Genomic DNA, 57,671 nt, shown 5'->3' with positions numbered 1-57,671 from the left:
CATGCTAGTTGCCCGCTTTGGCCTAAACCCTGTTAAAGAGCTAGAGGTTACGAAACAACGCTTTGAGCAAAATGGCATAACCGTTAAAGGCGTAGTACTAAATGCTGTAGAACGCCGCGCCTCGGGTTATGGCTATGGTTACGGCTATGGTTACGGCTATTACCAGTACGAGTATAAATCTGATAAGAGCTAAAAGACGCTGGATGCTTGACGGGAGACGGGAGACGCTAGTGTAGGCCTCCCGTTTTTTGTTTTAGGCAGGGTCAATTCTGAATACCCTACTAAGGCCGTCATTATCAACGCCCTACCCCGTCATTCTGAGCACCCCACCTCGTCATTCTAAACTTGATTCAGAATCTGGTGCTACGAAGCTCCATGGGTGCCGCTCGGTGAGATACCGGATCTAGTCCGGTATGACGGAATGTTGAAGCCGGTTGACGCATGGGATTGTCATTCTGAACTCGTTCACGGTTGCCCCACCAGATACCGGCTCGGGGGCCGGTATGACGAAATATTGCCCCCGTCACTCTGAACGCCCTACCTCGTCATTCTGAACTTGATTCAGAATCTGGTGCTACGAAGCTCCATGGGTGCCGCCCGATGAGATACCGGATCAAGTCCGGTATGACGGAGTGTTGGGGCCGGCAGGACGTATGGGACTGTCGTTCTGAATTCATTCACGGTTACCGCTCGGGGGCCGGTATGACGAAATACTGCGCCCGTCACTCTGAACGCCCCACCCCATCATTCTGAACTTGATTCAGAATCTGGTGCTACGAAGTTCCATGGCTGCCGCCCGGTGAGATACCGGATCAAGTCCGGTATGACGGAATGTTGGGGCCGGCAGGACGCATGGGATTGTCATTCTGAACTCGTTCACGGTTGCCCCACCAGATACCGGCTCGGGGGCCGGTATGACGAAATATTGCCCCGTCATTCTGAGCACCCCACCTCGTCATTCTGAACTTGATTCAGAATCTGGTGCTACGAAGCTCCATGGGTGCCGCCCGATGAGATACCGGATCAAGTCCGGTATGACGATATTTTCAGAGCTCCCTGCGCAGTCACTCTGAGCCCCTACGCAGTCGTGTCTGAACCCCCTACGTAGTCATTCTGAACTTGATTCAGAATCTGGTGCTACGAAGCTCCATTGGTGCCGCTCGGTGAGATACCGGATCTAGTCCGGTATGACGAAATATTGCCCCCGTCACTCTGAACGCCCCACCCCGTCATTCTGAACTTGATTCAGAATCTGGTGCTACGAAGTTCCATGGCTGCCGCCCGGTGAGATACCGGATCAAGTCCGGTATGACGGAGTGTTGGGGCGGGTAGGACGCATGGGATTGTCATTCTGAACTCGTTCACGGTTGCCCCACCAGATACCGGCTCGGGGGCCGGTATGACGAAATATTGCCCTCGCCACTCTGAACGCCCCACCTCGTCATTCTGAACTTGATTCAGAATCTGGTGCTAGGAAGCTCCATGGGTGCTGCCCAGTGAGATACCGGATCAAGTCCGGTATGACGTTTTTTTAAAGTCCGGTATGACGGGATGTTGCGCCCGTCACTCTGAACGCCCCACCTCGTCATTCTGAACTTGATTCAGAATCTGGCGCTACGAAGCTCCATGGGTGCCGCTCGGTGAGATACCGGATCAAGTCCGGTATGACGGAGTGTTGGGGCCGGCAGGGAGCGTGGGATTGTCATTCTGAACTCGTTCACGGTTGCCCCACCAGATACCGGCTCGGGGGCCGGTATGACGAAATATTGCACCCGTCATTCTGAACTTGATTCAGAATCTGGTGCTAGGAAGCTCCATGGGTGCTGCCCAGTGAGATACCGGATCAAGTCCGGTATGACGGAGTGTTGGGGCCGGCAGGACGCATGGGACTGTCGTTCTGAATTCATTCACGGTTACCCCACCAGATACCGGCTCGGGGGCCGGTATGACGAAATACTGCGCCCGTCATTCTGAACGCCCCACCTCGTCATTCTGAGCACCCCACCCCGTCATTCTGAACTTGATTCAGAATCTGGTGCTACGAAGCTCCATAGGTGCCGCCCGGTGAGATACCGGATCAAGTCCGGTATGACGTTTTTTAAAGCCGGGTATGACGGAATGTTGGAGCCGGTATGACGTTTTAAAAACGTCCGACATGACGGCTTTCCAGAAGAATGTAGCCTTTCCTATTTCGCCTTCACCGCTTGTAAAAACGCGGCCATGCCTTCTTGGTTGGCTTTGTCTAGTTGCTTGGAGATGTCCATTTCGGCCATGTGTTTATTCCAGTCGGCTAGGCCTGGTATTTCGTTTATTAGGTCCCATTGGTAGATTTGTTGGGCGCAGAGGCCGCCGGTGATTAGGGCGTAGCGCACTACTATGTCGGCGATGGTGATTTCATTGCCAGCTAGGTATTTGCTGTTCGGTAGGTGGATTAGTGCGGCTAGCGCCTTGCAGCCTTTTTTTAGGGTTTCGCGAGATTCGGCTTTTATGTCGTCGCTTACTGTTTTACCGGCGAGCACTTCTGGGAATAGGCGGCGGGCGGGAAGTTCTATGTAGAGTTCGGCCACTTTCATGATTTCATTTATTTTGGCGCGCTGAAAGGCATCTGCCGGCAACAGGGGTTTTGCTGGGTAAGTCGCTTCTAGGTAATTAAGAATTACGCTGGTTTCTGTTAAGCAGCCTTGTTCGGTTTCTATACACGGCACTTTGCCCATGGGGCTTTTGTTGTTGAATGCGGGGTCCATACTGGGAAAGGTGGTGATTTCTTCAAATTCTAGGCCTTTGTGCAATATGGCGTGTTTTACCATATTGAAATAATTACTCACTGCAAATCCGTATAATTTGAGCATTACGCCACCCTCTGTTATTCAGTTATTGTGATTAGATTGTTCATGACATCAGCAACATACACCATTGCTGTGGTAATCGCAGCATTGCCAAGCTGACAAGATGGTAAGTTGCTCGGCTGGCTGATTTTGGCTAAGGTTCGCTACCGTTAAAGCGCTGCCACACCGAATTTGGCGTGATTATCAACTCCCTCAAAGCCACGCAGAGTAGACCATGAGCATTGCACCCCCCGTCGCACTCCCTGTTCCACTACCTATAGATATGAGCAGCATCAAAGGCTTTTTGGCCGAGGACGAGGCCCAGGCGCTATATGACTACGCACTGAGTGTGGCCGAGCGCGGCCCGGTGTTAGAGGTGGGAAGTTACTGCGGTAAATCGACCATTTATTTGGGCATCGCCTGCCAGCAAAAGCAGGGGGTGGTGTATGCGGTGGATCACCACATTGGCTCTGAAGAACATCAAGTTGGCGAGATGTTTCACGACCCAGAACTTTACGATGCCAGCGAGGCCCGCTTCGATACGTTTAAGGAGTTTCGCCGCAATATTCGCCGCGCTGGATTGGAAGACACCGTGGTGCCATTGGTTGCGACTTCCGAAGTTAGCGCCCGCCACTGGCAAACACCGCTGGCGATGGTATTTATCGACGGCGGCCACAGCCTCGACGCTGCGCTTTGCGACTACCGCTGCTGGGCTACCCACATAATGAAGGGTGGCATATTGGCGATTCACGATTTATTCCCCGCGCCAGAGGAAGGTGGCCAGGCGCCCTACGCTATTTACAAACTGGCTTTGGCGTCTGGGCTGTTTGAAGAGATCGCTAGGGTAAATACTTTGGGCTTGCTGCGCCGTTTATAACACTATTTATCGCGGCGGATCTATTTGCTGGCCTAGGCTGCCATTAACCCGAAACCAACCGGCAATGCTGTAACGCAGGCGACTGGCAGCGGTTACTTCGTGGGGAAAGCGATCGCTGAGAAACACCACCAAGCTGCCCATAAGCGGCGCTATTTTGGCGATGGGGGTGCTTAGCACTTCTGGATCAGAGCTCTGTTCATCGGCATACACTAGCAACTGACCGCCATCGGCCAAGGCCCAGCCGGGGTTTAAATAAAACACCGTGGACAAGACCCTATTGGTACGGCCCTTAAACGCATCGACGTGTTTTTTGTAAAACGCGCCTTCGGTATAGCGTGAGAAATGCGCTTCGTAGTCGAATAAACCCATAAACAAGCGGCGGTTTAAGCCTAGGCGCAGCTGTTCCATCCACGCCAGGTAACTGGCCTCGACTGGGTCTTGCTGGCTAAGCCAGCGAATCTCGTCTTTGCGCACAAAGGGATTGAGCTGAAATTCGTCGGCGCGGCCCACCCCCGCCGCTTGAAAGACCTCATCTTCAAAGGAGGCAATTCGCAGAAACAGTGCCTCGGCGATGCTCGGCGGCAGCGCAATGGGCAACACCACATAGCCAGTTTCGACTAAGGCATCGGCGATTTGGTCAAAAATCAGCTCGGCATCTGGCACCGCTACGAGTAATTCCGCCGTCACTGACTGCTCCCCAAAAAAAGCGCCTTTGTAGCGCCAAACATGCCACTGTGTCACCAATTAATTGCAAACCCGCGCTATTATTTTTGCGCTCTGGGCTGTGCGTCGCCGCCACTAAATTAGGCAACTGCGTGGCGAGTGCAAAAATGCCTTGTAAGCCTATGACATTACAAAGAAAATAAAGCCACCAGCCATAACACACGGCCTTGCCATGTCTGCACAAACCGATTACGTAAAATGGTTCCGCAACTCTGCGCCCTACATCAATGCCCATCGCGGCAAAACCTTTGTATTGATGTTTGGCGGCGAAGCGGTGGCGCACCCCAATTTTGCCAATATTGTGCACGACATCGCCCTGCTCAACAGTCTTGGTGTGCGCCTGATTCTGGTTCACGGCGCCCGCCCGCAAATTGAGCAGCGGGTTAAAGACGCAGGCATTGAAAGCCGCTATCACAATGATTTGCGGGTTACTGACGATATTGAGCTGCGCTGCGTTACCGACGCCGCCGGCACCTTGCGCGCCCATATTGAAGCCCTGCTGTCGATGGGGGTGGCCAACTCGCCCATGCATGGCGCGGCTATTAGGGTGTGCTCGGGCAACTATGTTACCGCCCGCCCTATTGGCGTGGTTGATGGCGTTGATTTACGGCACACCGGCATCGTCCGCAAAGTGGACGCCGCCGCGCTGCAGCAGCAATTAAATAATCAGCATATTGTGATTCTGTCGCCCATTGGCTATTCGCCCACTGGCGAGGTGTTTAACCTCACCGCCGAGGACGTGGCCGTGCACACCGCCGCTGCGCTCAAGGCCGACAAGCTGATTTTATTCACCTGTGATGCCGGTTTGCTCGACAGCGACGGCCAATTAATTCGCCAGTGCGAATACCGCGATGTCGACAGCGAGCTGCTCAAGCAGCCCGAGCTGAAGCACGACAGCATTGTGCAAGCGGTGGTCGAGGCTGGCGATATTGGCATCAATCGCTGCCATATGGTGTCGTTCCAGCAAGACGGCGCCCTGCTGCAGGAATTGTTTACCCGCGACGGCGCTGGCACTTTGGTAACCCAAGAGCATTACGAGCAGTTTATGACCGCCAATATCGACGACGTTGGCGGCCTGCTTGCGATCATCGAGCCGCTAGAGGCCAAGGGCGTGCTGTTAAAACGCTCGCGAGAATTGCTAGAAAACGAAATAAACCATTTCAAAATTTTGGTGCGCGACGGCATGGTAGTCGCCTGCGCGGCGCTCTATCCCTATCCCGAACAACGCAGCGGCGAAATTGCCTGCGTGGCCACCCATCCCGACTACCGAGGCGCCGACCGCGCCGAGCGCTTATTAGAGCTGCTCGAAAAAGAAGCCCGCCACCAAGGTTTAGACTCGGTGTTTGTGCTCACCACCCAAACTGCCCACTGGTTTCAGGAGCAGGGTTATGTAGAGTCTAAAATTGACGACCTGCCACCCGCCAAAAAGCAGCTCTATAATTTTCAGCGCAACTCCAAAGCCTTTATTAAGGCGCTAAATTAAAATGCGAGTGCCCCGCGTTTATGTAGATCAGCCCTTGTCTGGCGGCGAGCTCAACTTAGATGAGCGCGCCGCCCACTATATTGGCCAAGTATTGCGGATGCGCGCCGGCCGCGAGTTGGTGCTATTTAATGGCGACGGTAACGCCTACGCGGCGACCATCACCGAGGCGTCCAAGCGCAGTGTTAGTTGCGAAGTCGATGGTGCCCCCCTGCAATCACAGACGGTCTCGCCGCTAAAAATTGAACTCGGCATTGGCCTATCCAAAGGCGATCGCTTTGACTGGGTTATTCAAAAAGCCACCGAACTGGGCGTTACCGCCATTACACCACTGTTTACCGAGCGGGTAGACGTTAAGCTCAGTGGCGAGCGCCTAGAGAAAAAACAGCGGCACTGGCAGCAAATTATGATCAGCGCCTGCGAGCAGTGCGGGCGCAATGATTTGGTCGCTATCAATCCTGCCCAGCCCCTCGCCCAGTGGCGCCAAGACTTAAGCGCGCCGGTAAAGCTGGTGCTGTGCCCGGCGGTAGCAGGCAGTATTGCCGCTGATCACGCCACGGATGTGGCGCTGTTAGTCGGCCCCGAAGGCGGCCTAAGCGACAGTGAAATCGCAGACTGTTTACGGCAGGGTTTCGCAGCGCTACAACTGGGACCACGAGTACTACGCACCGAAACCGCGCCCATTGCCGCCATTAGTATCTTGCAATACCGCTGGGGCGATATGGGCGCCTAGGCCATTTAAATACGTAATCTACGCCAGGCCCTTAAACCAGCGAGGCCGTCATCTGAACGCCTTATCTCGTCATCCTGAGCGCCCTACCTCGCCATTCTGAACGCCCCACCTCGTCATTCAGAACACCCTACCTCGTCATTCTGAACGCCCCACCTCGTCATTCTGAACGCCCCACCTCGTCATTCTGAACTCGATTCAGAATCTGGCACTACGAAGCTCCACTGGTGCCGCCCAGCGAGATAACGGATCAAGTCCGGTATGACGAAATGTTGGGGCGGGTATGACGTATAGGACTGTCGTTCTGAATTCATTCACGGATACCCCACCAGATACCGGCTCGGGGGCCGGTATGACGAAATATTGCGCCCGTCATTCTGAACGCCTTACCTCGTCATTCTGAACTTGATTCAGAATCTGGCACTACGAAGCTCCATGGCTCCCGCCCGATGAGATACCGGATCAAGTCCGGTATGACAGGAGAGGCCGTCATTCTGAACTTGATTCAGAATCTGGTGCTACGAAGTTCCATGGCTGCCGCCCAGCGAGATACCGAATCAAGTCCGGTATGACGGGGTATTGCAGTCCGTGCCACATGACATAAGGCCATCACTATGGACGCCCTACCTCGTCATTCTGAACGCCCTACCTCGTCATTCTGAACTCGATTCAGAATCTGGCACTACGAAGCTCCATGGCTCCCGCCCGATGAGATACCGGATCAAGTCCGGTATGACGGAGTGTTGGGGCGGGTAGGACGCATGGGATTGTCATTCTGAACTCGTTCACGGTTGCCCCACCAGATACCGGCTCGGGGGCCGGTATGACGAAATATTGCGGCCGTCATGACAGCAGAGTCCGTCACTCTGAACGCCCTACCTCGTCATTCTGAACTTGATTCAGAATCTGGCACTACGAAGCTCCACTGGTGCCGCCTAGCGAGATACCGGATCAAGTCCGGTATGACGAAATATTGCAGTCCGTGGCACACGACATAAGGCCATCACTATGGACGCCCTACCTCGTCATTCTGAACGCCCTACCTCGTCATTCTGAACTTGATTCAGAATCTGGCACTACGAAGCTCCATGGGTGCCGCCCGGTGAGATACCGGATCAAGTCCGGTATGACGGGAGAGGCCGTCATTCTGAACTTGATTCAGAATCTGGCGCTACGAAGTTCCATGGCTGCCGCCCAGCGAGATACCCGATCAAGTCCGGTATGACGTTTTTTTAAAGTCCGGTATGACGAAATATTTTGACGGGTGTGACCTATGGGACTGTGATGCTGAACTCGATTCAGAATGCCGCTAAGCCCGCGATAATTTGGCGCTCCATATAATCCCAATTGGGAATCAGCAGCGGCTGTTCCTGCACGCTGACCACGCTGTGAATCAGCGCGTGAGGTGGCGCTTCGACGGGTTCTAAATCGGCACTAATTAAACGTTCAATACGGGGCATACCACTCAGCGCCACCGCAAAAAACGGCAGTGCATCGCGGTGGCCAATTCCGTGGAGCACCGCAACATGACGAATCTCAATACCCGCTGGCAGCGCGCCATCGCGCAGGCCCTCAAAGCTAAATACCGGAATATCCTGATTTCGCCACGACAATGTGCCTAGCAAAAACGGCGAGGAAATGGCCGAGTTAAGTCGCCCGGCTATCGTTATCTCGGCCACGGTGGCATTGGGTACCAGCAGTGCGCCATCGACCAAGGGCAATACAATATTGGCCAATACTGATGATTGACTCTCTAGCCTTTTCATTCGCTCTCCACCGCCGAGGTCACATCATCGATTGCTTTTAGCAGCTGTATTTCCTGATAGGGTTTACCAAGGAAATTGTGAACGCCAAGGGCAAAGGCGCGCTGGCGGTGTTTTTGGCCGGTGCGCGAGCTAATCATAATAATCGGAATATCCTTTAAACGCGGATTGCTGCGCACCCGACTCACCACCTCAAAACCGTCCATGCGCGGCATTTCAATATCCAGCAAAATAACGTCGGGGAGGCGCTCGCTGTCTTGTAACTGATTCACCGCATCGAGGCCATCGCGGGCCAGCGCCACTTCCATATGCTGGCGAGCCAGCAGCCGCGAGGTTACTTTGCGTACCGTTACTGAGTCGTCGACCACCATCACCAAGCGCGTGTTTTCTTTCTCTATGTGCTGCGGCTGCTCAGATTTATCCGCCAGCAATTGCCGCGCGGTATCGGCGCGAATACTGGCCAACATATCTAAAATCACTACCACGCTGCCGTCGCCCAATACGGTTGCCCCAGACAAACCCGGCACCGCGGCAAACTGCGGGCCAAGGGTTTTTACCACGACCTCACGGGAGCCCAGCAGGGAATCGACCTGCACCGCAGTGCCCGGCTCGGCATTGCGAATTAACAGAACTGGGCGCGGTTCTACCTGACCTTCTAAATGCGGCGCGCGGGAGATGCCCAGCAAATGCCCCAAATAGCGCAATTTATATTCCTGGCCCGCGTACTCAAAATCTGGGCCGCCATCTTGGTAATAGACATCCAGCTCGTAGGGGCTAACCCGCACAATACCTTCGATATTATTGAGGGGCACTGCAAATATTTCGCCGCCCACACTGACCATTAAGGCGCGGTTTACCGATACCGTAAAGGGCAGGCGAATTTCAAAGCGCGAGCCCTGGCCACGGGTGGTTTGAATATCAATGGCGCCGCCCAGCTGTTTGATTTCGCTGCGCACCACATCCATACCCACCCCGCGCCCGGAGATCTGGGTAACATTGCTGGCGGTACTAAAACCGGCGTGAAAGATATATTCCAGCAGCTGGCGCTCACTGAGTTCAGCGTCGGCGTTAATCAAGCCTAAACCCTCGGCCTTGGTGCGCACCGCGTCTAAATTGATACCGGCGCCGTCGTCGCTGATTACAATCACCACGTCGCCGCCTTGGCGATCAAAGCGCATGGTAATTTCGCCGACATCGGGCTTACCGGCAGCGCGACGCTCGGCCGGCGACTCAATACCGTGGTCGACCGCGTTGCGCAGCATATGCTCAAGGGCGGGAATAATCCGCTCTAGCACCCGGCGGTCCATCTCGCCATCGGCGTTATACACTTTAAAATCGACGGGCTTGTCGAGCTCGGCGCCCAGCTGCCGCACCCCGCGGCGCAGACGCGGCACCATGCGCGCAAAGTGCACCATCTGCGAGCGCATCAAGCCCTCTTGCAGCTCGGTATTAACCCGCGATTGCTGCACCAGCAGGGTTTCCATGTCGCGGCTTTTTTCTACCAAGGTGCCGCGCAAATCGGTGAGATCCGAGGCCGACTCCAGCAGCGAGCGGGACAATTGCTGGAGCTGAGAATAACGGTCAAATTCCAGCGGGTCGAAACCGTCGGCGCCTTCGCTCTCGACCTGCTCTTGACGGAAAATAATCTGCGCCTCGGTTTCCAGATCCAAGCGTCGCACCTGCTCCTGCAGGCGCTCAACGGTGATTTCCATCTCTTCTAGTGAGAAGTGAATCTCGCTCACTTGCTCTTCAACCCGGCCACGGGCAATCGAGGTTTCACCGGCGAGATTAATCAAGCGCTCCAGCAGCGGCGAGGGCACCTTGATCATTTCTTGGGGCCCGCGCGCACCAGCGGCGGCTAAGCCATTCGCCGGCTCGTCGACAAACTCGGGGCTGCGACCGCCAGACTGAGCCGGCAATAAACCGGCAACGCGATTCAGCACTTCTTCGTCGCTGACCGGCTCGCTATCTTGCTCGCTAACGTGGCTAGCGCCCTCGGCCGCAGGGGATTCAATTTGCGGCGCAAGCTCAGCGGTAGACGCTTCTAACTCCGCAACATGGCTCACCAAGCGATCTTGGAAGTCTTGCAGGCTATTGTAAAACGCGTCGCTATTGGTGCTTCCCGCCGTTAGCGCAGTGGCAATCGCGGTTTCAAATTCGTGGCTAAGATCGCCAAGCGCCGTCATGCCCGATAGTCGCGCACCGCCCTTAAGGGTGTGCAAGTGACGCTGAATATCATCAAGCTGGCGCTGGTCTTCGCGGTTTTCGGAAAAGCGATGAATCGACTCGTCCATGCTCTCGAGCAGATCATGAGCCTCTTCCATGAAAATTTCGATAATCTCGGGATCAATATCATCTGCTGAGTAACTCGGCGCCGTGCTCGTAATAATCTCTGGCGGCGCAACGTCGGCGACGGCATTTTCCGCCGGTGGCGATGGCAGATCAAACTCGGCGTCGTGCTCTTCAAGCTCTGCAAGAGGTGGCTGCGCGCTAACGTCAAAATCGCGCATTTTGTCGATCAGAGCCGAATTTTCTAACACCGTTTGCTCACCCGCCAAACGGTTTAAATAATCCATTAGCTGATCTAGGGCGTCGTTAATCAAGACAATGAAATTGGCCGACACAGGATCTTGAGCGTGACCCAGCAGTACTTGCATCGCCTGAGCGAGCTCGGCAACAGGCTCGCAATTAATCTCTTCGGCGCGTTGGGCAAACACGCCCATCACTGGCGCGCAATCGATTAACTCTGCCGCGCTGATATTGTCGCTTGAGTTAAGCACATCACTCAGCGCCTGAATGCTGTCGCTGTTCACCGCTAAAAAGGCGTCGAGGGCGCCCGGCGCCAGCTCGCCGCGACTGTCGCGGTCAGAGGAGAACTCCGCCTCATGAATCAGCTGCACTGCCAGCGCATTAATCCGCGCCACCAGTTCTTTGGGCGTTTGTAGCTCAGTATCCGCCGCCGCGGCCAAGGCGTCGATCATGCTGCGCACCTGGCGCACCACGTCTGACATCAGCGCAATAAGGCGCGCTTCGGCGGCGACCCGCATCGAGCGCAGCTCTTTAACCAAACCTTCTAACGGTGTTATCAGCTGGGCAATTGGCCCAACCTCGGCCATCTTCGATGAGCCTTTTAAGGTGTGCAGAGCGCGCTGAATGTCGTCGCTTAAGCGCACCGGATAGCTGTCGATGGCCTCGAGATAATCTTCGAGCACCCGCAAATGGGTGTCGGCTTCGCCAACAAAAACCGCGGTTAGACCATCGTCGTCGCCGGAGCTAAGTTTCGGCGACTGGGCCTCGGTGAGCGCCGTCGCCTGCGCCATCAAATCAGCAACGCCTAGCGCACCCTTGCTGCCGGTCGTCGGCACTTCGCGGCCATCGGCAAGCCCAGCGGTCATACTCGGCAATAAATCGATCACCAAATCAATCAACTGCAAACGCGCTTCGTCAATGACAAAGCGGCCATCAACCACCTTGTTCAGCATCGCCTCTATCGACCACGCCAACTCCGCCAATTGGCTGGCGCCAACCATGCGGCCACTGCCCTTTAAGGTGTGAAAGGCGCGGCGCACCGTGGTCAGATGCGATTCGGAACTGAAGTTGGTCCACCACTGAGGCAGGGTTTCATGCAGCTGCGCCAAGACTTCGTCGGCCTCTTCCAGAAACACCTCAAGAATGTCTGGGTCGAGCTCAACAATGCTTTCGCCACTGGTGGCGGCTTCCGTTTCAAGCTCGCTGGGCGCCTCTGGCACAGCGGATATCGACTTGGCCGTCGGCCAAGGTATTACCGTTGCCGACGGTTCAATATTCTGTTCGTCGGCAACGGGGTAACCCAAGCGTGCCACGCCAGCCTGGGCACCAGCTAATAAACCCTGATCGGCGTAATGCCGCCCTTTGGCGCTGCGCTCTAAATAGTAATCTACCGCCGTTAAGGCATCTGCGAGGGCGTCGAGCATCTGCCACTCAGGCGCGGCGTCGCCAGCCAATATTTCATTGCTGATGTAGTCGGCGCAGCTTTCAACAACGCCGGCAGACTCGGCAAAATCACTTCTCGCCAAGGCCACCGCCAACTCCTGTAACCGCAACGGCACAGCGTCTAAATAATCGCGCTGCCACTGCTCGGCCACATAAACCACGATGGCATCTTGGGCCTCAAACAACACCTTGCGGCTTTCTTCCACCACCAGCTGGGTGTCATCCGCCAACTCGGGTTCAATAAGCTCCTCGTCTGGCATTGGCTCAGCAGGCTTAAGCGCCAGACGTTCGGCCAGGCGCTGCAGGGCGTTTGCTAGGGTTTGATTGCCGCCTACACTTAGGCCGGTGTCTAATACCTCGGCAACTGCGCGCAGTGAGTACAGCGGCTCGACCAAGCCCAGCACCGCTAGGGTATCGCCTAATTGTTTGCAGCGCTGGCGCACCTCAACAAGGTCGGCGGAGCCGTTAAGTAAATCGGCCAAGCTGCGCAATTCGCGCTCAACTACCGCCCGCGTCTCGCTGGCAAATACTTCACCAGAATTTAGCGCCGACTGACTGCTGGCACCTAAATCGCTGAAAATACCCTTAAGCGCATGGCGCTCCATTGCGGCACTGATATAACGCGACGACGCAGTGCTGCTCGCCACATAAAACAAAATATCTTTAAGCAGCGATTTTGACACCGCCCGCTCGCAGGCCGACGAACCCAGCTCGGCAAACATCGCCAGCTCGCCTTCTAAACGCTTTAAAAGGTTTTGCACTGCAAAGTGCATGGCGATGGAATCGTTGGCCAGCCCTTCGATTAATGCCAGCGCCGCCCGCCACAAAATTTGCTGCTCGCGCCCCGAGCAAAGCTTGGCCGAGCGGCCGCAAACCTTAGCCAGATAGACTAAATTCTGAGCGTCGTCGCCACCGCGCAAATAGCCGGCCATGGCGATTTGGTACATCTTTAAAAGTTTGGCCGCCAACTCTAAGAAGGTGGCCTCAGCCTGCACTGGGCTAAGCTCGCCAACATCAGTGTCGGCATCAAGCAGGGGATTAAAAAGCGCAGATGATGACAGCAGTGGCTGGCCCATCGCCGCGCGCAGATCATTAAAAATAATGATTAATGAAGCTGGTAATTCTCGGCGGGAATCGCTCAAGCGCTGTAAATACGCGGGTAGCTCTTCGGCGCTGGACAGCACCGCCTGCACCACATTTGCATGCGACTCGGGCATGCCGCCGTCGAGCAGTAATAATAGCGCCGCTTCCATTTCTTCCAGCAGCAGCGCCGGGCCGCTGAACTCGACCATGCGTAGACTGCCCTGCACTTGATGCAGGAGCGCCGCCGCGCGCGCGAGGGAGTCTTGATTCCCACTCAGCAGCACACTATTTAATAGCGATACACACTGGTCGAGGGATTCCGTAATTTCTCCGGCAACCCACTCCAGCGCGATATAATCTCGGCGATCAGTCATGTAATTCAACTCTGGATTTCTGTGCCCATCTGATCCCGATGGGCCAATTCACCGGCTGGCCACCGCCATAGCAAAACTGTACATAGTTCGGCTTTCCTAACTTTGCGGCGGCCAAAGGGCTTAAGCCTGTTGCTCTGGCAAAGTAAAACCGGCCACCGAGCTGCGCAAATCGTTGGTCATTTCAGCCAGCGCCCCAATCGAGCGAGCTGTTTCGGTAGATCCCGCCGAGGTTTGCGAGGTAATTTCTTGAATAACCCGCATGGTGGATGAAATCTGCCCAGCCGACGTTGCCTGATCGGCAGCCGCGCTAGAGATGTTTTCAATCAGCTCGGCCAGTTCTTGCGATACCGCCTCAATCTGGCTTAGCGCCGCACCCGCGTCTTGGGCCAAGCGCGCTCCGCGCACCACTTCAGAGGTGGTTTGCTCCATGGAGATAACCGCTTCGTTGGTGTCGGACTGAATTGTTTTAACCAGTGCTTCAATCTGCTTGGTCGCGCCCGACGAGCGCTCTGCAAGGCGCTGAACCTCATCTGCAACAACCGCGAAACCACGACCAGCATCGCCCGCCATCGATGCCTGAATGGCGGCGTTAAGTGCCAGAATATTGGTCTGGTCGGCAATGTCGTTAATCAAGGATACGATGTCGCCGATTTCCTGGCTCGACTCACCCAGACGTTTAATACGCTTGGAGGTTTCCTGAATCTGTTCGCGGATATTATCCATGCCCTTGATGGTGTTCTGTACCACTTCGGCGCCAGTGTTGGCGATTGCTACCGAGCGCTGGGCCACCGCCGCAGACTCGCGGGCGTTGGACGATACGCGGTCGATGGTTAAGGCCATTTCGGTAATCGCCGCCGAGGCGCCGGCAATTTCCTTGGCTTGACTCTCGGATGCCTGCGCCAAGTTTAGAGCGGTAGACTGGGAGTTCTGCGCCGCCGAGGAAACCTGTACTGCGGTTTCGTTAATCTGCGACACCAGTACCCGCAATTGGTCGATGGTGTAGTTTATCGAGTCGGCGATGGCGCCGGTGAAGTCTTCCGTTACCGTTGCCGAGGTCGTCAAATCACCGTCGGCGAGGTCGGCGAGCTCATCAAGCAAACGCAAAATTGCCGTTTGGTTGCGCTCATTGGCGTCAGCGGTCTCCCGCAAACGCAGACGAGTACCGCGCATAGACTGCCAGGCCAACAACGCTAAGCAGGCCAAAATTAGGGCCACAAACATCGTTGCCGTGGCCACCGACAGGGGCCGCTGCTCGTCGAGCTTGGCGATAGAAGAAGATAGATTACTAGTTACTTGGGTAATTTGCGGCGCGGTAGCGGCTATCAACGCCGCTGCTTCCGAGGATTTCAACAGCTCTGGCGAAACCTTAAAGACCTCGGTCATTGAGCCGCTAACCTGCTGGAAGCCAGCCAACATTCCACCGAGTAATGCCCGCGCGTCTTTGTTGTTAACCTTGTCGACGCCAATACCACTATTGCCCTCGAGCATGCCCTGCAGTACAGCGGCAAACTCAGTGGCATCTAACCTAAACTGCGCGGCGGCTTGTTTGGCTTCAGATGTGGCGCCAAGCATTTTGTCTATATTGCGGGCGATGCGCTCGGCCAGCCAGGACTGACGCTGGGCAATCACCATTTGCTGGGCAGAGGCGCCACTTTTAAGTAGCAGGTCAACCAGTTTGCTATTGTTGTCTTGCAGCTGGGGCAGCAGAAGATCCAGTTTTTCGGCAACTTCGAACAGGAAGACAATTCGCTCTTTGTTGCCGACGATGGTGTCGGCAGCGCTGCCGACCTCAGCCCACAGGCGATTGAGTTCGTCTACGTCTGAACCCAGCATGGCGGCGGGTGACGGCAGTTTTTTAGTGCCATCGACCAATTGACTGCGCGCCGACTCAAAATTGCGCTGAGCGCGGGCGATGGAGTCAAACTGATTGGTGTCGCCCAGTGACGCCTGACGGGCGTAGTTGGTAAGCTGCTGGGCGTATAGACGCATTTCACTGGTTAATTCTAGGTAGCGTTGATCGTAATCGGCATCCCGCAACACCACAAAGGTGTTAACACCCGCACCAACGAATCCAATTAAAATGAATAAGACCAGTACACTGACCGCACGACTGGTTCGCAGTCGTGCCATCGCGCCTTGATTTCCTGCTTTCATCTACCCCAACTCCCAGTGGTTAAGCGTATAGTTTGAATTACCGCGCTTACGCAGCAACCGTATAAAAATTGCTGTCATTTATAAGTTGATTCGGCCTGAACAAGGCCCAAGAACGATCATTTTGTAAATAGCTGCCTTGCACATAGCTTGCCAAGCTGTGACCGCTTGCGGCGGTATTGCGGCTATAACTATCTACCGAGAAATGTTGCATACCAAATACGTCGTCAACAATCAGGCCAATATAAATATCGCCTTGCTCAACGACTAGCACCCGGCGCTGGCGCTGTTCGGTGGTGCGCACCTCACCGAGAAACACGGTTAAGTCGATAAGCGGCAGCAGGCGGCCGCGCACATTGGCCACCCCGCGCACCCAATTTTTTACGCCAGGCAAGCGAGTGGCAGCGGGCTCGGTAAGGACTTCGGCAATATCATCCATCGCCGTTACGCAGTAATGGCCACCGACCAAAAACCCCACCCCGCTCCAGCTTTTCACCACTTTGTCGCGGGCGCTGGGCAGCCCGCTAATTTGCGCCCGACAGCGCTGGGACAATTCCAGTAGATAATCGAATGACGAGGTATCAGCCATGCTAGAGCTCACCGTGGTTAATAGCGCGCTTACGTAAGTACAGCATCAATCGCCTTGAGTAGACTTTTGCTGTCTACCGGTTTGGTCAAATAACCTTTTGCGCCTTGGCGCTGGCCCCACAGACGATCGGTTTCCTGATCTTTGGTGGTGACAATAATCACCGGAATGCCGCTGGTCTCTGGGTCTCGGCTCAGCTGCCGGGTGGCTTGAAATCCGTTGAGCCCAGGCATAACAATGTCCATCAACACCACATCGGGCTTTTCCTGACGAACAAGGGCAATGCCCTGTTCACCGCTTTCGGCCGTTATTACTTCATAGCCGCTCTTGCTGAGTATTTTTGATATTTTAAAAATTTCCGTCGGCGAATCGTCGACAATTAAAACCCGTGGCATGGTGCTTCCCTCGCGAATGCCGCCGAATAAAACGGCATATAACACCGCCCCATACCGCTTTTAATTTCGCGGCTTGGTGGGCGGTAAGAACTCTGACTATTATTGCGCTTGCGCAATCTGTACATGGGTTTGGATTGCCTCTAGCAATTCACCCTTACTGAACGGTTTGGTCAGATACTGATCCGAACCGACAATACGGCCTTTTGCTTTATCGAATAATCCATCTTTACTGGACAGCATAATTACCGGCGTTGACTTAAATTCACTATTATTTTTAATTAAGGCGCAGGTTTGGTAGCCGTCTAAGCGCGGCATCATAATATCGACAAAAATAATATCAGGCTTGGTATCAGCTATTTTTGCCAAGGCATCAAAACCATCTATCGCGGTGACCACCGTACACCCTTCTTTAGCGAGCAGGGTTTCTGTGGTTCGACGAATAGTCTTGCTGTCATCGATAATCATAACCTTTAAACTAGAAAAGTTGATGTCCATAGGTAATGCGAACCTTTTTCAGGTTTCTGTTTACGCACTAACATTCCCTTATACAAGTGCACACTGGTTCGATTTTTACACGGAATACAGTTCGACACCATTGCCTAAGCAGTTGCCGAGCAAGCAAAATTGCCTGAACTTACAATAATGCGGTATTTTAACGGTATTCTGTGGGGGCTAATTATTAGCCTAGTAGCACTGTAGAAGAAACCCTTTTCCTCGAAGTTTTCGACATAGGTAACAAAATGACTATTCGCCTAGGCGTGGTGATGGACCCCATTGAGCATATTAAGTACAAAAAAGACTCTACCTTGGCCATGCTGTGGGCCGCTGCCGCGCGGGACTGGCAAATTTACTACATCACCCTCAACGACTTATACGTGAGTAATGGTCAGGCGCGCGCGGGCACCCACGCCCTAAAAGTATTTAAAGATCCCGCCCACTTCTACGAGCTTGGCGACCGCGAAGACATCAGCCTCGGCGAACTCGACGTAATCTTAATGCGCAAAGACCCGCCGTTCGACAACGAATTTCTCTACGCCACGCACATTCTCGAGTTGGCCGAAAGCCAAGGCGCCTGGGTGGTGAACAAACCCCAGAGTCTGCGCGACTGCAATGAAAAGCTATTTGCCCTGCAATTTCCGCAGCTCGGCCCAGTTCACCTCGTTAGCCGCGATCAAGCCCGTCTGCGCGCCTTTCACGCCGAACACGGCGATGTAATTATGAAGCCCCTCGACGGCATGGGCGGAAGCTCCATATTCCGGCTGCGGTCCGACGACGCCAATGTTGGGGTAATTTTAGAAACCCTCACCAACCACGGCCAAACTACGATTATGGCCCAAGTCTACGTGCCAGAAATTAGCGATGGCGACAAACGCATTTTGCTCATTGACGGCGAAGCCGTGCCCTATTGCTTGGCGCGCATTCCCGCCAAGGGCGAAACTCGGGGCAATTTGGCTGCCGGTGGCACCGGCCGCGCCCAGCCACTGAGCGACAGCGACCGCCGCATTGCCGCCGAAATTGGCCCCGTGGTGCGAGCCAAGGGCCTATTGTTCGTAGGCTTGGACGTGATTGGTCAGTCCCTCACCGAAATCAACGTGACCAGCCCCACCTGTATTCGCGAGATTGACGATCAATTCGGCACCGATATCGGCGGCCAACTGATGGATTGCATTGCCGCCAAACTCGCTGCAGCGGATCGCCTATCGTGAGCAGCAGCTTGGTCTTTGCCGAGGAACAGCGCCCCCCAGAGCGCCTCGGCTTTATTATTGTGCTTGCCGCCGCCATGCATTTGGCGGTGATTCTAGGCATTAATTTTGCGCCAGAAACTGCCCGCATCAAGCTGCCCAGCCTAGAGATCACCCTCGCACAATACCGCAGCAATGAGGCGCCGGTTGAGGCCGACTACCTCGCCCAATACGACCAGATAGGCAGCGGTACCCTCGACCAAAAAGCCGAGCTGCGCAGCAAGTCCGACAGCGCATTTCACGACACCACACCCAGCGAGAACGCCCTGAAACTCGCCAAAAACACCCCGCAAACTGCGCCAGCGCCCGCCTTGAGCACCACCGCGCCAAGCTCGCGCACTACCGCCGCCAACACCACCCGCATGGTATTACAGCAGCAACAATGGCAGGGCAGCGACCACACCACCGAATTAAGTGAAAACATTGCGTCGTTAGAAGCCCAGCTCGACCAGCTCAATCAAGCTTACGCGCGTATGCCGCGGCCCAAATTTATTACCTCGGTGGCCACCAAAGGCTCCGCCGACGCCCGCTACCTAAACCGCTGGGAGAAACGGGTAGAGGAGGTTGGCAACGCCAACTACCCAGAAGAGGCGCGCCGCCAAGGCATTGAGGGTGAGCTGCGGCTATTGCTAATGCTGATGCCCGACGGCCGCATTGATGAAGTGCGTATTCTCAGTAGCTCAGGCAGCGCCGTATTGGATAAAGCGGCCCATCGTATTGTGCGCAAAGCCGCACCTTACGAGGCGATTCCCGCCGATGTGCTCGACGGCAAAAACCGGCTGGGCATTGTGCGCACCTGGCGCTTTGAACGCCAAGGCCTGAAAACCAAACAGGGCTAAGTAATCCAGAGCCAAGCATTTATGTTAGCGAACTTGTGTTTAATCCAACTTCACCCATACTTGGCTTATGAACGAAGCCTCCTTCCCGACATTAAAAAATCACTTCCTCATTGCCCTGCCGGCACTGAGAGACGGGATTTTTACCCATAGCATCACCTACCTTTGCGAGCACGATGCCAAGGGCGCGATGGGTATTGTGATTAATCACCCCATCGATATGGAGGTAGACGAAATTCTGGAGCAACTGGATATCGACGGCCAAATATTTGAGCATCACGAACCGGTGTTCGCCGGTGGCCCGGTACACACCGACCGCGGTTTTGTGCTGCATCGCCGCGACCACCAGAAGTGGGAAGCCAGTATCGAGGTCACTGACACCATTGCGCTGACCACCTCACTGGATATACTCCAGGCCATCGCCCTCAATCGCGGCCCCAGCCAAAGCTTGATTGCGCTGGGCTACGCGGGCTGGGAGGCCGGCCAACTAGAAGAAGAGCTTCAAGAAAATACTTGGCTCACTCTGCCCGCCAGCGAAGACATCTTATTTGACGTGGCGCCAGCCAAGCGCGTTGATGCCGCGCTGGCCACACTTGGCATCAGCTTTGCCCAACTCGGCTCAGACAGCGGCCACGCCTAAGGACAGCAGCACTTCATGGTATACAAACCCCAAACCCTCATCGGCTTCGATTTCGGCCTGCGCTGGATCGGCAGCGCGGTAGGTCAGACCCTAACCGCCACGGCTACCGCGCAAACTGCGGTAACCGCCAAAGACGGTATTCCGCGCTGGGAGGAGATCGACAAGTTGTTCAGCATCTGGCAGCCAGACGCCATTGTGGTGGGCCTGCCCCTGAACATGGACGGCAGCAAATCGGAAATGTCGCACCGCGCCCGCAAGTTTGGCAATCGCCTGCACGGCCGCTTTGGCCTGCCGGTGCATTTTGCCGATGAGCGTCTGTCGAGCTTTGAAGCCAAGGGCGACATCATCGCCGACAGCGGCTCGCGAGACTTTAAAGGCCAGGGCGTAGACAGCCGCAGCGCGGTGATTATTTTGGAAAGTTGGATGCGTGGATTAGAGGTTTAGAGGCTTAGCCCCTAAACGTAAGGCGACCACTAGCGGCGGCGCCCAGTATTGCCACCCGAGTGTGGGCGATTATCAGTCTCGTCTTCTTGCATGCGCAATCCGCCTGCAATCGAGTTCATTTTTGCTGGGTCATTGTCGGCCCCCAGTTTAATCAGCAGGCGCAGATCATTGGCCGAGTCAGCGTGGGCGATTGCATCTTGATAGGTGATTTCACCAGCCTGATACAGCTCGTAAAGCGCCTGATCAAAAGTTTGCATGCCCTGCTCGGTAGAATTGCGCATTAGGTCCTTAATGCCCGTCACATCGCCCTTGCGAATCAAGTCTGAAGCCAACGGCGTATTTAAAAGCACTTCCACACAAGCTCGCCGGCCCTGTCCATCGCGGGTTGGGATTAACTGCTGTGCGACCATTGCCTTGAGGTTTAGCGACAAATCCATCCACAGCTGCGGATGGCGGTCGGCGGGGAAGAAGTGAATAATCCGGTCCAATGCTTGGTTGGCGTTATTGGCGTGTAGGGTACACAGGCAGAGGTGGCCGGTCTCGGCAAAGGTGATTGCCTGCTCCATAGCCTCGCGGGTACGAACCTCGCCGATCATGATGACATCGGGCGCCTGACGCAGCATGTTTTTTAACGCCACCTCAAAAGACTCGGTATCGATGCCCACTTCGCGCTGGGTAACTATGCAGCCGTGATGCTGATGAACAAATTCGATGGGGTCTTCAACCGTAATGATGTGGCCCCGGGAATTCTCATTGCGGTGACCGATCATTGACGCTAGCGAGGTCGACTTACCGGTGCCTGTGGCGCCAACAAAAACGATCAGGCCGCGCTTGGTCATCGCCAGCTCTTTCACAATTTCGGGTAGCCCCAATTCATCGCTGGTCGGAATCTTAGTCTCGATCCGGCGCAGCACCATGCCAACCAGATTGCGCTGATAAAATGCGCTTACGCGGAAACGGCCAATGCCCCGCGAGCTAATCGCAAAATTACACTCTTTATCACGCACAAATTCGCGGCGCTGCTGGTCGTTCATTACGCCCAGCACCACTTCCCGCGCTTGCTCAGGGCTCAGCGCATTGCTGCTCATGGGGATCATTTGACCGTTAATTTTAATAGACGGCGCCACCCCCGCCGAAATAAACAAATCCGACGCGCCTTTGTCGTGCATAATTTTTAGCAGCTTTTCTATTTCCACTTACACATTCCCCGGTGCACTTAGCGCAATTTTCATTATTAGAAGTTTTCCGGAAAGCGCGCTTTTAAACGCGCAGCATCGCGATTAATTAGGCGCTTAGACAACATGGTTTTCAAACACTGATCCATAGTCTGCATACCCAGTGCCGCGCCAGACTGAATCGCCGAGTACATCTGCGCCACCTTGTCTTCGCGAATTAGGTTACGAATCGCAGGGGTACCGATCATAATTTCATGGGCCGCTACTCGGCCACCCTCGGGCCGCTTGAGCAGAGTTTGGGAGATAACGCCTTGCAATGACTCCGACAACATTGAGCGCACCATAGACTTTTCATCGCCGGGAAATACATCCACAACCCGGTCAATGGTTTTAGCGGCAGAGGTGGTGTGCAGGGTGCCAAACACCAAATGGCCGGTTTCGGCGGCGGTCAGCGCCAGACGAATGGTTTCTAAGTCACGTAATTCGCCGACCAGAATAATGTCGGGATCTTCACGCAGCGCCGAGCGCAGGGCCTCGTTAAAGCCGTGAGTGTCACGGTGCACTTCGCGCTGATTGATCAAGCATTTCTTTGATTCGTGAACAAATTCGATGGGATCTTCGATGGTCAAAATATGATCGAATTTATTGTCGTTGATATAGTCGATCATCGCCGCTAGGGTGGTCGATTTACCTGAGCCGGTCGGCCCAGTCACCAGCACCAAGCCCCGCGGCAACATTGAAATATCTTTAAACACTTGGCCCATGCCGAGGTCGTCCATCGACAATACCTTGGAGGGGATGGTCCGGAACACACCGCCCGCACCGCGATTGTGATTGAAGGCGTTAACACGGAAGCGGGCCACACCGGGCACATCAAAGGAGAAATCCGTTTCCAGAAACTCCTCGTAATCGCGACGCTGGCGGTCGTTCATGATTTCATAAATCAGGCTGTGAACTTCACGGTGTTCCAGCGGTGGTAAATTGATGCGACGGACGTCGCCATCCACACGGATCATCGGTGGCAAACCTGCCGAAAGGTGTAAGTCAGACGCGTTTTGTTTCGCGCTGAAGGCCAATAATTCGGTAATATCCATGAAATTCCTCAAGCACGTCAAAGCAGCGCGACGCAGATCGCATATATAGTAGGCAGGCGACAGCAAAGTCTAAACTTTATAATGCGACGGCCGCGCCGTACAACACAATGTTTTTATTTTGTCGCATTACTCTTAGCGAGCAAGCCGCGACAACACCAGCTCCCCAACAAGGGATTCATCCAATATGACAGCAAGCACCACCATCATAGCTAATATAGCAGCGATTCAGGCACGTATCGCCGCCGCGCAGCAATATTCCGCCAGCCTTACCCCGCACCTGACACTGATGGCAGTGAGTAAAACCCGCAGTGCCGAGGACATAGCCGCAGCACTTAAAGCTGGAATTGAACATATTGGCGAAAATTATCTGCAAGAGGCCGTGGCCAAGCAAGCGGAACTTCAAGATAAAAACATTTGCTGGCATTTTATTGGCCCGATCCAGAGCAATAAAACGCGGACCGTGGCCGAGCACTTTAGCTGGGTGCACAGCGTAGACCGCGCCAAAATCCTCAGTCGGCTCAACGAGCAGCGCCCGCCAGCACTTGGCCCTCTCAATATTTGTCTGCAAGTGAACATCAATAACGAGCCGAGCAAGGCCGGCGCCAGTATTGCCGACATTCCCGCACTGGCCGAGCTCGCCCTAAGCCTACCCCAGCTGCGACTGCGCGGCTTAATGGCCATTCCCGCCAACACCGACGACCCCGCCCAGCAGCGCCGCAATTTTGCCGCGGTGCGCAAACTCTTAAACAGCTTGCGCCAGCATTTCCCCGCTGCGCAACTAGACACGCTGTCGATGGGCATGTCCGGCGATATGGAGGCCGCCATTGCCGAGGGCGCCACTATATTGCGCATTGGCAGCGATATTTTTGGCCCCCGCGCCAGCCCAGCGCCCGAATGACAGCGCATTCACTGCCAGTATCAAAACAGGGCTGATATACTGCCGTCGGCACAAACCCTGCCGCCCCGCACGCGGTGTGGCAGCGAGTATCAGCAAACACGGATTAAGGTGGAGAATACAATGCGCATAGGCTTTATCGGCGGCGGCAATATGGCCTCCAGTATTATTGGTGGTTTGGTCGCCAGCGGCTTTGCTGCCGACAACATCTGGGCCAGCGATCCCAACACCGAAAGCTTAGAAAAACTCCGCAACGTCGCGCCGGTTCACACTGGCAGCGATAATCACGCCTTAATTGCCGCCGTCGATATTGTAATTTTGGCGGTGAAACCCCAAATCATGAAAATGGTCGCCAGCGACATCGCCGCCAGCGTGCAAAGCCAGCAGCCGCTGCTTATTACCATTGCCGCCGGCGTGACTAGCAGCAGTTTAGACGGCTGGCTGGGCGGCAATAACGCCATTGTGCGCTGCATGCCCAACACCCCTGCACTGGTGCGCAGCGGCGCCACTGGCCTGTTTGCCAACGCCAGAGTGAGCGCAGAGCAGCGTCAAGCCGCCGAGCAAATTTTGCAAGCGGTTGGCATTGCCCTGTGGGTAGAACAGGAAGACGAGCTGGACGCCGTTACCGCCGTCTCTGGCAGCGGCCCAGCGTATTTCTTTTTAGTGATGGAAGCCATGCAAGCCGCCGGCACCGAGATGGGTCTGAGCCCCGAGGTTGCCAAGCAGCTGACCTTGCAAACCGCCCTCGGCGCAGCGCAAATGGCCATAAATAGTGATGTTGATGCCGCAGAGTTGCGCCGGCGGGTGACCTCACCCAAGGGCACCACCGAGCGCGCCATCAATATATTGCAAGACGGCGGTTTAACCGCCTTATTCAGCCAAGCACTGGAAGGCGCCCGCCTCCGTGCCGAAGAACTCGCCATTGAACTGGAAGGAGAGTAAACCCCAATGACTGCGGTCAACGAAATTAGCACGCTACTTATCAACACCGTTGTGAGTCTTGGTATTGCGGTGTTTTTGCTGCGCATGATTTTACAGCTGGTGAGAGCCGACTATTACAATCCCATTTCCCAGTTTTTGGTAAAAGTCAGCAACCCCTTGGTACTGCCGCTGCGCAAGATTATTCCCAGCATTGGCAAGGTCGATACCGCCTCGCTATTACTGGCGCTGCTCGTGCAAGCGGTAGGCATAGCCATACTGTTCCAGATTTACGGCGGTCGCCTGCCCAATATTGGCCAACTGCTGGTTTGGTCGGTACTGGGCATTTGCAGCGCCCTGCTCAATCTGTATTTCTTTGCGATTATCGGCAATATTATTATGAGCTGGGTTTCTCAAGGTGGCAGCCACCCCGCCGCAAGCCTGCTCTATCAAATTACCGAACCGGTGATGGCGCCATTTCGCAAATTACTGCCCGCGATGGGCGGCCTAGATCTGTCGCCAATCTTTGTGTTTTTAATTATTAATGTGCTTGAGGTGCTGCTGCGCCACATGGCCGCCAGCGCCGGCCTGCACCCAGCCTTGATCATGGGCCTGTAAGCGGCGGCAGATCATGGCGCAGCCCGATTGCTACCAGTGGCAGGATGGAAATTTAGTTTTATTCTGCCATATTCAGCCCAAGGCCAGCGCCAATGAGTTTGCTGGCCGCCACGGCGAGCGGATCAAAATTCGAATTATGGCTGCGGCCACCGACGGCAAGGCCAACGCCGGTTTAATTGCCTTTGTGGCCGCCGCCTTTGGGGTGAGCAAGCAGCGCGTAACACTTAGTGCGGGCAGCCAGAGCCGACAAAAAACACTGAAAGTTGAAAGGCCACTAACGATTCCCGAGGCCTTGGCCAACATCGTAGTAGCATAGCTAGCACAACAAGGATAACGGTCTAAATGACACCAGAACAAAATGACAGCGTCGGCATTGTGGTGCCCCAAACCCTGCATTTCGATCAGCCGCTCACCTTGGCCTGCGGCCGCGCGCTCCCGAAACACGATATTGTTTATGAAACCTATGGCAGCCTCAACCCCGACAAATCCAATGGCATTTTAATTTGCCACGCCCTGAGCGGCCATCATCACGCAGCGGGTATTCATCACGCCGACGACCGCAAACCGGGCTGGTGGGACAGCTGTATTGGCCCCGGCAAGCCCATCGACACCAATGTATTTTTTGTGTTGAGCATAAACAATATTGGCGGCTGCAATGGCTCCACCGGCCCCACCGCCATCAACCCCGACACCGGCAAACCCTGGGGGCCAGATTTTCCGCCGCTGCGCTGTCGCGACTGGGTAGAAAGCCAATACCTAATGATGCAGCACTTTGGCATAAGCCAGTGGGCAGCCATTATCGGCGGCAGTCTTGGCGGCATGCAGGCCATGCGCTGGGCGCTAGAATACCCCGACGCGATGCGCCACTGTATTGTGATTGCCTCGGCCATGAAGCTGTCGGCCCAAAATATTGCCTTTAATGAAATTGCTCGGCGCGCGATTACCTCAGATCCCAATTTCTTTGAAGGCCGCTACTTGGAGCACAACACCCTGCCCCGTCAGGGCTTGGCGCTGGCGCGCATGGTTGGCCATATTACCTATTTGTCTGAAGACGGCATGAAACAGAAATTTGGCCGCGAGCTTAAAACCGGCAACCTCAACTTAGGCTCGGGTTCAGACAGCGATGTGGAGTTTGAGGTAGAAAGTTATTTGCGCTATCAGGGCGAGGCGTTTTCTGGCAGCTTCGACGCCAACACCTACCTACTCATGACCAAGGCACTGGATTACTACGACTTGGCCAGAGAGTATAACGACGACCCAGTGCAGGCCTTTAGCCACGCCAAGTGCGCGTTTATGGTGATCTCATTTACCACCGACTGGCGCTTTGCCCCAGCCCGGTCGCGGGAGATAGTTGATGCGCTGGTCGCCGCCAATAAATCGGTGAGCTATGCCCAGATTGAAGCCGACCACGGCCACGACGCCTTTTTAATTCCGATCCCCCGCTATATGGATGTCTTTCACGCCTATATGAAACGCCTAAAACAGGAGCTTGGCCATGCGCTTTGACCTCACCCTGATTCAGCCGTGGATTAACGAAGGCAGCCGCGTGCTCGACCTCGGCTGCGGCGATGGCACGCTATTAGCCACCCTTGCCGAACAAAAGAATGTGTCGGGAATTGGCCTAGAGATCGACCCTGCCAATATCACCCTCGCCCTCGCCAAGGGCCTGAACGTGATTGAACACGACCTCAACGTGGGGCTGGGCAATTTTCGCGACAACAGCTTCGATATGGTGGTGATGACCCTCGCCCTGCAAACCCTGCGTTTCCCGCATTTGGTCATTGACGAAATGCTGCGTGTAGGCCGCGAGTGCATTGTGACCTTTCCTAATTTTGGTCACTGGCGCAGCCGCTGGTATTTGGGCCAGCGCGGTAAAATGCCGGTGTCAAAATTTTTGCCCTACACCTGGTACGACACCCCCAATATTCATTTTTGCACGGTGAAAGATTTTGAGGCGCTGTGCGCCGACAAGAATATTCGCATTCTGAATAGCGCGGTGATTGGCGCCGACAACAATCAAAACGGCATTGCCGATCGCTTTCCTAATTTACTTGGCGTTACCGCGGTTTACCACATTAGTAAATGAGCCGTTCAATACAGTATTTAACATAGAGTATTTGAATATGAATTTTGCATATCGCTTGTTAAGCGCCTTCGGTCTTGGCTTGCTGCTCAGCCTGAGCAGCGCAGTTTATGCCCAAGCGCAGGAAGCTCCGCCAGTGACTGAAACCAGCAAGAAATTCGGCGACGACACGGTGCACTTTAGCGTGCTAAACACCAGTTTTCTCAGCCCCCAAATCGCGCGCAGCTACGGCATTGTGCGAGGCAAAAACAAGTTTCTAATCAATATTGCGGTGCGCCGCCAAGCCGGTCTCTCGTCGGTTGCCCTGCGCGCCCAAGCCAGCGGCAGTCAGTCTGACCTTATTCACCGCACCCCGCTGGAGTTTCGCGAGATTATTGAGCAAGACGCGATTTACTATATTGCCGAATTTGCCATTAGCAATGACGAGCGCAGAGACTTTCGCCTGCAGATCACCGTCGACGACAAACCCAGCTACGATATTCAATTTAATAAAATGCTCTACGTAGACAAGTAAGGAGAAAGCCGTCGTGTCAAATAGTCTGCCCGTAAACCACATCGTGGTGCTCGCCAGCGGCAATCGCGGCAAACTTCAGGAGCTGAACGACCTGCTTGGCGGGCTCGGCATAGCGCTGCGCAGCCAAGCCGACTACGACGTTATAGAGGCCGAGGAAACCGGCCTGAGCTTTATAGAAAACGCCATATTAAAGGCGCGCAATGCCGCCCGCCAAAGTGGCTACCCAGCGCTGGCCGACGACTCCGGCCTATGTGTAGACGCCCTTGGCGGCGCGCCAGGTATATACTCCGCCCGCTACGCGGGCAATGATGCCAACGATGCCAATAATAACGCCAAGCTCCTGTCCGAACTGGCCGGCAACACGCAGCGCGGCGCCCACTTTCACTGCGCGCTGGCCTTTGTGCGCCACGCCGACGACCCCGCGCCCATTGTGTGCGAAGGCCTGTGGCAGGGCAGCATTCTTGAGCAAGCCCGCGGCGACAATGGCTTTGGCTACGACCCCTTGTTTTTAATTCCTGCGCTGGGCTTATGCTCAGCCGAACTCAACAAAGCCGACAAAAACAAAATTAGCCACCGCGCCCTCGCCCTGCAGCAATTAGTGCCGCGCCTGCAAGCGGAATACCTGGCCAGCCGCTAATGAGCACGCTGAGCCTAACGGTGGCTGACACCGCGCTCAGCCTAAACATTAACGACCGCGACAACCTACTAAACCAATGCCTTGCTGCCGGCCTGCCGGTGGCCCGCAGCTGTCGCAACGGGAATTGTGGGCGCTGCGACTGCCGGCTAGAATTCGGCCAGGTGCAATTGCGCAATGGCAAGCTTGTCACCGCCCCCGCCACCATCGCGCTGTGTATCAGCCATGCCCACAGCGCTATTGGCCTCAATCAATTGCCCCTCGCCACCCCGCCCCAGCACTGGCGCTGCCAGGGCCTGGGGGCTCAGCAGTTACAGCTGCCGGCTGGGCGACAAACACCGCCAAATATTGGTGATAAAGTTGCGCTGCTGTTTGCCAAAACTGTGACGATTAACAGCGTGGCCGCCGTCGATGGCCGCGTCATTAGCCTGCAAAACCACTGCGAGCACATCGCCACTCATATCCAAAACCAAGCTGGCATCGGCCTGCTCAATATTGATAGCGAGCACCACGGTAACGTTGACCTGTGGCACAGCATAAAAAATCGCCAAACCCTGCTGTGGCCGAATATAAATCAACGCACTGGACTCGCAGCTCTGGCCGCTTATCGCCACGGCGGCAGTGTTGGTGACTATCATTTAAGGGCGCAGACACCTACACTAAACCCTTAATTTATATGGCTTATTATTCTGTATCTAGCGCACTAACTAGCCGATTTACAGTCCAAGGCCACTTAACACCGCAGCTCGGCCCTAAATAAACACCGACAAATCTGGAGACCCACAGACATGTTCAAATGGATACTTCGCGGCGTTATCGCCCTGCTAGCCATCGTCGTGATTGGCGTGGTGTTCGCGCTCGAACCCATCGCCAAGTTTATGATTGAGCACGAGGGCAGTAAACAAGTTGGCGCGAAGGTGAATGTCGATAGCGTCGATATTCAGTTTTACCCCACCCATGTCGCCCTGCACGGCCTCACCGTGGCCAATCCCCAAGAGCCGATGCGCAATTTGCTGCAAAGCGAAACCGTGTCTGCCGATGTCGACAGTAAAGCGCTGCTAAAAATGCAATTTATTGCCGATCAGGTGCTGCTGTCTGGCCTGCAAATGTACACCGAGCGCAGCACCCCCGGCACCTTGGATGGCAAGATGCCGCCGCCAAAACCCGATAGCGGTAGCGCCCTACCCGGCATTAGCCTGCCCGACCCCAGCGCACTGTTGGCCGAAGAACAGGCCACTATTCAAGCCGAAGTCGATGCCATTCAAACTGGCTTTAGCGACATCGAAAAACGCTGGCAGAGCAAAACCACCGAGCTGCCCGAGCAAGCGCAATTAGATGCCTACCAGCAGCGCTGGCAGGAACTTAAACAAAAGAATATGATCGAGCGGATTGCCGGCGCCAAGCAATTGCGCGACGACATCAAAGACGATCTCAAACAGTTTAAAACCTTAAACGAAGATCTAAAAACCGACTCCGCCGAAGTGAAAAGCCTGAGTCTGCGCGCAGCTAATTTACCCGCCGAGCAGTCCAAACGCATGCTCTCTAAATACGGCCTAGACCAAGGTAGCGAGGGCATGCTGCGCTTTTTGCTCGGCGACGAAGTGAACAACTTTGTACAGCGCGGCTTAAGTCTCTATCAAGAAACCATGGGCAATATGGCCGAGAAAGACGCCGCGCCTGCTGAAGCGCCGTCTGAACTGCCTGTCAAACTGCTTATTCGCCAGATCGTTATCGACGGCTACCAAGTAATTGGTGGTGAAAAACTGGCCTATTCCGGTGAAATCAACGACGTTACCGACCAGCAAGATTACTGGAACAAACCCATCACCATGGCCCTGCGCGGCGGCATGGAGCAGAAATCCCAGCTCGTTATCGACGGCGTATTTGATCAGCGCAACAACACCCTAAAAAGCGTTTTCAACTTGGCCTTAAAACAACTCGCACTGTCTGGTGTCTCGCTGTCGCAAAGCCCAGACCTGCCCCTGCAACTTGAAAAAGGCATCGCCGACATCACCGCCAACTTTGGCATCGACGGCGACACCCTTAAAGGCTCAGCCAAAGGCCTAGTCAACCAAGCCAAACTGCTGGTTGCGAACGCTGCCGCCGACAACAAAACTGCCAAACTACTCGCCGCCGCGCTAGAAGACGTCAGCAGGCTGGTAATGGACCTGAGCGTTAACGGCACCGTCAACGACCCCGCCATCAAGCTCAAATCCAACCTCGACAGTATTCTTGGCAATGTCCTCGGCGCCGAACTCAAAGCCAAGCTTGGCGAAGTAGAAGACCAGCTAAAAGCCAAGCTCAGCAGCGATTACGGCCCGCAAATCGGCAAGCTCCAAGAAAAGCAAAATGTGCTAAATCAATACAAAGACCTACTCGGCGACCGCGAAGCGGCCCTGCAAGCCCTGATGAAGGAGATGATGTAAGGCCCGCGCCGCCTTTGCGGTCATAGCGGACGCTATAGAACCGTCATACCGGACTTGATCCGGTATCTCCTTGGGCGGCAGCCGAGCAACTTCGCAACACCAGATTCTGAATCAAGTTCAGAATGACGGCGCGGGGGCACCACCGCCCCCGAAAAATCCGTCATCCCGGACTTGATCCGGTATCTCACTGGGCGGCAGCCAAGCAGCTTTGTAGAACCAGATGCTGAGCCAAGTTCAGAATGACGGCACGGGGCACCGCCCCCAAAAAATCCGTCATACCGGACTTGATCCGGTATCTCACTGGGCGGCAGCCAAGCAACTTCGCAGCAACAGATTCTGAATCAAGTTCAGAATGACGGCACGAGTCAGCGCCCCCAAAAAATCCGTCATACCGGACTTGATCCGGTATCTCAATGGGCGGCAGCCAAGCAACTTCGCAGCAACAGATTCTGAATCAAGTTCAGAATGACGGCGCGGGGCAGAATGGCTAAGTCCCCTCGAGGCAACAAGAGCCGCGCCATTCTTTCTAGCAGGCACAAACCCACTAATACAACACGCATGTTGACTATTGTAATGATAGAAGGCGATACTTTAGCGCATACAATAAGCAAAATAAGATCGTAACAATATGTCACTAGACGCAAGCAGTAACACTATCGCCGCAAATGACTCCCTTGCTCAAATTCGCAATCGTATCGACAAAGGCGGAATTTCACTGCGCCAGATACTAATCATTGGCGTTTGTTTTTTGCTTAATGTCGCAGACGGCTTTGATGTGGTGGCTATCTCTATGGCGGCGCCGCACATTGCCGATGCTTGGGGAATAAACGCCAAAACACTGGGCGTGGTGCTGTCGTCTGAGCTGGCGGGCATGATGGTCGGCTCTATCGCCCTAGCAGCGCTCAGTGACCGCTACGGGCGACGCAAAATACTGATCGGCTCGGTATCGGCTATTGCCGCGGCAATGTTGCTAACGACCCAAGCTTCTGGCATCGCGGATTTGATCGTATTACGCGTCATCACCGGCTTGGGTATTGGCGGTGTGCTGGCATCGGCGGCAGCGCTTGCGTCGGAATTTTCATCCGAAAAATATAAGCATATGGCGGTTATTATCGTCACCAGTGGCTTTGCCTGCGGCGCGCTTACCGTAGGGCCTATTGCCGCCACGTTGCTTGAGCATTCTACTTGGCAAAGCTTGTTCTTAACTGGCGGCCTGATGGGTGTAGTACTACTGGTGTTGGTTATTAGCTTAATCCCAGAATCATTGGAGTTTTTAGCAAGCCACGCCAGCGACAATAGCCGTCGCTTAACTAAAATCAATAAAACCTTGGCTAAGCTCAAACTGCCTTCGCTAACGGTATTGTCAGAACCATCCGAGAGTCAAAAAAACGCCTCAGGCGGATTTTTCGTTTTATTAAGCCCCAAGTACTTGCTGATATCTTTACGGTTTTGGCTAATTTTCTTTCTTGGCAGCTGGGTGATCTTCCTATTAATGAAATGGACGCCAAAGCTATTCGTTAATATGGGCTATGAACTCAGCACTGGGATTTATGCTCTAACCCTATTCACTATTGGCGGGCTATTCGGCAATATTTTTGTCGGTGTCTTATCGTCGACGCGGCTCAAACTACACCATGTCATTGCGGCGCTTACCTTTCTGGGCGGCGTGCTGATCCTAATTTATGCCACATGGAAACCGACCGGCATTACTGAACTTTACTGCCTGCTGTTTCTCATCAATTTTTGCGCAACTGGGCCGTTAACCGGCATGTACGCAGTAGCGTTAAACAGCTACCCCACTCAGTTGCGGGCTTCTGGATTGGGCTGGGGCATCGGCATTGGCCGAACTGGGGCAATTGCTTCGCCGGTTGTCGCTGGCTACTTGGTTGACGCTGGCTGGGATATGTATGATTTGTTTTTTGTGCTCGGTGTGCCCGCGGCGCTAATATCCTCCTTTCTGATCAGAGGCATCAAATCTAAACCGGAAACTAGCTCTACTCAGTGATGCTCTGCAATCAATTGCTAAGGCACAACCTCAATATCAACCTCAAGCAAACCGGCGGAGGTGTTGCCAATAGCATTAAACGCCGACTTTGACAGATCAATAATTCGACCTTTAACAAAAGGGCCACGATCATTTATTGTCACGACGACACTTTTATTATTACTCATATTAGTTACTTTTACATTTGAGCCAAATGGCAGGGTTCGGTGCGCGGCGGTTTTTAACTCATGTCGATAGCGTTCGCCGCTCGCACTCTTACGGTTTTGATATTTATCGCCATAAAAAGACGCCAGACCAGATTCAGTAAACCCCAGCCAATTGCCGCCGTCACTTTGTTGAACCGTAGTACAGCCACTGGCAATAATCATAAATCCGAAAATCGCGATGTTTCTCAATACAACGACCATTTTTTATCCACGTAAGAATTTGATGATATCCACCTAAGGGCAAACACACGATCGCCCTGCATCGCTAAAAATACTCTTGGGCCCCACGCTATAAAATAAGGATTGGGGGAGCTGCGGCTCGAGCAAGGAATACGCACTCAATGCCGAGCACTCGACTTAGGACAATATAATTCATTATTTGTTAGCCAAGTAGCTTCGCAGCGCCAGATTCTGAATCAAGCTCAGAATGACAGCACGGGGCAGCGCCCCAAAAAATCCGTCATACCGAACTTGATCCGGTATCTCAATGGGCGGCAGCCAAGCAACTTCGCAGCACCAGATTCTGAATCAAGTTCAGAATGACGGCGCGGGGGCACCACCGCCCCCAAAAAACCCGTCATACCGGACTTGATCCGGTATCTCATTGGGCGGCAGCCAAGTAGCTTCGCAGCGCCAGATTCTGAATCAAGTTCAGAATGACAGCTCGGGGCAGCGCCCCAAAAAATCCGTCATACCGGACTTAATCCGATATCTCAATGGGCGGCAGCCAAGCAACTTTGTAGCACCAGATTCTGAATCAAGTTCAGAATGACGGCACCGGGCACCGCCCCCAAAAATTCCGTCATACCGGACTTGATCCGATATCTCATTGGGCGGCAGCCAAGTAGCTTTGTAGCACGAGATTCTGAATCAAGTTCAGAATGACGGCACGGGGCAGCGCCCCAAAAACTCCGTCATACCGGACTTGATCCGGTATCTCAATGTGCGGCAGCCAAGTAGCTTCGTAGCACCAGATTCTGAATCAAGTTCAGAATGACGGCACGGGGCAGCGCCCCAAAAACTCCGTCATACCGGACTTGATCCGGTATCTCATTGGGCGGCAGCCAAGCAACTTCGCAGCACCAGATTCTGAATCAAGTTCAGAATGACGGCGCGGGGGCACCACCGCCCCCAAAAAATCCGTCATACCGGACTTAATCCGGTATCTCAATGGGCGGCAGCCAAGTAGCTTCGTAGCACCAGATTCTGAATCAAGTTCAGAATGACGGCACGGGGCAGCGCCCCAAAAAATCCGTCATACCGGACTTGATCCGGTATCTCATTGGGCGGCAGCCAAGCAACTTTGTAGCACCAGATTCTGAATCAAGCTCAGAATGACGGCACCGGGCACCGCCCCCAAAAAATCCGTCATACCGGACTTGATCCGGTATCTCATTGGGCGGCAGCCAAGCAACCTCGCAGCGCCAGATTCTGAATCAAGCCGAGAATGACGACCCGTGGCCTCCAAGTTCTAAACCAAGTTCAGTTTGACTGCGTAGTAAGCCTTGAAGGAAAGCGGATGCGGCCGCCAAGCCAATTGAAAATAGTTCTTATTTAGCTTTGAAAATTAACACCCCAGCCGTTACATTAACAAGCTATAGCAGGATTTATGCGCCGCTTGGCATTCTGAGCCGTTTCCAGCATTTTATTCACTCGCGCGCACCATTAAAGGGAGAGGGTCACCGATGTTCGGCGTTGCCTACAGCCATAGTTTTAGATCGTTTCTGTCTTATTCTTCCGTGTGTCTACTTGGCCTGAGTGTACTGGCCTGCCAGCCCGCACCCGACGTTGCCGGCCCGAAATCTCGCCCGCCAACACCGGTTAAGGTGCAGCTACTAAAAACTGAACACATTCAAACTCGCTTGCAGGCCTTGGGCAGTTTGCTGGCCCGTGAATCAGTGGATATCAGCAGCAGTGTGACCGAGAAAATCCAAAGCCTGCATTTTAACGACGGCCAAACCGTGAAGGCTGGTGATTTGCTGGTGACCTTAGAGCAAGCCGAGGAGGCGGCGCAGCTTAAATCTGCCCGCGCCGATTTGGCTGAACACGAGCGTGAGTTGCAGCGTCTGAAAGGCTTATTGGCCAAGCAATCTGCCGCACAAACCGAATACGATCAGCGCCAAACCTCCAAGCTGCGCGCCGAGAGCAAGATTGCTGAAATTTCTGCACTGCTCAATGAGCGAAGCATCCGCGCGCCCTTTAGCGGCGTGGTCGGTTTGCGCGAACTCAGCCCCGGCGCCCTGCTCAGCCCCGGCACCCGCATTACCAGCCTTGATGATCTCAGGGTGATGCGTTTGGACTTTTACATTCCCAGCCTGAACATCAAGGCACTGTCGCTGGGCCAAGAAATTATTGCGCGTAGCGACGCTCTGAACGAGGATTTTTCCGGTCGTATTTCCGCCATCGACAGCCGCATCGACCCCATCAAGCGCAGCCTTAAAATTAGAGCGCTCATCCCCAACCCCGACGGCCATCTTAAGCCGGGCATGCTGATGCAGGTAGTGCTAATTACGTCTGAGCGCGAGGGTATTCTGATTCCCGAGTCGGCATTGCTCAGCGAGCAATTACAGCATTATGTTTGGGTATTCAAAGATGGCAAGGCCGAGCAGCGCCAAGTGGAACTGGGGGTGCGCAAACCCGGCTTTGTGGAAATTCGCAGCGGCCTGAGCGCCGGTGAGCAGTTAATTTATGAGGGTATCGGCAATCTGCAAGCCGGTATGGCTGTTGCCCCACAGGGAAGCGAATAAACCATGCTGCTCTCTGATACCGCCATTAAACGGCCGGTTTTTGCCGTTGTTATTAGCTTATTATTATTGGCCTTTGGACTATTGGCCTTTGAGCGCTTGCCGCTGCGCGAATACCCCGACATCGATCCGCCCATTGTCTCGATTCGCACGGTCTACACCGGCGCCTCTGCCGAGGTGGTGGAGTCGCGCATTACTCAGGTGATTGAAGATCGCATAGCCGGTATTGAAGGCATAGAAACGATTGAGTCCAGCAGTCGCGACGGTTTTTCCTCTATCAATATTGAGTTCTCACTGAACCGCGATATCGATGCCGCCGCCAACGATGTTCGCGACCGCGTTTCGGGCTCACTAGCCAGCCTGCCAGAAGAGGCCGAACCGCCCGAGGTGCGTAAAGCCGACGCCGATGAACAGGTGATTATGTGGATGAATCTGACCTCTCAGAACCACAGCACCCTAGAGTTAGCCGACTACGCTCAGCGCTATATTGTTGACCGCTTTGCAGTTATCGACGGCGTTGCGTCAGTGCGAATTAGCGGTGGCCCCGAATACGCGATGCGGATCTGGTTAAACCGCGAGGCCCTCGCCGCCCGCCAACTCACCGTGGCCGATGTAGAGAATAGTTTGCGCCGCGAGAACGTCGAGCTGCCCGCCGGTACGCTCAAGTCGGTAGACCGCGACTTTGTGGTTAAAATTAATCGCCATTATCTCAGCCCTAAGGACTTCGAAAACCTTGTTATAAAAAGGGAGACCAACGGCAATTTACTACGGCTTAGCGAAGTCGCCCGGGTAGAGTTGGGCGCCGCCGAATACCGCAATATGTTTCGCGGCAATGGCGTACCCATGGTGGGCGTGGGCATTGTTAAACAGAGTGTGTCTAACACCCTCGCGGTGGCCGAGGCGGTGCGCGGTGAGGCCAAAGTAATTCGCAAATCCTTACCCGAAGGCGTGCGTCTGCACTCCAGCTTCGACAGCTCGGTGTTTATCGACAGTGCGATTAGCGAGGTGTATAGCACTTTGTTTATTGCCGCTGGGCTAGTAGTGCTCGTTATTTTCTTATTTCTTGGCGACTTTCGCGCCATGCTGGTGCCGGCCATTACCGTGCCGGTATCCCTGATCGCGACCTTTACGGTGTTATACGCCCTAGGTTACACCGTTAATTTACTGACTTTATTGGCGCTGGTATTAGCCATTGGCTTGGTAGTAGACGACAGTATTGTGGTGTTGGAAAACATCCATCGCCGTCTGCTCAATGGCGAGCCGCCACTGGTCGCGGCTTATCGTGGCAGTCGCCAAGTTGGCTTTGCGGTTATTGCCACCACCGCGGTACTGGTGGCGGTATTTGTGCCAATCAGTTTTTTAGAGGGCGATGTTGGCCGCCTGTTTGGCGAATTCGCGGTTGCCATGGCGGTGGCGGTGATGTTTTCTAGCCTGGTGGCCTTAACTCTGTCGCCGGTGATTTGTGCGCGGGTTTTAAACCGCGACGCCATGCACGGCGGCCTTGCCAATTTTGTTGAATCGCTGTTGCACCGTATGGAAAGTCGCTACGGTAAGCTGCTCGGCCGCAGTATGAAGCGCCCGCTTATATCGGCCCTATTACTGGCAATTACCATTGGCGGCTGCCTATTTCTTTTGGAAAAAGTGCCTGCCGAATTTGCGCCCAAAGAAGATCGCGGCGTGGTGTTTATGATGATTCGCGCCCCCGAGGGCAGCTCCTTTAATTTCACCACCACGCAAATGGCCGAGGTCGAATCGCGACTAATGCCGATGGTCGACAGCGGCGTAATAAAGCGCTTTTTGCTCCGTGCGCCAGGTGGTCGCGGTGGCGCAGATACCTACAATGAAGGCGTAGGTATTATGGTGCTCGCGCCTTGGGAAGAGCGCCCTCCGGTATCGGCAGTAGTCGGCGAAATTAGGCAGCGTCTAGCTGGCTTTAGCGGTTTGAGTGTTTTTCCGGTTACGCCGCAATCCCTCGGCGGCGGTTTTAGCAAGCCGGTCGAGTTTGTGCTCGGCGGCAGCAACTATCAGGAACTCGCCCAGTGGCGCGACCAGCTTATTGCCGAGGCCCGCAAAAATCCGGGCTTGCTCGGCATCGACAGCGACTACCGCGAAACCAAGCCCCAGCTTGCGGTAACGATTAATCGCGACCGCGCCGCGGCACTCGGTGTAGACGCCAGCGAGATCAACCGCAGCCTAGAAACCCTGCTCGGCTCGCGGCGAGTAACCACCTTTATGATGGCCGGTGAAGAGTACGACGTGATTTTAGAAGGCGAGCCAGAGACCCAGCGCAGCCCCGAAGACCTCAGTAATATCTATGTGCGCTCTAGCACCACTGACGCGCTCATACCGCTTGGCAACTTAGTCAGTATTCAGGAGCGCGGCGACGCGGCGGTGCTCAATCGCTATAACCGCGTGCGAGCAATTACCATCGACGCCAACCTAGCCGACGGCTATTCACTGGGCGAAGCGCTGGCGTATCTCGAGAATCTTGTTGCCGAAAAAATCCCCGCGGCGGTAATCGATTACAAAGGCGAATCATTGGATTACCGCGACGCCGGCGGCAGTATTTACTTCACCTTTGCACTGTCGCTGTTAATTGTTTACCTCGTGCTGGCGGCGCAATTTGAAAGCTTTATACACCCCTTTATTATTCTGCTGAGTGTGCCCTTAGCGATTGCCGGCGCCTTGCTGGGTCTGTATCTATTTGGCCAAACTTTAAATATATACAGTCAAATAGCGCTGATCATGTTGGTGGGCTTGGCCGCCAAAAATGGCATTTTGCTGGTGGAGTTTGCAAACCAGTTGCGGGATCAGGGCTTGGATTTTGACACTGCAATTATTCAATCTGCCCAGCAGCGCCTGCGGCCCATTGCGATGACCGCCATTACCACGGTGATTGGTGCGGTGCCCTTATTGCTGTCGTTTGGCGCAGGCAGTGAATCCCGCTACGTGATTGGTATTGTGGTGGTGTTTGGGGTTAGCAGCGCGACCTTACTCACCCTGTTTGTTATTCCGATGGCCTATCGCTTACTGGCGCGGAACAGCAATTCGCCGCAGTCGGTGTCGCGGCAATTGGCCATAGAACTGGCAGAAAATGAGGATAAAGAGCGCGCCGAATAGCGGCGCTCTTTACGCTGTAAGCAAGAGATTTACAGCGGTAAGTTTCACTAACAGTTTACAGTGAACGCGCTCGACTTTTCTCCGGCAGGGCATGCGCGGCATCAACATCGAGCATGCACACCTCTTTGAATAAGCGGTGGGCGGCGGTGTATTCCGTTAGCGCATCTGCCGCCAGCAATATCGCCGCAGCAGTCCACGTTGGGCGCTCATCTGGCCAGAGCAGATCTTCTGCAAATTGATAGCCCGTCCAGTACTCGCCATTGCTCTCACGCCACTGGTGAAGCCAGCTGTAGACCGTCACCGCGCGGGCGTGGTCGCCCGCCGCCAACAGGGCCATGGTCAATTCACAGGACTCAGCCACCGTTACCCAGGGTTGGTCAGACACACAGCGACAACCCAAGCCCTGCTCCACAAACTCGTCCCAGCGTTTTTGCAGGTGGGCGCTGGCCTTGGCGGGCGGAATAACACCGCTTAAAACTGGGTAAAACCAGTCCATGGAATAGCGGGACTTACTCTCCCAAGTGCGGTCAAAACGCTCGGGCTTTTTACGCAGCGCCTCACCCAGTGCGTGGCGAGCATCGCGCCAGATTGGTCGCGGCGCCCCAACTTGCACCGAGATATTCACCGCGCATTCCAAACTTTTATAAATGGAGGAGCAGCCGGTAATCAGAGCGTCGCACATCGCTTCGCCATCGGTATTTACCGCCCAGTTTATCTCGCCGTGTGGGGATTGCTGGGCCAACACAAACTCGATGGCCGCTTGCACACAGGGCCACATCTCGTGCAGAAACGCTTGGTTTTCGCTGATTAAAAAGTGCTGCCAAACACCGGTGGCGACATAGGCGACAAAGTTTGTTTCGCGGCGTTCGTGATTGTCGACCGCGCCATCGCGGTAGGCGGCCCACCAGCTTCCGTCGTCGAGCTGGGTATTTTTAAGCCAGCGGTAAGCGCGCTCGGCGGCCTCGAATTCTCCGCCAATACTTAGACCCATAGCCGATTCAACGTGATCCCAGGGGTCGGCATGGCCGCCGGCAAACCACGGAATGCTGCCGTCTGGCTGCTGGGCACGCACCAAAAACTCAACCGTAGGCCGGAAGAATTCTTGCGGGAACAGCCCTTTACTTAAAAACAGTCCACTCATGCAGGGCTCGCCTTTTCAAAGTACATCACCACCGACTTGCCCATCACTGGGTTTAAACTCGCCTCTAAGGTGCGGGTAAAGAGCGGCTTGTCCATTAAATCCCACACCAAAAACCGGTGGTATTGTTTAATCAGCGGGTTGCTATCTTGACCATCCCAAAACGCACATTTCAACCACCAGTAGGGGGAATGCAAGGCGTGTGCCCAATGTCGGCGGTAAAAACGAAACCCTAAATGTTGTATTTGTTTGCGCAACTGACTGGCCTTAAAAATACGAATATGGCCACCCTCGACCTTGTGATAAGCCTCACTCAGCGCCCAGCAAATTTGCTCTGGCCACGCGCGGGGCACACTGGCGCAAAACAAGCCGCCGGGCTTTAAAATTCGCTCAATCTCTTTAAGCACCGCTTCGTAATCTGGAATATGCTCAAGCACCTCGGAGCAAATCACCTTATCAAAGCTATTGTCGGCAAAGGGCAAGTTTAGGGCGTCGGCATTGGCGAGGCCAAAAGCTTTGTGCTCGTTGTTGTGCTCATTAAAATCGGCAAAGCGGGTTTTGGCAGTTTGTAAATCCTGTAAACATAAATCGACGCCAATAGCGGTGATATCACCTTCAACATAAGCAGAAATCACATGACGACCTTCGCCACAGCCAAGGTCTAAGACTTTATCGCCACGCTTGAGGTGGAAATGACGGAAATCAACGGTTTTCACGTTGCAACACCTCGCAGTAGTAATTGCTCATTTGCTGGGCCGCGCGGCGCCAGCAAAACAATTCTTCTATACGCTGACGCCCTGCAGCCGCTAATTGTTCGCGCTTGGCGGGCGACGCTAACAGCGCTTGCAGCGCTTCGGCTATTGCTGCGCTGTCACGCACGGGCACTTGAACCGCTGCGTCGCCAACCACTTCGGGCAGAGCACCGCCATCGGTAGAAATTAAAGCAGTGCCGCAGGCCATCGCCTCGCCTGCGGGCAGGCCAAAACCTTCGTAAACCGACGGCACAATCACCACCGCCGCTTCATTGTAAAAACGAACCAGATCCTCGGTGCTAATACCGCTAACACAGCGAATATGCTTGCTCAGGCCCAGCTGCTTTATCAACTGGCCACTTTCACCGTCTTCTTTGGGGGTACCCACTAAGAGCAATTCGAGATTGGGGTATTGCGGCAATACTTTGGCCACGCCTTCTAATAAATAGCGCATGCCCTTCAAGGGCTGATCGGAGGAGACTGCCGCCATAACCCTATTGGGGTTTTTGACCACATCTGCTAAGGGACGAAACTCCTCAGTATCAATGCCATTTAAAACCACGCTAATGCCTGCCGGCTGCATATCAAAGGCCGCTGCAATGTCTTGGCGCGAGCGCTCGGAGACGGTAACCACGTGATGGAGTTGACGGGCCACTTGGCGCTGCATAATCAAAAAGCTATGCCAGCGCTTAATTAACAGGCGCTCCTTCCAATTTTTGGCGGCATTTAAAGCAATACGCAAGTCACTGGTGATCGGGTGATGAATCGTGGTGACCAGCGGGAAACCGCGCTTTTGCAGCTCTAACATACCGTAACTAAGACATTGATTGTCATGAATAATATCGTAGTGCCGACCATGCTTAGCAAGATATTTAACAACCCGCCGGCCAAAGCAATAGGGTTCCGAAAAAGCGCCGCTAAGCTTACCTGTCCACTCAATGATATTAGTCAGTGAACTAAGGTGGTGGGGGCGTATCGAACTAAGTCCGGTTTCAAACAAGTTCATGCCCGGCATTTTGATCAGGTTTACTCTTGGATCAAGATGCGGATAGGGTTGGCCCGAGATGACATCGACAGTATGACCGGCCTCAACCAAGGCTTTGCTCAGGTATTTAAGATAAATACCTTGCCCGCCGCCATAGGGCGCACTGCGGTAACCGAGCAAGCACACTTTTAATGCTCGCCGTGGGCGCGCCTCATTGAGCGAAATTACTTTGGCAGTAAAAGCCGATTTAGGTGAAGTAGTCGCAGAAGGTGTTAACGGCATATCCGGGGTCGCTGTTATTCGTCTTTTATGAAACCGAGGAATTCTTCTAAGCCCCGTCACTACGGCTGCTAAATAGCCTAAGAAGTGACACGGGGGCCAGCAGCGCCCAACAGCTCTGCGAAGAATGCCGCAAGTAAGTAACAGGATTCTAACCATGGCATGTCGATAAATCCACTTGCCATGCGCCACGGTCGCGGTATCTGGCATTAAGACTTTGTCATGTTACACTCGCCGCAGGCCCACAAACACTTTGTAGAGACATTAATAGCAATGCGTATAACCGCCTTAGCCCACTATAAAAAAATTACTGTCATCGCATTAATAATCTTAACGGGCTGCGCGAGCGGCGGTGGCAAAAGAAACGAAATCGGCTTATTCGACACCACGGTAAAAGGCGATGACATTCGCTTATTCCGCTATACCCTACCCTTGTTCAGGGAGAAGCCAAAACCCATCACCCAGCGCAGCAATGGTCAGCAGAGCCAAAACATAGATCAACGGGAGAGCGAGGAAGCGCAATTAAAACGCGCCGAATACTACCTAGCGCAAGACCCACGGCTAAAGGAATATTGCCCGAAGGGCTATACCATGATCGACAAATACGCGGTGCTAAATGAAATTATTATTCGCGGCGAATGCCGCTACAAAGAATAACTGGCAAAGCGAACTGAGCCCCGTGGTACTGGGGCTCAGTGCTTAGCGCAATTAACTAACTGGCGACAACCACTCAGGGAACTGCTCACGACGACCCTTAACTTGGTCGAAATACATGGTCTGCAGCTCGGTGGTGATCGGGCCGCGCTTGCCAGCGCCAATTACTCGACCATCCAACTCACGGATTGGCAGTACTTCGGCCGCGGTGCCGGTAAAGAAGGCTTCATCGGCGATGTAGATTTCATCGCGGGTAATGCGTTTCTCTTCTACTTCCAGCCCCAATTCCTTGGCAAATTCAAAGATGGTATTACGAGTAATGCCATCTAAGCAGCTGGTCAGCTCCGGAGTGAATATCTTGCCATTGCGCACGATGAACACGTTCTCACCGCTGCCTTCAGCTACGTAACCCTCGTTGTCTAATAGCAGCGCCTCTTCACAACCGCTATCTAGCGCTTCGCGTAGCGCCAGCATCGAATTGATGTAGTGGCCGTTAGCTTTGGCTTTGCACATCGAAATATTGACGTGATGGCGGGTATAGGAAGAGCAGCGTACTTTAATGCCATTGTCCCGGGCTTCTGGGCTCATATAGCTCGGCCAATCCCAAGCGGCAACAATAACGTGCATCTTCAGGTTGTCGGCACGCAGGCCCATGCCCTCGGAGCCGTAAAAACACATTGGCCGCAGGTAAGCTTCATCTAAGCCGTTCTCACGCACCACCGCGCGCTGGGCTTCGTTGACCTGCTCTTTGGTCACGGTCATTTCCATACGCATAATATGCGCAGAGCGGAACAGGCGATCGGTGTGCTCTTGCATACGAAAAATGCAGGTGCCGCGATTAGCCGTTTTATAGGCGCGCACGCCTTCAAACACGCCCATTCCGTAATGCAGGGTGTGGGTTAATACGTGGACTTTGGCATCGCGCCAAGGAACCATTTCGCCGTCAAACCAAATCAGGCCATCACGATCAGCCATGGACATCGCGTGTTACTCCTCAAAAAAAGCGGGCATGCAAAAAATTAATATTAGGTAGAAAACATCAGTTGCTGCCAGAGTCGACTGACATTTTTCCGCTCTGCGCCCAATGCCGCAATGGCAATCCGCCCTTTTTGCTCTTGTAAGCTAAGGCGATGCGCCTGACTTCGAAACGCCTTGTAAGCGTCGATCAGTGCCTGGGTATCCGCTCTCGAAATCAGACCGTTATTATTCAGCGATTCCAGTATGCGGATGTTATCAGTGTAGTGTGTAAGCGGTGGGTGCTGATGTGACCATGCTAAAACGGCATATTGCACCATAAATTCAATATCAACGATACCTCCCTCACCTTGTTTAAGGTCAAATTCGGTATTTTTATTTACTCCAAGCAGCAAGTGCTCACGCATTTTCTGCCGCATGGCGATCACTTCCTCTGCCAGCGCCGCCTGTGGCCGGTTCTTACATAGAATTTGGCGACGCAAACCAGCGAATTTTTCCGCCAGAATGCCATCGCCTGCAACCGCCCGCACCCGCACTAAAGCTTGGTGCTCCCAGGTCCATGCCTGCTTTTGCTGATAGTCACCAAAAGCCGTGAACGACGAGACCAATAAGCCCGAATTACCCGAGGGCCGCAGACGCATATCGACCTCATAGAGAGCACCGAGCCGCGTGGTGGCGGTAAGAATATGGATGATGCGCTGACCGAGGCGGGTAAAAAAGGTGCCGGCGTCTACCGGCCGGTCGCCATCACTAACCGCACCGGGCGGTAAATCATGCAGAAAGACCAAATCTAGGTCTGAACCGTAACTTAGCTCGATACCACCCAGTTTGCCGTAGCCCAGCACCACAAAGTGGCGACGATCATCACCGTCCGGCACTGGGCTGCCGTGCTTATCGAGTAAATTTTGCCAGGCTATATCCAGCACTGCGGCCAAAACCACCTCTGCAATCGCGGTGAGGTAATCACTGACTTTCATTAAAGGCAAGCTATCAGTGACTTCAGAGGCTGCAACCCGCAGCACATGGGCAAGGCGAAAATAGCGCAGCGCCTCCATTTGCGCCTCTAGATCGTCGCGCTCGATACGCAATAATCGCTGCCGCAACTCGCTTGTCAAGCCGTCTTGATCGGGCATGGAATACAGACTACTGGCGTCGAGCAGCTCGTCTAGTAAGACGGGGTGCGCTGCGAGCTGCCGGGCAATCCACGGACTGGCGTCACACAGCCCCACCAAGCGACCACGGGCACCTGGGTTTTCGATGAGCAATACCAAATAAGCGGTGCGGCGCAGCACCGCTTCGATTAAGGGGATAAGCCGCAACAGGGTTTCGGTGGGCGCCGACACCCCACAGATATCTTCCAATAACAGCGGCAGCAAGCTGTAGAGCCGGTCGCGGCCACGGCCCTGCATACGCTGCACGCTGGCGCCTTTTAACAGGGCAACCAATAAGCGCGCCGCCTCTTCGGCGGCGTCGAAGCCCGCTTCTTCAAGGCTGGCACGCACCACGTCTTGATTGAGATCATCGAGCATGGAACGCCAGCGCTGATGACTGAGGTGAGGGCGCTCGGCCTCGGTTTCCACTGGCGCAATAACATTGGCAAAACAACAACTTACTCTGTTTCTATGCTCAGTTAACGCCGTCGCAAAGGCAGGCCAATCACCGCCAAAGCCCATCGCTAATGCCAAGGCGCAACGCTCGCCATCGCTTTGCGGCAATTGCTGGGTTTGCTGGTCTCGCCAGGCTTGTATGGCGTGCTCGGTATTGCGCAAGAAGCGATAGGCCTCAATTAACTCAGCCACCACCTCACTAGGCAAATACTGCTGCGCCGCCAACTCGCGCAGAACTATTTGCAACTCTAAGACCTGCAGAGCGACTTCCTGACCGCCGCGAATCAGCTGAAAACACTGGGCAATAAACTCGATTTCACGAATTCCCCCCGCACCCAATTTGATATTGTCCTGCAACTGGCGGCGCAGCACCTCGCGCTGAATCATGGCCTTCATTTCACGCAGGGATTCAATGGCCGAAAAATCCAAGTAGCGGCGGTACACAAAGGGCCGCAGCTGATCTAAGAGCTGCGCACCGGCAGCGCGATCACCGGCAATACAGCGCGCCTTAATTAGGGCGTAACGCTCCCAATCTCGCCCCTGATCTTGGTAGTACTCCTCTAGGGCGTCAAAACTGATTACCAGCGGTCCGCTCTGGCCGTAGGGCCGCAGGCGCATATCCACCCTAAACACAAAACCGTCAGCGGTGCGGGTATCCAGCGATTTAATGAGGCGCTGGCCCAGGCGAATAAAAAACTCCTGATTATCCACGCTACGCGCCGCGCCCACGGTTTCACCGGCTTCCGGATAGGCAAAGATAAGATCAATATCCGAGGACAAATTCAGCTCGCCAGCTCCTAGCTTGCCCATGGCGATCACCACCAATTGCTGTGGCTCACCGGTTTTAGACTGGGGATGGCCGCGCTCCTCGCACAGTTGACGATGCAAGAAAACCAAGGCCACATCCACACAGGCTTCGGCCATATAGGATAAATCGGCGACGGTTTCTTCCATTTCAGCGAGGCGATTTAGATCTCGCCACACAATGCGCAGCCAGTGCCGGTTGCGAAACTGGCGCAGCACTTGCGCGAGATCATCGGCATTTTCACAATCTGCGCAAGCGGCGCTTAACTCAGCTCGCCAATCCTCTGGCGCCAAGCTACTTTCCAATAGGCCGGCAGCATCTAGGCTCCGCAACCAGTCCGGATGGCGAACACAAAATTCAGATAGCATGTGACTACAGGCCAGCGCTTGCAACAACTCCCCGCGCCGCGCAGAGTTGGCAAAACCTCGATACCACTGCGCCTGCTCGCTATCACAGTGCTCGAGCAGGCTCTGCCAGCGCTGCTCCACTTCTGCAGTCAGCACTGCCGGCAGCTCGCCATCCTGTAGCGCTAAACTCTCTACTGCTGTCATATCGCCTAGCCTTATCTCTATTTATTAGTTTTGTGGCGGCCTACTGGGTTTGCACTGGCGGCGCGACCCTCAACACCTCGGCAATGGTGGTTTCACCCCTAGCGACCTTCTGAGCGCCGCTGAGCCGCAAGGTGCGCATACCGTTTTTCATGGCGAGGCGGCGCAGATTATCCAGTTCGATATCGTCGCCAATCGCACCCTGAATAGCCCCCTCCACCGGCAAAATTTCATAAATACCTTGGCGACCATGGAAACCGGTATTCCGACACTCCAAACAACCCGGCGCGTGGAATACCTGTTTGGGCGGCGCGACCTTCCACGGCGTGGTTAAGGTAGTCCACTCGGTTTCATTCAGCGCAGTGGCCTCTTTGCAATGAGGGCACAAGGTCCGCACCAAGCGTTGAGCCATCACCCCAAGTACGGTGGCGCGAATCAAATACGCGGGTACGCCCAGTTCCAGCAAGCGAGTAACTGCCGAGGGGGCATCGTTGGTGTGTAAGGTCGAAATGACCAAGTGACCGGTAAGCGCGGCCTGTATCGCCATTTCGGCGGTTTCTAAATCGCGAATCTCACCAATCATAATGATGTCTGGGTCTTGGCGCAGCAGAGCCCGCACCCCGCCGGCGAAATCCAGATTAATATTGTGCTGCACCTGCATTTGGTTAAAGGCGTCTTCAACCATTTCGATGGGGTCTTCAATGGTGCAGACATTCACCTCAGAGGTCGCAATTTGCTTGAGGCTAGAATACAGGGTGGTGGTTTTACCCGAGCCAGTGGGGCCGGTGACTAAAACAATACCGTGGGCGGAGCGAATCATACCGTCCCAACGCTGGCGATCTTCGCCGCGCAGACCGAGCTCGTCAAAGCTGCGCAGCAATACTTCGGGATCAAAGATCCGCATTACCATTTTTTCGCCAAAGGCGGTGGGCAGGGTTGACAGCCGCAATTCGATTTCGGCGCCGCCAGGGTTCTTGGTTTTTAAGCGACCATCTTGGGGGCGGCGTTTCTCGGCCACGTCCATACGGCCAAGTATTTTTAGGCGACTTACTACGGCAGTTAGCACCGTGGCGGGAAGTTCGTAAACATTGTAGAGCACACCGTCGATACGAAAGCGAACATTGCCCTGCTCGCGGCGCGGCTCAATGTGAATATCACTGGCGCGCTGGTCATAGGCGTATTGCAGCAACCAATCGACAATATTCACCACGTGACCGTCGTTGGCATCGAGGTCTTTTAAATTACTGATTTCCAGTAATTGCTCAAGGTTATTACTGGCATTGCCGCGCCGACTATTATCACCGCTGGCGCCCCGCACCGACTTGGCGAGGCTGTAAAACTCCACGGTAAAACGGTCTATAGCCTCGGGGTCGGCAAGTACCCGCCGAATAGGCCGCCGCAACACCTGTTGTAAATCGCTTTCCCACGCGGTGACAAAGGGCTCGCCACCTGCAATCACCACTTCTTTCTCATTCGCCGCCACTGCCAAGATCCGGTGACGCTGGGCAAAGGCAAAGGACATCACCTCGGTCACCGCAGGCACGTCTATTTTCAAGGGATCAATGCGCATTGCCTCTTGCCCACAGTACGCCGCCAACCAATCAAGCAGATTGTCCATATTCAGGGCACGGCCGTGACGCGACAGATCGGTGAGCTGTTCACTAACGATATAGTTAAGGACATGCTGAATTTTGTCGCCGCTGCGCGGTGGGCTAATCCGCAAACGCTTGGCGCTAGCGGCATCAATAATTCCGTCGGCCATCAATTGTCGTAGTAAGCCACCGGTTTCTAACGGTCCAGTTGTCTTGATTTGGCTTTGCATAGCCGCGCTAACCCCTTGTTATAGTTGGGCGATTCAGAACTATTCACTGCGTTTTCGAGCGATTTAGAAACACCCTTGCATTATGGCAAGTCTCAGTCAAATTACACCAGCCCTAATACTGAGGCGTTAAAAACTGGTTACAGCCCACTGACGTCAGTATAATCCGCCCACTTATACGACTGACGATAAGCAGGAGTCGCACCGTGCCATTAAATTCGCTGGGCCATCTGTTCGGAAAATCCCCCTTCGAACCGATACAGGAACACATGAAGCAGGCACAAGCCTGTGCCGCCGCACTCAAACCCTTTATAGACGCAGTACTCGCCGACGATTGGGCACAGGCTGAGAAGGCCCAACAAATCATCGTTGACCTAGAGAACGAAGCCGACAAACTCAAAAAACAGGTACGCCTGCAACTGCCAAACAACCTATTCCTTCCCGTGCCCCGCGCCGACCTGCTCGACTTGGTCAGTATGCAAGATCGTATCGCCAACTGCAGCAAGGATATTGCTGGTCTAATGCTAGGCCGTAAAATGCAGATCCCTGCCTCGCTGGCTACGCCGCTGAAAGAATATGTTGAGCTAGCGATTGCCACCTCGGCCCAGGCTATGAAAGCCATTGAAGAGTTGGATGAACTGCTAGAAACCGGCTTTAGAGGCCGTGAAGTCAGTCTAGTGGAAACCATGATTGAGGAGCTAGACCGCCTCGAGCACTCCGCAGACAAACTACAAATCGATATTCGCGGCGCCCTCTATGTAATCGAGAAAGACCTGCCGCCAGTCGATGTGATGTTTATGTATCAAACCATCACCTTAATTGGCGAGTTGTCTGATAAATCACAAAAAGTAGGCTCGCGCCTGCAAATCGTTATTGCCCGCTAAAAAGCCGGCACAAGATTACATAAGGAATTCTCATGTCAATTATTGCTGAACACGGGCAGTTATTGCTTATTTTAGCCTGCCTTTTTGGCTTTTTCATGGCTTGGGGTGTTGGTGCGAATGATGTTGCCAACGCCATGGGCACCTCGGTAGGCGCCAAGGCACTTACCATTAAGCAGGCGATTTTAATCGCCATGCTCTTCGAATTTTGTGGCGCGTATTTGGCGGGAGGTGAAGTTACCGAAACCATTCGCAAAGGCATTATTGATCCCGCGTTCGTAGCCAACAGTCCAGATTTACTGGTCTTCGGTATGCTGTCGTCACTGCTCGCCGCTGGTGTGTGGCTGTTTGTGGCCAGCATGATGGGCTGGCCGGTATCCACCACCCACTCTATTGTGGGCGCACTAGTTGGCTTTGCTGCCGTTGGCATCGACACTAACGCCGTAAACTGGGGCAAGGTCGGCCAGATTGTGGCCAGTTGGGTGGTTTCACCGGTCATGGCCGGCACCATCTCCTTTGGTTTGTTTCTCAGTGCCCAGCGCCTAATATTGAATGCGCCCAAGCCCTTTGAAGCCGCTAAAAAGTACATCCCGTACTACCTGTTCCTGGTCGGCTTTATGATCGCCATGGTTACGTTAACCAAAGGTCTTAAGCATATTGGCCTGGGACTAAACTACCAGCAATGTCTTGGCTATTCGGCGGTTATTGGGGTTATCGTAGCCGGTATTGGCCAGCTGTTTTTACGCCGCATTAAAGACGTGCCCTCGGGCGATGGCCGCTTCCGCTTTGCCAGTGTAGAGCGCATGTTCGCGGTACTCATGGTATTTACTGCCTGTGCCATGGCTTTTGCCCACGGTTCTAACGATGTTGCCAATGCTATCGGCCCAGTTGCCGCAGTAGTGAGCGTGATTCAGTCTGGCGGCGTTATTGGCGCTAAATCGGCCCTGCCCAGCTGGATACTGCTGGTCGGCGCTGGCGGTATTGTTTTTGGCTTGGCCACTTACGGCTTTAAGGTTATTGCCACCGTCGGCACGAAGATCACCGAGCTGACGCCCAGCCGCGGCTTTGCCGCCGAGTTGGGCGCCGCCTCTACCGTGGTTATCGCCTCGGCAACTGGCCTGCCTATTTCTACCACGCACACCCTAGTGGGTGCGGTATTGGGCGTGGGCTTGGCGCGGGGCATTGCCGCACTAAACCTGAGCGTAATCCGCAATATCTTTATGTCGTGGATTATCACTCTGCCCGCCGGTGCTGGCCTAGCAATTGTATTCTTCTTTATCTTTAAGGCGATATTCCTTTAAGAGAATAGGCCTCCAGGGCAAACAATATCAGCGCTAGCCACTGTTATTGTTTGCCCGACTCGCTACAATATATCCCTCAATCGCCATGCGGCGACGGCGATAAATGGCGAAATCTATGAGCACTAACAATGTTCTGTCTATGCTGACAGAGCTGGTCAAACTCCCCTCGGTAAGTTCTACCCTGCCCAGCCGCGACATGGGCAACATCAAAGTTATTGAGCAACTGGCCACTTGGCTAGAGCCGCTGGGTTTTGCCATCCGCATACTGCCCATTGCCGGCAGCCCCAATAAAGCCAATTTAGTTGCCACCCTCGGCAGCGGCAGCGGCGGCGGCTTAGTACTCGCCGGCCACACCGACACCGTACCCTGTGACGATACCCTATGGCACAGCGACCCATTTACCCTCACCGAACGCGACGGTCGCTTATACGGCCTTGGCAGCACAGATATGAAGGGTTTCTTTGCTATCGCAATAGAGGCATTAAAGCCCTTCTTAGAAAAACCCCTAAGCGCACCGCTGATTATTCTTGCCACCGCCGACGAAGAAAGCAGTATGGACGGCGCTCGCTCGCTGGTGCACGCCGATGTCTCCGGTGCCCGCTACGCGGTGGTGGGCGAGCCCACTGGCCTAAAGCCGATGCGCGCCCACAAGGGCATTGTGATGAAGGGCATCACCATTACCGGCCGCTCGGGGCACTCCTCTAACCCTTTACTTGGCAATAACGCCATGGACGCCATGCACGAGGTGATGAGCGGCCTTATGCAATTGCGCCAAGAACTAGCACTAAAATACCAACACCCAGGCTTTAGCGTACCCACCCCCACCTTGAACTTTGGCTGTATTCACGGCGGCGACAATCCCAACCGCATCTGCGGGCAGTGCGAGCTGCATTTTGATATTCGCACCACTCCTGGTATGAATAACGATGAGCTCGACTCCCTGATTCAAAAAGTGCTCACCCCTGTGGCAGAGCGCCGCGCCATTAACATTGGCTTGCGCGCTTTAATGCCAGGCCTCGCAGCCTACGAAGAAGCGCCAGATTCCGATATCGTTACACTGGTAGAACAACTTATCGGACAGCCTGCCGGCACCGTTGGCTTTGCCACCGAAGCCCCATTTTTTCAACAACTTGGCCTGCAAACCATTGTTATGGGGCCAGGCTCAATTGACCAAGCCCACCAGCCCGATGAATTTATGGCGCTGGACCAAATTCAGCCGACGATAGATGTACTACAGCAAATGATAAAACGCTATTGCAGCTAAACTTTTAGTCGTTAATTCGTGAAAATACTTGAAAAAGCAGGAATTAGCGGCTAAAACGTAATGGCGTTAACGTGCTTTATCGCTCGTGAATAAAAATGCGTCTTCTTTTGACTGCTCATTGTTGTTCCTCTTGATTGCACCGCAACACACATAAAAAAATCAATACCTATCCGGATTACTGCCGACACATTGAGGTGTTAGCAAACACGGCTGGAGCCCAATGTTTAATACGGACGTTAACAGCGTAGTAATGCTGCCGATATAGGTAAACAAGGAGATGTTCCATGCGTCAAATTCCCCAGTTCCAAAAATTCCTTCTACCCTTGGCCATCGCCGCCAGTCTCGCCGCCTGTGGTAGCGACAGCAATAAAGGCGGTGGCAGCAGTGCTGCGCCAAGCACCATTGCCGGCACCAGCTCAAAAGGTATTATTATTGGCGGTATCGTAAACGCCTACCCCATTACAGCCGAAGGCACCGTAGATCGAGCCACTAGCCTCGCCGACCCAGCGACCACCGCAGAAGACGGCAGTTATAGCCTAGTACTGAATAGTAATTACGTGGCGGGTAGCGCGATTTACGTGGAAATCACCGCCGGTGATGGCACCTTGATGCGCTGCGACCTTGCCAAATGTGGCGAGAAAAACTTTGGCGAAGACTATACCCTTGCATCGGGATTTGCGATGTCGGCAACCCTGCCCCAAGCCAGCGGCAGCAGCGTCGCAGTTAACATCACGCCAATAACTGATATTGCCTCTAAGCTCACCTTGCAAAAAGTAGTGTCTGGCGCAAGCCCATCTGCCGCTGCGGCGGGCTCGAACGCCCAAGTCGCCAGCCGACTAGGGATAACTGGTGGGCTGATCGATCAACCTATTGTGGATATCACTAACGCTGATGCAGTTAACGCGGCGAGCCAAGCCGCTCTTGAATACAATTTAAAATCAGCTGCCGCTATTGCCGCCGCGCTCAAGGCGAGCACTACGCCAAGCTTAGAAGACGCTGTAACTAACTTTGTCAATCAATTCAGGGACGGCGGTATAGCGGATCGGGAAGAAACTAATAGCGACAATATAAGCCTAGAGGAATTACTCGAAGAGGCACTTGCTCTACTTGAAACAGTGAAAGCCGTCGAAGGTGTAGATGAAAATGCTAGTGGCGTTAGCAGCTCCAGCACCAGCCTCACCACAGCAGAATCTAGCGCTCAGAATAGTAACAACACCACCGCCAGCCAGGGCGATGTTCCCGATGATGTTGGCAGCGAAGGCCTTGTTGCCAGTAAAGCCTTTGTAAAGCAGGTTCGTAACCTAGCTAGCGCCGGTATTGTGTCGGCCAATCAAGAGGCCTTTGCCGATCAAATTGATCTTGCCAGTGAAGCGGTCTCTGCTGACAGCGATATCGTTGCTGAGGGCCTAGGTCTAGGCCTTAATGCCATTGCCAGCGCTTACGAGCTTTACCTCGACGCACCAGATGAAGACAAGCCCAGCTCTATAGAGGTTAATGGCATCACTGTAGCCATCTCTGAATCGGCGGGCACGGTAACACTCTCAGTAGACGAGACTATAGTCTTAGCCGAAACCGATGTCGCCATTAAAATAAGCGCCGCAGATGGCACTGTCATCAATGAAAATGAGCCCGTAGAGAGTACCGTTGATGGCACTAGAAGCGTGTCTGAAACCGGCTCCGCTACTGCAGCATTATCTGTATCCGGCTCTGCCGCGAGCAGTGCGGTTTCCATCACGATCAACGAAGGTAGCTTTAGCGGCGCCTTAAGCTACGATAGCCAATGGACAGAGACCGAAACCGAAACCGAGACTGGTGGTAGCTACAGCGATACTTGGGACGATGAATTTACTGTCACCAATATAGACGCCAAGTTAAACATCACCCTTGCGCAGCTGAATAGCGACAACAATGTTAGCTTTACCGGCATGATGGCGCTTAAACTCGGCGAGCTAACTGGCACTGAAGTCGGCAGCTACAGCAATAGCTACAGTTTCACTGACTGGCAGGCTAATTCTAACCAAGAGCAATACACTGAAACCATTACCTTTGATGGTTTCGAAATAAGCTTGTCTGGTGAATTTAGTGATGACGACGGGAATGCCATTAGCGCAAGCCTTGCGGCCAATATCGATAACTATAGTGAAACCTGTACTCAGGCGTCGAGCTACAGTTTTGAAAACGGCGGCGATTATAGCTATGAATGCGACCTCAATGAAACCGAGACCGATTACGCAATGGTCAGCCTGAGCATTGTCTTCAACTTCGACATCGACGGCGTCGATGACGACGTTAAAGTCGAGTTCAATGCCAACCGCACCGGATTAGAAACCGGCGAGGGCTCACTAAAACTGAGTTACGGTGGCAATCAGCTCAATCTAGCCTATGAAGGCGGCAATAGCGCGACATTGAGCAATCACAACGGCGTGACCATGACCTTGACCGAGACCGAAGTGGAAGAAGAAACCAGCCTTTCTGGTGACATCAAACACGGCGGCACTGCGTTCGCCACCATCAGCGACGACACCGGCGCAGTCGTTATTCGCTACAACGATGGCAGCTTCGAAACCGTTATGTAAACGCACTTCTTGCTGTATTGGGGAGGCTTCGGCCTCCCTTTTTTGTCATTTTAAGCTTATGTATACACCATCTAGCCAACGTGGAATTACTCTATGCGCGCCGTCATCGCGATCATGTTTAGCAGCTACTCTCTACTGAGCGCAGCCGCCACTCCAGACACTGAATACTATTTCTATCTCGACAGCCTCAGCTATAGCCAAGCCGCACCCATAGAACAGATGATTCACGATCTTGATGGTGCGCCTTTAAAATCTGGGAAGTACGCCTTTACTCACAATCAAGCTGAAGTAGGTGTACGCAAAAATGATTTTGAATTTAGTTATTTTTATCGCTACGACTATTATTTGAAATTTAATAAAGACACTGGCCAGCTGGCCTATTTACAGCGCAACGATTTGCCCCTGCCGCAAAACACCCATTACGATGTTTACCTGCGTCCCAACCACCTTCGTGCTTGGGGTTTAAGTGCCGCCTATTTTTACGAATTTAATGAACAGGTCTCCTTAAAAACACGACTTAACTACTTGCGAGCCACCCATACCACCGACGGCTACTTAAAAGGCCAATTAAACACCCTTGAAGACGGCTACCAAGCCCAGCTCTATCTTAATTACGGCTATAGCCGCGATACATTGCTCGACCGCCCCGAAGAAGACAGCGATGGTCACGGCGCATCCCTCGACATTGATCTACACTGGCAATTAAACCAAAAGCTAAATGTCGATTTAAGTGGTCGAGATGTATTGTCGTTTATTCAGTACCGCGACCTCACCTACACCACCGCGACGGCTAACACCGACAATATTTCTTTTGACCCAAATGGCACAATCGATGCCAAACCTACCGTTAGTGGCGTTGAGCGCTATCGCGACCAAACCCAGCGCTTGGCGGGGCGCTACTCGCTGCGCGGCAACTATCGAATCGACACCACGCACAACATAAACGCTGAACTATTTGCCTATGATCGCCGCGTATTCCCACGCCTTGGCTACCAAAGAATGTGGCAGAGTAAACAGTGGCAGCTCAGTTACGATTTACGCAGCAGCGCTTGGGGGCTAAACCTCAAAGGTCAGTATTTTAATATTGGTCTACGCACCGACGCCCTCGACTGGGAGGATGCACAAGCTCTGGAGCTTCAGCTCGGTGTAAACCTGCAGCTGTAATCCGTTGTATAATCAGGGCCACGTTTATACAGGTAGCTCTTATGACCCAAGCAAGCACCGGCCGACTCTGCTTTGTCCGCCACGGCCAAACCTTCGCCAATATTGACAAGGTATGGCACGGTCAAACTGACACCGAATTAACCGAGGAAGGTTACGAGCAAACTCGGCGCTTAGGTGCTTACTTCCCTCAATACCTGCGCGCGGATGTGATTTACACCAGCCCACTCCAACGGGCGCGTATCACCGCCGAGGCAATAGCCACTGCCTTTGATTTAACGGTGATACACGACCCACGCCTAATGGAGTTTCACTTAGGCGACTGGGAGGGCAAACGTTTTTCTGACTTGGTCGCCGAAGGCGATGTTTTAGAGCAGATTGTTCACAACCCCGATTTCACTGCCCCCAATGGCGAGTCACAGAACTTGGTTAAACAGCGAATTGTTGCCGCGGTAGATGAAATTGCCGCCAAACACCCCAATGACAATGTCATTATTGTGGCCCACGGTGTGACCATTAGCATTGCTCTGGCCCACTATCTTGATGGCGACACCACCTTGTGGCCAAAATACGGTAAGCACAACACCGCGTTTACTGAGATTTGCCTGCGCAGCAAGCAATTACTCAGCTTTAATAAAATCGACCACCTCAACGACTAAGCGCCCGCGATCACCACTCGGCACGAAGCCGCAATCACGCCCCATCTTTGGAGGCGCCGCGGCAGGCGCAGCGCCTTGTCTGCAGTGCTCGATTCAACTGCCTATCCAGTAAATCCACAAGTAAGCGACTACACACCGTGGAAGTACTAGCTTCATTTACATATTGTTGAGCAGAACCTTTTTTGCTTTTAGCGCCGAGACATAGCCCCGCGCACACTCCCAAACCGAGCGCCGCAAGGAGATTCTCTGTTTTCGCTAGCTTGGTAGAAAGATGACCTCGATAACCGCGGTAGCGACGGAATAATACTTGCTGACGTAGTTTTTGACGGTCTTGTTGTCGAGCAATCGCCTGCTCTAAACAGCGTTCAGTTCCCATTGCTCGCCCCTTTGTTCACTCCGGTCGGCTCATTTTCTCTCGTCCTCACTGCAAAACCATGCAAGCGACTGCACATCCGACGCCAACACCACCACGCCATGGCCAAATTGCAAAGTGCCGCCACTAGCATCGCTAGTACCGGCGGCGCACCCATTATCACTGCGACTTCATACAGCGCGAGCAAGCCACTACACCATGCCGCCAGCAGCAGTATTAATGTGGCTACCCACAGCAGAAACATTTTGCACAGTGACAATAAAAAACGCTGGCCGTGCAATTGCGCCAGCGTTATATAAGAATCCAGGTAATCACTACAGGCCGTCGACAATAGCGCTAGGCTCTCTTCTTGAAATGCAGAATCGTCGTTGGGTAAGTCGCCACCACCCTGTTGGGCGGTGGCTTTTGGCGTATTCCATTCTTCCTTCATTGCGCTGCTCCGCACTATTTGCGAAATATATACGCCAGAATGGTGCCCAGTAAAAATGCTAAGCCAATACTTTTAATGGGGTTTTCTCGTGTGTAATCACCCACCGCTGTAGTTACTTCCTCAGACCGGCTACGCGCCGACTCGGCCAATTTATCAGCATGGCCGCGTAATTCATCAGCGAGTTCTTTCAAGCGTTCTTCACTGGTACCGGCCATTGCCGCTGCGCGATCAACCGCCTCATGCACTCGCTCCGCAGCACTATCGGTTTTTTCATGACCACTATTTTTGGACGCGGATTCAAATCCGAAGTGCATCATCTGATCAGGTAGAAGAAGCGGCCAGCTGAAGGTAAGCTCCCCCCTTTTTCTCCGGCAAGAGATGAAGTGATGATGAGAACTTACCAGCAACTGA

48 protein-coding genes (1 of these 48 running past the window's edge) are annotated in these 57,671 nt (G+C 53.9%); 28 read left to right on the top strand and 20 right to left on the bottom strand.

The genetic code is table 11. The features are described from left to right. A protein-coding gene (locus tag AB4876_RS17040; RefSeq protein WP_368382943.1) for a polysaccharide biosynthesis tyrosine autokinase crosses the window boundary here: on the top strand, positions 1-193 show its 3' end. 2,063 nt of this gene lie to the left of the window's left edge; only the last 193 of its 2,256 coding nucleotides appear in the window; its start codon lies beyond the left edge, outside the window; the stop codon is at positions 191-193. 1,993 nt (positions 194-2,186) lie between these two features. Here AB4876_RS17040 and AB4876_RS17035 read toward each other — a convergent pair. Next, positions 2,187-2,849, bottom strand: coding sequence for a glutathione S-transferase family protein (locus AB4876_RS17035; RefSeq protein ID WP_368382942.1), 663 nt, complete (start codon positions 2,847-2,849; stop codon positions 2,187-2,189). Positions 2,850-3,060: 211 nt separating this feature from the next. On the opposite strand from AB4876_RS17035, the gene AB4876_RS17030 reads away from it, so the two are divergent. Further along, positions 3,061-3,702: a class I SAM-dependent methyltransferase gene (locus AB4876_RS17030; RefSeq protein ID WP_368382941.1), complete on the top strand. Its 642-nt coding sequence runs from the start codon at positions 3,061-3,063 to the stop codon at positions 3,700-3,702. A 6-nt stretch (positions 3,703-3,708) separates the two neighbouring features. On the opposite strand, the gene AB4876_RS17025 is transcribed toward AB4876_RS17030, so the two are convergent. Next, on the bottom strand, positions 3,709-4,389 hold the full coding sequence (locus tag AB4876_RS17025; protein WP_368382940.1) for a 2OG-Fe(II) oxygenase: 681 nt from the start codon (positions 4,387-4,389) through the stop codon (positions 3,709-3,711). A 208-nt stretch (positions 4,390-4,597) separates the two neighbouring features. On the opposite strand from AB4876_RS17025, the gene argA reads away from it, so the two are divergent. Both argA and AB4876_RS17015 read left to right on the top strand, forming a co-directional pair. Beyond that, entirely contained in the window at positions 4,598-5,908 is a 1,311-nt protein-coding gene (argA, locus tag AB4876_RS17020; RefSeq protein WP_368382939.1) for an amino-acid N-acetyltransferase, read from the top strand. A gap of 1 nt (position 5,909) precedes the next feature. Then, positions 5,910-6,638 (top strand): 16S rRNA (uracil(1498)-N(3))-methyltransferase, encoded by a 729-nt coding sequence (locus AB4876_RS17015; protein ID WP_368382938.1) that lies wholly within the window; start codon positions 5,910-5,912, stop codon positions 6,636-6,638. A gap of 1,295 nt (positions 6,639-7,933) precedes the next feature. Here AB4876_RS17015 and AB4876_RS17010 read toward each other — a convergent pair. The 6 genes from AB4876_RS17010 to pilG form a co-directional block, all read right to left on the bottom strand. Further along, positions 7,934-8,401: a hypothetical protein gene (locus AB4876_RS17010; RefSeq protein ID WP_368382937.1), complete on the bottom strand. Its 468-nt coding sequence runs from the start codon at positions 8,399-8,401 to the stop codon at positions 7,934-7,936. Beyond that, positions 8,398-13,827 (bottom strand): Hpt domain-containing protein, encoded by a 5,430-nt coding sequence (locus AB4876_RS17005; RefSeq protein ID WP_368382936.1) that lies wholly within the window; start codon positions 13,825-13,827, stop codon positions 8,398-8,400. Before AB4876_RS17005 ends, AB4876_RS17010 begins: the two co-directional genes overlap by 4 nt. Positions 13,828-13,947: 120 nt before the next feature. After that, complete coding sequence (locus tag AB4876_RS17000; protein WP_368382935.1) at positions 13,948-15,981, bottom strand: methyl-accepting chemotaxis protein; 2,034 nt, start codon at positions 15,979-15,981, stop codon at positions 13,948-13,950. Between the two features lie 46 nt (positions 15,982-16,027). Then, the gene (locus AB4876_RS16995; protein ID WP_368382934.1) at positions 16,028-16,567 is read right to left on the bottom strand and encodes a chemotaxis protein CheW; all 540 of its coding nucleotides are present in this window, start codon (positions 16,565-16,567) and stop codon (positions 16,028-16,030) included. Between the two features lie 29 nt (positions 16,568-16,596). Further along, positions 16,597-16,959: a twitching motility response regulator PilH gene (gene pilH / locus AB4876_RS16990; RefSeq protein ID WP_368382933.1), complete on the bottom strand. Its 363-nt coding sequence runs from the start codon at positions 16,957-16,959 to the stop codon at positions 16,597-16,599. A 99-nt stretch (positions 16,960-17,058) separates the two neighbouring features. Then, entirely contained in the window at positions 17,059-17,454 is a 396-nt protein-coding gene (gene pilG / locus AB4876_RS16985) for a twitching motility response regulator PilG (RefSeq protein WP_368382932.1), read from the bottom strand. Between the two features lie 245 nt (positions 17,455-17,699). Here pilG and gshB point away from each other — a divergent pair, with 245 nt between their 5' ends. From gshB to ruvX, 4 genes are all read left to right on the top strand, one after another. Then, positions 17,700-18,665 carry a glutathione synthase gene (gshB, locus tag AB4876_RS16980; RefSeq protein WP_368382931.1) on the top strand — a complete coding sequence of 322 codons (966 nt, stop codon included), beginning with the start codon at positions 17,700-17,702 and terminating at the stop codon, positions 18,663-18,665. Then, entirely contained in the window at positions 18,662-19,540 is an 879-nt protein-coding gene (locus AB4876_RS16975) for an energy transducer TonB (protein WP_368382930.1), read from the top strand. Before gshB ends, AB4876_RS16975 begins: the two co-directional genes overlap by 4 nt. A 67-nt stretch (positions 19,541-19,607) precedes the next feature. After that, positions 19,608-20,177: a YqgE/AlgH family protein gene (locus tag AB4876_RS16970; protein WP_368382929.1), complete on the top strand. Its 570-nt coding sequence runs from the start codon at positions 19,608-19,610 to the stop codon at positions 20,175-20,177. Between the two features lie 15 nt (positions 20,178-20,192). After that, positions 20,193-20,621: a Holliday junction resolvase RuvX gene (ruvX, locus tag AB4876_RS16965; RefSeq protein WP_368382928.1), complete on the top strand. Its 429-nt coding sequence runs from the start codon at positions 20,193-20,195 to the stop codon at positions 20,619-20,621. A gap of 29 nt (positions 20,622-20,650) precedes the next feature. Here ruvX and AB4876_RS16960 read toward each other — a convergent pair whose 3' ends face one another. Together AB4876_RS16960 and AB4876_RS16955 are read right to left on the bottom strand one after the other, a co-directional pair. Continuing rightward, on the bottom strand, positions 20,651-21,790 hold the full coding sequence (locus AB4876_RS16960; RefSeq protein ID WP_438273422.1) for a PilT/PilU family type 4a pilus ATPase: 1,140 nt from the start codon (positions 21,788-21,790) through the stop codon (positions 20,651-20,653). A 65-nt stretch (positions 21,791-21,855) separates the two neighbouring features. Beyond that, complete coding sequence (locus AB4876_RS16955; RefSeq protein WP_301029371.1) at positions 21,856-22,890, bottom strand: type IV pilus twitching motility protein PilT; 1,035 nt, start codon at positions 22,888-22,890, stop codon at positions 21,856-21,858. Between the two features lie 184 nt (positions 22,891-23,074). On the opposite strand from AB4876_RS16955, the gene AB4876_RS16950 reads away from it, so the two are divergent. The 11 genes from AB4876_RS16950 to AB4876_RS16900 all read left to right on the top strand — a co-directional run bounded on the left by AB4876_RS16950 (position 23,075) and on the right by AB4876_RS16900 (position 32,983). Then, positions 23,075-23,788 carry a YggS family pyridoxal phosphate-dependent enzyme gene (locus tag AB4876_RS16950; RefSeq protein WP_368382926.1) on the top strand — a complete coding sequence of 238 codons (714 nt, stop codon included), beginning with the start codon at positions 23,075-23,077 and terminating at the stop codon, positions 23,786-23,788. A gap of 120 nt (positions 23,789-23,908) precedes the next feature. Next, positions 23,909-24,727 carry a pyrroline-5-carboxylate reductase gene (gene proC, locus AB4876_RS16945; protein WP_368382925.1) on the top strand — a complete coding sequence of 273 codons (819 nt, stop codon included), beginning with the start codon at positions 23,909-23,911 and terminating at the stop codon, positions 24,725-24,727. 6 nt (positions 24,728-24,733) lie between these two features. Then, on the top strand, positions 24,734-25,321 hold the full coding sequence (locus AB4876_RS16940) for a YggT family protein (RefSeq protein ID WP_368382924.1): 588 nt from the start codon (positions 24,734-24,736) through the stop codon (positions 25,319-25,321). 13 nt (positions 25,322-25,334) lie between these two features. Further along, on the top strand, positions 25,335-25,637 hold the full coding sequence (locus tag AB4876_RS16935; RefSeq protein ID WP_368382923.1) for a DUF167 family protein: 303 nt from the start codon (positions 25,335-25,337) through the stop codon (positions 25,635-25,637). A gap of 26 nt (positions 25,638-25,663) precedes the next feature. Next, positions 25,664-26,827: a homoserine O-succinyltransferase MetX gene (metX, locus tag AB4876_RS16930; RefSeq protein ID WP_368382922.1), complete on the top strand. Its 1,164-nt coding sequence runs from the start codon at positions 25,664-25,666 to the stop codon at positions 26,825-26,827. Further along, a complete protein-coding gene (gene metW, locus AB4876_RS16925; RefSeq protein WP_368382921.1) occupies positions 26,817-27,407 on the top strand; it encodes a methionine biosynthesis protein MetW in 591 nt (196 codons plus the stop codon). Before metX ends, metW begins: the two co-directional genes overlap by 11 nt. Before the next feature lie 37 nt (positions 27,408-27,444). Further along, on the top strand, positions 27,445-27,918 hold the full coding sequence (locus AB4876_RS16920; RefSeq protein WP_368382920.1) for a DUF4426 domain-containing protein: 474 nt from the start codon (positions 27,445-27,447) through the stop codon (positions 27,916-27,918). A 13-nt stretch (positions 27,919-27,931) separates the two neighbouring features. Beyond that, positions 27,932-28,555 (top strand): RdgB/HAM1 family non-canonical purine NTP pyrophosphatase, encoded by a 624-nt coding sequence (rdgB, locus tag AB4876_RS16915; protein ID WP_368382919.1) that lies wholly within the window; start codon positions 27,932-27,934, stop codon positions 28,553-28,555. Beyond that, positions 28,555-29,223, top strand: coding sequence for a 2Fe-2S iron-sulfur cluster-binding protein (locus AB4876_RS16910; protein ID WP_368382918.1), 669 nt, complete (start codon positions 28,555-28,557; stop codon positions 29,221-29,223). The genes rdgB and AB4876_RS16910 overlap by 1 nt, the downstream gene beginning before the upstream one ends. A gap of 117 nt (positions 29,224-29,340) precedes the next feature. Beyond that, complete coding sequence (locus AB4876_RS16905) at positions 29,341-30,978, top strand: TIGR03545 family protein (protein ID WP_368382917.1); 1,638 nt, start codon at positions 29,341-29,343, stop codon at positions 30,976-30,978. Between the two features lie 628 nt (positions 30,979-31,606). After that, on the top strand, positions 31,607-32,983 hold the full coding sequence (locus AB4876_RS16900) for an MFS transporter (RefSeq protein WP_368382916.1): 1,377 nt from the start codon (positions 31,607-31,609) through the stop codon (positions 32,981-32,983). A 17-nt stretch (positions 32,984-33,000) separates the two neighbouring features. Here AB4876_RS16900 and AB4876_RS16895 read toward each other — a convergent pair whose 3' ends face one another. Then, on the bottom strand, positions 33,001-33,390 hold the full coding sequence (locus AB4876_RS16895) for a septal ring lytic transglycosylase RlpA family protein (protein WP_368382915.1): 390 nt from the start codon (positions 33,388-33,390) through the stop codon (positions 33,001-33,003). A gap of 1,484 nt (positions 33,391-34,874) precedes the next feature. Between AB4876_RS16895 and AB4876_RS16890 the strand changes: the two genes are divergently transcribed. Together AB4876_RS16890 and AB4876_RS16885 are read left to right on the top strand one after the other, a co-directional pair. After that, positions 34,875-35,936, top strand: coding sequence for an efflux RND transporter periplasmic adaptor subunit (locus AB4876_RS16890; protein WP_368382914.1), 1,062 nt, complete (start codon positions 34,875-34,877; stop codon positions 35,934-35,936). Positions 35,937-35,939: 3 nt separating this feature from the next. Next, positions 35,940-39,053 carry an efflux RND transporter permease subunit gene (locus AB4876_RS16885; protein ID WP_368382913.1) on the top strand — a complete coding sequence of 1,038 codons (3,114 nt, stop codon included), beginning with the start codon at positions 35,940-35,942 and terminating at the stop codon, positions 39,051-39,053. Between the two features lie 55 nt (positions 39,054-39,108). Here AB4876_RS16885 and AB4876_RS16880 read toward each other — a convergent pair whose 3' ends face one another. From AB4876_RS16880 to AB4876_RS16870, 3 genes are read right to left on the bottom strand one after another with little or no spacing between them, the layout of a single operon-like run. Further along, entirely contained in the window at positions 39,109-40,194 is a 1,086-nt protein-coding gene (locus AB4876_RS16880) for a prenyltransferase/squalene oxidase repeat-containing protein (RefSeq protein ID WP_368382912.1), read from the bottom strand. Further along, a complete protein-coding gene (locus tag AB4876_RS16875) occupies positions 40,191-40,907 on the bottom strand; it encodes a class I SAM-dependent methyltransferase (protein ID WP_368382911.1) in 717 nt (238 codons plus the stop codon). Before AB4876_RS16875 ends, AB4876_RS16880 begins: the two co-directional genes overlap by 4 nt. Continuing rightward, the gene (locus AB4876_RS16870) at positions 40,894-42,210 is read right to left on the bottom strand and encodes a glycosyltransferase family 4 protein (protein ID WP_368382910.1); all 1,317 of its coding nucleotides are present in this window, start codon (positions 42,208-42,210) and stop codon (positions 40,894-40,896) included. Before AB4876_RS16870 ends, AB4876_RS16875 begins: the two co-directional genes overlap by 14 nt. 219 nt (positions 42,211-42,429) lie before the next feature. Between AB4876_RS16870 and AB4876_RS16865 the strand changes: the two genes are divergently transcribed. Further along, positions 42,430-42,864 carry a hypothetical protein gene (locus AB4876_RS16865; protein WP_368382909.1) on the top strand — a complete coding sequence of 145 codons (435 nt, stop codon included), beginning with the start codon at positions 42,430-42,432 and terminating at the stop codon, positions 42,862-42,864. Between the two features lie 51 nt (positions 42,865-42,915). Here the strand turns inward: AB4876_RS16865 and AB4876_RS16860 are convergent, their stop codons facing one another. The 3 genes from AB4876_RS16860 to tfpB are packed head-to-tail and all read right to left on the bottom strand — an operon-like array spanning position 42,916 to position 48,618. Beyond that, entirely contained in the window at positions 42,916-43,842 is a 927-nt protein-coding gene (locus tag AB4876_RS16860; RefSeq protein WP_368382908.1) for a branched-chain amino acid transaminase, read from the bottom strand. A 44-nt stretch (positions 43,843-43,886) separates the two neighbouring features. Further along, positions 43,887-46,799: a bifunctional [glutamate--ammonia ligase]-adenylyl-L-tyrosine phosphorylase/[glutamate--ammonia-ligase] adenylyltransferase gene (glnE, locus tag AB4876_RS16855; RefSeq protein ID WP_368382907.1), complete on the bottom strand. Its 2,913-nt coding sequence runs from the start codon at positions 46,797-46,799 to the stop codon at positions 43,887-43,889. Positions 46,800-46,839: 40 nt separating this feature from the next. Beyond that, positions 46,840-48,618, bottom strand: coding sequence for a type IV pilus assembly ATPase TfpB (gene tfpB, locus AB4876_RS16850; protein ID WP_368382906.1), 1,779 nt, complete (start codon positions 48,616-48,618; stop codon positions 46,840-46,842). Positions 48,619-48,821: 203 nt separating this feature from the next. Here tfpB and AB4876_RS16845 point away from each other — a divergent pair, with 203 nt between their 5' ends. From AB4876_RS16845 to AB4876_RS16820, 6 genes are all read left to right on the top strand, one after another. After that, positions 48,822-49,499, top strand: coding sequence for a TIGR00153 family protein (locus AB4876_RS16845; RefSeq protein ID WP_368382905.1), 678 nt, complete (start codon positions 48,822-48,824; stop codon positions 49,497-49,499). Between the two features lie 32 nt (positions 49,500-49,531). Continuing rightward, entirely contained in the window at positions 49,532-50,797 is a 1,266-nt protein-coding gene (locus tag AB4876_RS16840; protein WP_368382904.1) for an inorganic phosphate transporter, read from the top strand. Positions 50,798-50,912: 115 nt separating this feature from the next. Continuing rightward, positions 50,913-52,061 (top strand): acetylornithine deacetylase, encoded by a 1,149-nt coding sequence (gene argE, locus AB4876_RS16835; RefSeq protein WP_368382903.1) that lies wholly within the window; start codon positions 50,913-50,915, stop codon positions 52,059-52,061. A gap of 284 nt (positions 52,062-52,345) precedes the next feature. Continuing rightward, entirely contained in the window at positions 52,346-54,637 is a 2,292-nt protein-coding gene (locus AB4876_RS16830) for a hypothetical protein (protein WP_368382902.1), read from the top strand. Between the two features lie 93 nt (positions 54,638-54,730). After that, entirely contained in the window at positions 54,731-55,801 is a 1,071-nt protein-coding gene (locus tag AB4876_RS16825; protein ID WP_368382901.1) for a hypothetical protein, read from the top strand. 41 nt (positions 55,802-55,842) lie between these two features. Then, positions 55,843-56,457: a histidine phosphatase family protein gene (locus AB4876_RS16820; RefSeq protein WP_368382900.1), complete on the top strand. Its 615-nt coding sequence runs from the start codon at positions 55,843-55,845 to the stop codon at positions 56,455-56,457. Positions 56,458-56,491: 34 nt separating this feature from the next. Here the strand turns inward: AB4876_RS16820 and AB4876_RS16815 are convergent, their stop codons facing one another. The 3 genes from AB4876_RS16815 to AB4876_RS16805 all read right to left on the bottom strand — a co-directional run. Continuing rightward, the gene (locus AB4876_RS16815; protein ID WP_368382899.1) at positions 56,492-56,833 is read right to left on the bottom strand and encodes a hypothetical protein; all 342 of its coding nucleotides are present in this window, start codon (positions 56,831-56,833) and stop codon (positions 56,492-56,494) included. Beyond that, positions 56,823-57,260: a hypothetical protein gene (locus AB4876_RS16810; protein WP_368382898.1), complete on the bottom strand. Its 438-nt coding sequence runs from the start codon at positions 57,258-57,260 to the stop codon at positions 56,823-56,825. Before AB4876_RS16810 ends, AB4876_RS16815 begins: the two co-directional genes overlap by 11 nt. A 14-nt stretch (positions 57,261-57,274) precedes the next feature. Next, on the bottom strand, positions 57,275-57,671 hold a 397-nt coding region (locus AB4876_RS16805; protein ID WP_368382897.1), incomplete at its 5' end, for an ElaB/YgaM/YqjD family protein.

Source organism: Zhongshania guokunii, from assembly GCF_040892635.1.
In the GTDB taxonomy this organism is placed as follows: domain Bacteria; phylum Pseudomonadota; class Gammaproteobacteria; order Pseudomonadales; family Spongiibacteraceae; genus Spongiibacter; species Spongiibacter guokunii.
The sequence above is the reverse complement of the archived record's forward strand: the minus strand, read 5'-3'. Positions and strand labels throughout refer to the sequence as shown.

Excerpts from the sequence above, each read along its gene's own strand:
- AB4876_RS17035 (WP_368382942.1), bottom strand. The coding sequence starts at position 2,849 with ATGCTCAAATTATACGGATTTGCAGTGAGTAATTATTTCAATATGGTA.
- AB4876_RS17030 (WP_368382941.1), top strand. The coding sequence starts at position 3,061 with ATGAGCATTGCACCCCCCGTCGCACTCCCTGTTCCACTACCTATAGAT.
- argA (WP_368382939.1), top strand. The coding sequence starts at position 4,598 with ATGTCTGCACAAACCGATTACGTAAAATGGTTCCGCAACTCTGCGCCC.
- AB4876_RS17015 (WP_368382938.1), top strand. The coding sequence starts at position 5,910 with ATGCGAGTGCCCCGCGTTTATGTAGATCAGCCCTTGTCTGGCGGCGAG.
- AB4876_RS17010 (WP_368382937.1), bottom strand. The coding sequence starts at position 8,401 with ATGAAAAGGCTAGAGAGTCAATCATCAGTATTGGCCAATATTGTATTG.
- AB4876_RS17005 (WP_368382936.1), bottom strand. The coding sequence starts at position 13,827 with ATGACTGATCGCCGAGATTATATCGCGCTGGAGTGGGTTGCCGGAGAA.
- AB4876_RS17000 (WP_368382935.1), bottom strand. The coding sequence starts at position 15,981 with ATGAAAGCAGGAAATCAAGGCGCGATGGCACGACTGCGAACCAGTCGT.
- AB4876_RS16995 (WP_368382934.1), bottom strand. The coding sequence starts at position 16,567 with ATGGCTGATACCTCGTCATTCGATTATCTACTGGAATTGTCCCAGCGC.
- pilH (WP_368382933.1), bottom strand. The coding sequence starts at position 16,959 with ATGCCACGGGTTTTAATTGTCGACGATTCGCCGACGGAAATTTTTAAA.
- pilG (WP_368382932.1), bottom strand. The coding sequence starts at position 17,454 with ATGGACATCAACTTTTCTAGTTTAAAGGTTATGATTATCGATGACAGC.
- gshB (WP_368382931.1), top strand. The coding sequence starts at position 17,700 with ATGACTATTCGCCTAGGCGTGGTGATGGACCCCATTGAGCATATTAAG.
- AB4876_RS16970 (WP_368382929.1), top strand. The coding sequence starts at position 19,608 with ATGAACGAAGCCTCCTTCCCGACATTAAAAAATCACTTCCTCATTGCC.
- ruvX (WP_368382928.1), top strand. The coding sequence starts at position 20,193 with ATGGTATACAAACCCCAAACCCTCATCGGCTTCGATTTCGGCCTGCGC.
- AB4876_RS16960 (WP_438273422.1), bottom strand. The coding sequence starts at position 21,790 with ATGCACGACAAAGGCGCGTCGGATTTGTTTATTTCGGCGGGGGTGGCG.
- AB4876_RS16955 (WP_301029371.1), bottom strand. The coding sequence starts at position 22,890 with ATGGATATTACCGAATTATTGGCCTTCAGCGCGAAACAAAACGCGTCT.
- AB4876_RS16950 (WP_368382926.1), top strand. The coding sequence starts at position 23,075 with ATGACAGCAAGCACCACCATCATAGCTAATATAGCAGCGATTCAGGCA.
- proC (WP_368382925.1), top strand. The coding sequence starts at position 23,909 with ATGCGCATAGGCTTTATCGGCGGCGGCAATATGGCCTCCAGTATTATT.
- AB4876_RS16940 (WP_368382924.1), top strand. The coding sequence starts at position 24,734 with ATGACTGCGGTCAACGAAATTAGCACGCTACTTATCAACACCGTTGTG.
- AB4876_RS16935 (WP_368382923.1), top strand. The coding sequence starts at position 25,335 with ATGGCGCAGCCCGATTGCTACCAGTGGCAGGATGGAAATTTAGTTTTA.
- metX (WP_368382922.1), top strand. The coding sequence starts at position 25,664 with ATGACACCAGAACAAAATGACAGCGTCGGCATTGTGGTGCCCCAAACC.
- metW (WP_368382921.1), top strand. The coding sequence starts at position 26,817 with ATGCGCTTTGACCTCACCCTGATTCAGCCGTGGATTAACGAAGGCAGC.
- AB4876_RS16920 (WP_368382920.1), top strand. The coding sequence starts at position 27,445 with ATGAATTTTGCATATCGCTTGTTAAGCGCCTTCGGTCTTGGCTTGCTG.
- AB4876_RS16910 (WP_368382918.1), top strand. The coding sequence starts at position 28,555 with ATGAGCACGCTGAGCCTAACGGTGGCTGACACCGCGCTCAGCCTAAAC.
- AB4876_RS16905 (WP_368382917.1), top strand. The coding sequence starts at position 29,341 with ATGTTCAAATGGATACTTCGCGGCGTTATCGCCCTGCTAGCCATCGTC.
- AB4876_RS16900 (WP_368382916.1), top strand. The coding sequence starts at position 31,607 with ATGTCACTAGACGCAAGCAGTAACACTATCGCCGCAAATGACTCCCTT.
- AB4876_RS16895 (WP_368382915.1), bottom strand. The coding sequence starts at position 33,390 with ATGGTCGTTGTATTGAGAAACATCGCGATTTTCGGATTTATGATTATT.
- AB4876_RS16890 (WP_368382914.1), top strand. The coding sequence starts at position 34,875 with ATGTTCGGCGTTGCCTACAGCCATAGTTTTAGATCGTTTCTGTCTTAT.
- AB4876_RS16885 (WP_368382913.1), top strand. The coding sequence starts at position 35,940 with ATGCTGCTCTCTGATACCGCCATTAAACGGCCGGTTTTTGCCGTTGTT.
- AB4876_RS16880 (WP_368382912.1), bottom strand. The coding sequence starts at position 40,194 with ATGAGTGGACTGTTTTTAAGTAAAGGGCTGTTCCCGCAAGAATTCTTC.
- AB4876_RS16870 (WP_368382910.1), bottom strand. The coding sequence starts at position 42,210 with ATGCCGTTAACACCTTCTGCGACTACTTCACCTAAATCGGCTTTTACT.
- AB4876_RS16865 (WP_368382909.1), top strand. The coding sequence starts at position 42,430 with ATGTTACACTCGCCGCAGGCCCACAAACACTTTGTAGAGACATTAATA.
- AB4876_RS16860 (WP_368382908.1), bottom strand. The coding sequence starts at position 43,842 with ATGTCCATGGCTGATCGTGATGGCCTGATTTGGTTTGACGGCGAAATG.
- glnE (WP_368382907.1), bottom strand. The coding sequence starts at position 46,799 with ATGACAGCAGTAGAGAGTTTAGCGCTACAGGATGGCGAGCTGCCGGCA.
- tfpB (WP_368382906.1), bottom strand. The coding sequence starts at position 48,618 with ATGCAAAGCCAAATCAAGACAACTGGACCGTTAGAAACCGGTGGCTTA.
- AB4876_RS16840 (WP_368382904.1), top strand. The coding sequence starts at position 49,532 with ATGTCAATTATTGCTGAACACGGGCAGTTATTGCTTATTTTAGCCTGC.
- argE (WP_368382903.1), top strand. The coding sequence starts at position 50,913 with ATGAGCACTAACAATGTTCTGTCTATGCTGACAGAGCTGGTCAAACTC.
- AB4876_RS16830 (WP_368382902.1), top strand. The coding sequence starts at position 52,346 with ATGCGTCAAATTCCCCAGTTCCAAAAATTCCTTCTACCCTTGGCCATC.
- AB4876_RS16825 (WP_368382901.1), top strand. The coding sequence starts at position 54,731 with ATGCGCGCCGTCATCGCGATCATGTTTAGCAGCTACTCTCTACTGAGC.
- AB4876_RS16820 (WP_368382900.1), top strand. The coding sequence starts at position 55,843 with ATGACCCAAGCAAGCACCGGCCGACTCTGCTTTGTCCGCCACGGCCAA.
- AB4876_RS16815 (WP_368382899.1), bottom strand. The coding sequence starts at position 56,833 with ATGGGAACTGAACGCTGTTTAGAGCAGGCGATTGCTCGACAACAAGAC.
- AB4876_RS16810 (WP_368382898.1), bottom strand. The coding sequence starts at position 57,260 with ATGAAGGAAGAATGGAATACGCCAAAAGCCACCGCCCAACAGGGTGGT.